The sequence below is a fragment of the Mesorhizobium sp. M0189 genome, assembly GCF_040322135.1.
GTDB lineage: Bacteria > Pseudomonadota > Alphaproteobacteria > Rhizobiales > Rhizobiaceae > Mesorhizobium.
Window position 1 is genome coordinate 1 of record NZ_JAMYSW010000021.1, and the last position, 56,269, is coordinate 56,269.

General features: G+C 61.1%; 53 protein-coding genes, 1 tRNA gene and 9 pseudogenes (1 of these 63 cut by a window edge). 22 read left to right on the forward strand and 41 right to left on the reverse strand.

Features of this window, described 5'->3' with window-relative positions; translation table 11 throughout:
- Positions 1–125: 125 nt before the first annotated feature.
- The 6 genes and pseudogenes from NKJ09_RS27490 to NKJ09_RS27520 form a co-directional block, all read right to left on the reverse strand.
- Positions 126–338 (reverse strand): annotated as a pseudogene (locus NKJ09_RS27490) (integrase); the annotation flags it as partial.
- A 621-nt stretch (positions 339–959) separates the two neighbouring features.
- Positions 960–1,205, reverse strand: a complete 246-nt coding sequence (locus NKJ09_RS27500; protein ID WP_352496211.1) for a DUF982 domain-containing protein — start codon at positions 1,203–1,205, stop codon at positions 960–962.
- Positions 1,206–1,213: 8 nt separating this feature from the next.
- Entirely contained in the window at positions 1,214–1,459 is a 246-nt protein-coding gene (locus NKJ09_RS27505) for a DUF982 domain-containing protein (protein ID WP_352496234.1), read from the reverse strand.
- Between the two features lie 194 nt (positions 1,460–1,653).
- On the reverse strand, positions 1,654–1,914 hold the full coding sequence (locus NKJ09_RS27510) for a DUF982 domain-containing protein (protein WP_352496212.1): 261 nt from the start codon (positions 1,912–1,914) through the stop codon (positions 1,654–1,656).
- Between the two features lie 3 nt (positions 1,915–1,917).
- Positions 1,918–2,094 carry a hypothetical protein gene (locus NKJ09_RS27515; RefSeq protein WP_352496213.1) on the reverse strand — a complete coding sequence of 59 codons (177 nt, stop codon included), beginning with the start codon at positions 2,092–2,094 and terminating at the stop codon, positions 1,918–1,920.
- Positions 2,095–2,264: 170 nt separating this feature from the next.
- Positions 2,265–2,471 (reverse strand): annotated as a pseudogene (locus NKJ09_RS27520) (hypothetical protein); the annotation flags it as partial.
- Between the two features lie 63 nt (positions 2,472–2,534).
- Here NKJ09_RS27520 and NKJ09_RS27525 point away from each other — a divergent pair.
- Positions 2,535–3,327, forward strand: a pseudogene (locus NKJ09_RS27525) (class I SAM-dependent methyltransferase).
- A 413-nt stretch (positions 3,328–3,740) separates the two neighbouring features.
- Here NKJ09_RS27525 and NKJ09_RS27530 read toward each other — a convergent pair.
- The 14 genes and pseudogenes from NKJ09_RS27530 to NKJ09_RS27595 form a co-directional block, all read right to left on the reverse strand.
- Positions 3,741–4,169 (reverse strand): hypothetical protein, encoded by a 429-nt coding sequence (locus NKJ09_RS27530; RefSeq protein WP_352496215.1) that lies wholly within the window; start codon positions 4,167–4,169, stop codon positions 3,741–3,743.
- 126 nt (positions 4,170–4,295) lie between these two features.
- The gene (locus tag NKJ09_RS27535; RefSeq protein ID WP_023722174.1) at positions 4,296–4,472 is read right to left on the reverse strand and encodes a hypothetical protein; all 177 of its coding nucleotides are present in this window, start codon (positions 4,470–4,472) and stop codon (positions 4,296–4,298) included.
- Between the two features lie 193 nt (positions 4,473–4,665).
- Positions 4,666–4,800: a YHYH domain-containing protein gene (locus tag NKJ09_RS27540; RefSeq protein ID WP_156948257.1), complete on the reverse strand. Its 135-nt coding sequence runs from the start codon at positions 4,798–4,800 to the stop codon at positions 4,666–4,668.
- Between the two features lie 125 nt (positions 4,801–4,925).
- Positions 4,926–5,153, reverse strand: coding sequence for a hypothetical protein (locus tag NKJ09_RS27545; RefSeq protein ID WP_023722175.1), 228 nt, complete (start codon positions 5,151–5,153; stop codon positions 4,926–4,928).
- Positions 5,154–5,596: 443 nt separating this feature from the next.
- Positions 5,597–5,861, reverse strand: a pseudogene (locus NKJ09_RS27550) (hypothetical protein); the annotation flags it as partial.
- A 4-nt stretch (positions 5,862–5,865) separates the two neighbouring features.
- On the reverse strand, positions 5,866–6,147 hold the full coding sequence (gene cutA, locus NKJ09_RS27555) for a divalent-cation tolerance protein CutA (protein WP_023722176.1): 282 nt from the start codon (positions 6,145–6,147) through the stop codon (positions 5,866–5,868).
- A gap of 75 nt (positions 6,148–6,222) precedes the next feature.
- Positions 6,223–7,172, reverse strand: a pseudogene (locus NKJ09_RS27560) (IS481 family transposase).
- 982 nt (positions 7,173–8,154) lie between these two features.
- Complete coding sequence (locus tag NKJ09_RS27565; protein WP_084643038.1) at positions 8,155–8,364, reverse strand: hypothetical protein; 210 nt, start codon at positions 8,362–8,364, stop codon at positions 8,155–8,157.
- Between the two features lie 272 nt (positions 8,365–8,636).
- Entirely contained in the window at positions 8,637–9,503 is an 867-nt protein-coding gene (gene nadE, locus NKJ09_RS27570) for an NAD(+) synthase (RefSeq protein WP_352496235.1), read from the reverse strand.
- 1 nt (position 9,504) lies between these two features.
- Positions 9,505–10,128 carry a cysteine hydrolase family protein gene (locus NKJ09_RS27575; RefSeq protein WP_352764139.1) on the reverse strand — a complete coding sequence of 208 codons (624 nt, stop codon included), beginning with the start codon at positions 10,126–10,128 and terminating at the stop codon, positions 9,505–9,507.
- A complete protein-coding gene (locus tag NKJ09_RS27580) occupies positions 10,125–10,439 on the reverse strand; it encodes a hypothetical protein (protein WP_352496216.1) in 315 nt (104 codons plus the stop codon). Before NKJ09_RS27580 ends, NKJ09_RS27575 begins: the two co-directional genes overlap by 4 nt.
- On the reverse strand, positions 10,436–10,666 hold the full coding sequence (locus tag NKJ09_RS27585) for a hypothetical protein (RefSeq protein WP_023722182.1): 231 nt from the start codon (positions 10,664–10,666) through the stop codon (positions 10,436–10,438). Before NKJ09_RS27585 ends, NKJ09_RS27580 begins: the two co-directional genes overlap by 4 nt.
- Before the next feature lie 16 nt (positions 10,667–10,682).
- Positions 10,683–11,458 (reverse strand): annotated as a pseudogene (gene xth, locus NKJ09_RS27590) (exodeoxyribonuclease III).
- A gap of 123 nt (positions 11,459–11,581) precedes the next feature.
- Complete coding sequence (locus tag NKJ09_RS27595; protein WP_031195005.1) at positions 11,582–11,764, reverse strand: DUF3606 domain-containing protein; 183 nt, start codon at positions 11,762–11,764, stop codon at positions 11,582–11,584.
- 366 nt (positions 11,765–12,130) lie between these two features.
- On the opposite strand from NKJ09_RS27595, the gene NKJ09_RS27600 reads away from it, so the two are divergent.
- Positions 12,131–12,646, forward strand: coding sequence for a hypothetical protein (locus NKJ09_RS27600; RefSeq protein ID WP_352496217.1), 516 nt, complete (start codon positions 12,131–12,133; stop codon positions 12,644–12,646).
- A gap of 1,149 nt (positions 12,647–13,795) precedes the next feature.
- Here NKJ09_RS27600 and NKJ09_RS27605 read toward each other — a convergent pair.
- The 4 genes and pseudogenes from NKJ09_RS27605 to ligD form a co-directional block, all read right to left on the reverse strand.
- Positions 13,796–13,969 (reverse strand): annotated as a pseudogene (locus tag NKJ09_RS27605) (ATP-binding protein); the annotation flags it as partial.
- Between the two features lies 1 nt (position 13,970).
- Positions 13,971–14,414, reverse strand: a pseudogene (locus NKJ09_RS27610) (helix-turn-helix domain-containing protein); the annotation flags it as partial.
- 42 nt (positions 14,415–14,456) lie between these two features.
- The gene (locus NKJ09_RS27615; protein WP_352496218.1) at positions 14,457–14,960 is read right to left on the reverse strand and encodes a hypothetical protein; all 504 of its coding nucleotides are present in this window, start codon (positions 14,958–14,960) and stop codon (positions 14,457–14,459) included.
- A gap of 710 nt (positions 14,961–15,670) precedes the next feature.
- Positions 15,671–17,449, reverse strand: coding sequence for a DNA ligase D (gene ligD / locus NKJ09_RS27620; protein WP_352496219.1), 1,779 nt, complete (start codon positions 17,447–17,449; stop codon positions 15,671–15,673).
- A gap of 157 nt (positions 17,450–17,606) precedes the next feature.
- Here ligD and NKJ09_RS27625 point away from each other — a divergent pair, with 157 nt between their 5' ends.
- From NKJ09_RS27625 to NKJ09_RS27655, 7 genes are all read left to right on the forward strand, one after another.
- Positions 17,607–17,849 carry a DUF982 domain-containing protein gene (locus tag NKJ09_RS27625; RefSeq protein WP_352484268.1) on the forward strand — a complete coding sequence of 81 codons (243 nt, stop codon included), beginning with the start codon at positions 17,607–17,609 and terminating at the stop codon, positions 17,847–17,849.
- A gap of 353 nt (positions 17,850–18,202) precedes the next feature.
- Entirely contained in the window at positions 18,203–18,445 is a 243-nt protein-coding gene (locus NKJ09_RS27630) for a type II toxin-antitoxin system Phd/YefM family antitoxin (RefSeq protein WP_031195006.1), read from the forward strand.
- The gene (locus tag NKJ09_RS27635; RefSeq protein ID WP_352496220.1) at positions 18,445–18,861 is read left to right on the forward strand and encodes a type II toxin-antitoxin system VapC family toxin; all 417 of its coding nucleotides are present in this window, start codon (positions 18,445–18,447) and stop codon (positions 18,859–18,861) included. Before NKJ09_RS27630 ends, NKJ09_RS27635 begins: the two co-directional genes overlap by 1 nt.
- Complete coding sequence (locus NKJ09_RS27640) at positions 18,851–20,023, forward strand: site-specific integrase (RefSeq protein WP_352496221.1); 1,173 nt, start codon at positions 18,851–18,853, stop codon at positions 20,021–20,023. Before NKJ09_RS27635 ends, NKJ09_RS27640 begins: the two co-directional genes overlap by 11 nt.
- A 192-nt stretch (positions 20,024–20,215) precedes the next feature.
- Positions 20,216–20,890 carry a protein-L-isoaspartate(D-aspartate) O-methyltransferase gene (locus tag NKJ09_RS27645; protein ID WP_352496222.1) on the forward strand — a complete coding sequence of 225 codons (675 nt, stop codon included), beginning with the start codon at positions 20,216–20,218 and terminating at the stop codon, positions 20,888–20,890.
- Between the two features lie 592 nt (positions 20,891–21,482).
- Complete coding sequence (locus tag NKJ09_RS27650) at positions 21,483–22,187, forward strand: Crp/Fnr family transcriptional regulator (RefSeq protein ID WP_352496223.1); 705 nt, start codon at positions 21,483–21,485, stop codon at positions 22,185–22,187.
- Positions 22,188–23,114: 927 nt separating this feature from the next.
- Positions 23,115–23,882 carry a LuxR C-terminal-related transcriptional regulator gene (locus tag NKJ09_RS27655; protein WP_352496224.1) on the forward strand — a complete coding sequence of 256 codons (768 nt, stop codon included), beginning with the start codon at positions 23,115–23,117 and terminating at the stop codon, positions 23,880–23,882.
- A gap of 650 nt (positions 23,883–24,532) precedes the next feature.
- On the opposite strand, the gene NKJ09_RS27660 is transcribed toward NKJ09_RS27655, so the two are convergent.
- From NKJ09_RS27660 to NKJ09_RS27675, 4 genes are all read right to left on the reverse strand, one after another.
- Entirely contained in the window at positions 24,533–24,868 is a 336-nt protein-coding gene (locus NKJ09_RS27660; protein ID WP_352496225.1) for a hypothetical protein, read from the reverse strand.
- A 17-nt stretch (positions 24,869–24,885) separates the two neighbouring features.
- Entirely contained in the window at positions 24,886–25,218 is a 333-nt protein-coding gene (locus NKJ09_RS32545; protein WP_502897876.1) for a hypothetical protein, read from the reverse strand.
- A gap of 556 nt (positions 25,219–25,774) precedes the next feature.
- Complete coding sequence (locus NKJ09_RS27670) at positions 25,775–26,608, reverse strand: LuxR C-terminal-related transcriptional regulator (RefSeq protein WP_352496226.1); 834 nt, start codon at positions 26,606–26,608, stop codon at positions 25,775–25,777.
- Positions 26,609–27,407: 799 nt separating this feature from the next.
- Complete coding sequence (locus tag NKJ09_RS27675; protein ID WP_352516127.1) at positions 27,408–27,542, reverse strand: hypothetical protein; 135 nt, start codon at positions 27,540–27,542, stop codon at positions 27,408–27,410.
- Positions 27,543–27,997: 455 nt separating this feature from the next.
- Between NKJ09_RS27675 and NKJ09_RS27680 the strand changes: the two genes are divergently transcribed.
- From NKJ09_RS27680 to NKJ09_RS27695, 4 genes are all read left to right on the forward strand, one after another.
- Positions 27,998–29,791: a polysaccharide biosynthesis/export family protein gene (locus NKJ09_RS27680; protein WP_352536466.1), complete on the forward strand. Its 1,794-nt coding sequence runs from the start codon at positions 27,998–28,000 to the stop codon at positions 29,789–29,791.
- Positions 29,792–29,832: 41 nt separating this feature from the next.
- Positions 29,833–30,585 carry a class I SAM-dependent methyltransferase gene (locus tag NKJ09_RS27685; RefSeq protein WP_352496229.1) on the forward strand — a complete coding sequence of 251 codons (753 nt, stop codon included), beginning with the start codon at positions 29,833–29,835 and terminating at the stop codon, positions 30,583–30,585.
- Between the two features lie 153 nt (positions 30,586–30,738).
- Entirely contained in the window at positions 30,739–32,028 is a 1,290-nt protein-coding gene (locus tag NKJ09_RS27690) for a GNAT family N-acetyltransferase (protein WP_352496230.1), read from the forward strand.
- Positions 32,029–32,155: 127 nt separating this feature from the next.
- Positions 32,156–32,240 (forward strand) — tRNA-Asn (locus NKJ09_RS27695).
- A 768-nt stretch (positions 32,241–33,008) separates the two neighbouring features.
- Here NKJ09_RS27695 and NKJ09_RS27700 read toward each other — a convergent pair.
- Positions 33,009–34,208, reverse strand: a complete 1,200-nt coding sequence (locus tag NKJ09_RS27700; protein ID WP_352764157.1) for an IS256 family transposase — start codon at positions 34,206–34,208, stop codon at positions 33,009–33,011.
- A 405-nt stretch (positions 34,209–34,613) separates the two neighbouring features.
- Positions 34,614–34,781, reverse strand: a complete 168-nt coding sequence (locus NKJ09_RS27705) for a hypothetical protein (protein ID WP_352496268.1) — start codon at positions 34,779–34,781, stop codon at positions 34,614–34,616.
- 356 nt (positions 34,782–35,137) lie between these two features.
- Here NKJ09_RS27705 and NKJ09_RS32550 point away from each other — a divergent pair, with 356 nt between their 5' ends.
- The 4 genes from NKJ09_RS32550 to NKJ09_RS27725 all read left to right on the forward strand — a co-directional run bounded on the left by NKJ09_RS32550 (position 35,138) and on the right by NKJ09_RS27725 (position 41,307).
- A complete protein-coding gene (locus NKJ09_RS32550; RefSeq protein ID WP_352496269.1) occupies positions 35,138–35,707 on the forward strand; it encodes a 4'-phosphopantetheinyl transferase family protein in 570 nt (189 codons plus the stop codon).
- Between the two features lie 299 nt (positions 35,708–36,006).
- Positions 36,007–37,035 (forward strand): TubC N-terminal docking domain-related protein, encoded by a 1,029-nt coding sequence (locus NKJ09_RS27715; protein WP_352496270.1) that lies wholly within the window; start codon positions 36,007–36,009, stop codon positions 37,033–37,035.
- Between the two features lie 39 nt (positions 37,036–37,074).
- Positions 37,075–40,050, forward strand: coding sequence for an amino acid adenylation domain-containing protein (locus NKJ09_RS27720; protein ID WP_352496271.1), 2,976 nt, complete (start codon positions 37,075–37,077; stop codon positions 40,048–40,050).
- Between the two features lie 78 nt (positions 40,051–40,128).
- The gene (locus NKJ09_RS27725; protein ID WP_352496272.1) at positions 40,129–41,307 is read left to right on the forward strand and encodes an acyl-CoA dehydrogenase family protein; all 1,179 of its coding nucleotides are present in this window, start codon (positions 40,129–40,131) and stop codon (positions 41,305–41,307) included.
- 2 nt (positions 41,308–41,309) lie between these two features.
- Here the strand turns inward: NKJ09_RS27725 and NKJ09_RS32555 are convergent.
- Positions 41,310–41,613 (reverse strand): annotated as a pseudogene (locus tag NKJ09_RS32555) (hypothetical protein); the annotation flags it as partial.
- Here NKJ09_RS32555 and NKJ09_RS27735 point away from each other — a divergent pair.
- The 3 genes from NKJ09_RS27735 to NKJ09_RS27745 all read left to right on the forward strand — a co-directional run bounded on the left by NKJ09_RS27735 (position 41,534) and on the right by NKJ09_RS27745 (position 44,001).
- On the forward strand, positions 41,534–41,866 hold the full coding sequence (locus tag NKJ09_RS27735) for a hypothetical protein (protein WP_352496297.1): 333 nt from the start codon (positions 41,534–41,536) through the stop codon (positions 41,864–41,866). The pseudogene NKJ09_RS32555 and the gene NKJ09_RS27735 overlap by 80 nt on opposite strands.
- Positions 41,841–42,587, forward strand: a complete 747-nt coding sequence (locus NKJ09_RS27740) for a hypothetical protein (protein WP_352496273.1) — start codon at positions 41,841–41,843, stop codon at positions 42,585–42,587. The genes NKJ09_RS27735 and NKJ09_RS27740 overlap by 26 nt, the downstream gene beginning before the upstream one ends.
- Positions 42,588–42,870: 283 nt before the next feature.
- Positions 42,871–44,001 (forward strand): acyltransferase family protein, encoded by a 1,131-nt coding sequence (locus NKJ09_RS27745; protein WP_352496274.1) that lies wholly within the window; start codon positions 42,871–42,873, stop codon positions 43,999–44,001.
- A gap of 28 nt (positions 44,002–44,029) precedes the next feature.
- On the opposite strand, the gene NKJ09_RS27750 is transcribed toward NKJ09_RS27745, so the two are convergent.
- A complete protein-coding gene (locus NKJ09_RS27750) occupies positions 44,030–44,302 on the reverse strand; it encodes a hypothetical protein (protein ID WP_352516135.1) in 273 nt (90 codons plus the stop codon).
- Positions 44,303–44,476: 174 nt separating this feature from the next.
- Here NKJ09_RS27750 and NKJ09_RS27755 point away from each other — a divergent pair, with 174 nt between their 5' ends.
- Entirely contained in the window at positions 44,477–44,659 is a 183-nt protein-coding gene (locus NKJ09_RS27755; RefSeq protein ID WP_352496275.1) for a hypothetical protein, read from the forward strand.
- 136 nt (positions 44,660–44,795) lie between these two features.
- Here NKJ09_RS27755 and NKJ09_RS27760 read toward each other — a convergent pair whose 3' ends face one another.
- The 9 genes from NKJ09_RS27760 to NKJ09_RS27800 all read right to left on the reverse strand — a co-directional run bounded on the left by NKJ09_RS27760 (position 44,796) and on the right by NKJ09_RS27800 (position 54,951).
- Positions 44,796–45,071: a hypothetical protein gene (locus NKJ09_RS27760; RefSeq protein ID WP_352496276.1), complete on the reverse strand. Its 276-nt coding sequence runs from the start codon at positions 45,069–45,071 to the stop codon at positions 44,796–44,798.
- 82 nt (positions 45,072–45,153) lie between these two features.
- Positions 45,154–46,491, reverse strand: a complete 1,338-nt coding sequence (locus tag NKJ09_RS27765) for a lipopolysaccharide biosynthesis protein (protein WP_352496277.1) — start codon at positions 46,489–46,491, stop codon at positions 45,154–45,156.
- Positions 46,482–47,762 (reverse strand): glycosyltransferase family 4 protein, encoded by a 1,281-nt coding sequence (locus NKJ09_RS27770; protein WP_352496278.1) that lies wholly within the window; start codon positions 47,760–47,762, stop codon positions 46,482–46,484. The genes NKJ09_RS27765 and NKJ09_RS27770 overlap by 10 nt, the downstream gene beginning before the upstream one ends.
- A gap of 14 nt (positions 47,763–47,776) precedes the next feature.
- The gene (locus NKJ09_RS27775; protein WP_352496279.1) at positions 47,777–48,478 is read right to left on the reverse strand and encodes a hypothetical protein; all 702 of its coding nucleotides are present in this window, start codon (positions 48,476–48,478) and stop codon (positions 47,777–47,779) included.
- A gap of 43 nt (positions 48,479–48,521) precedes the next feature.
- Entirely contained in the window at positions 48,522–50,522 is a 2,001-nt protein-coding gene (locus tag NKJ09_RS27780) for a putative glycosyltransferase family protein (protein ID WP_352496280.1), read from the reverse strand.
- Positions 50,498–51,643: a glycosyltransferase family 4 protein gene (locus NKJ09_RS27785; RefSeq protein WP_352496281.1), complete on the reverse strand. Its 1,146-nt coding sequence runs from the start codon at positions 51,641–51,643 to the stop codon at positions 50,498–50,500. The genes NKJ09_RS27780 and NKJ09_RS27785 overlap by 25 nt, the downstream gene beginning before the upstream one ends.
- Positions 51,643–52,449, reverse strand: a complete 807-nt coding sequence (locus tag NKJ09_RS27790; protein WP_352496282.1) for a glycosyltransferase family 2 protein — start codon at positions 52,447–52,449, stop codon at positions 51,643–51,645. The genes NKJ09_RS27785 and NKJ09_RS27790 overlap by 1 nt, the downstream gene beginning before the upstream one ends.
- Positions 52,446–52,847: a hypothetical protein gene (locus NKJ09_RS27795; RefSeq protein WP_352496283.1), complete on the reverse strand. Its 402-nt coding sequence runs from the start codon at positions 52,845–52,847 to the stop codon at positions 52,446–52,448. Before NKJ09_RS27795 ends, NKJ09_RS27790 begins: the two co-directional genes overlap by 4 nt.
- A 466-nt stretch (positions 52,848–53,313) precedes the next feature.
- On the reverse strand, positions 53,314–54,951 hold the full coding sequence (locus tag NKJ09_RS27800; RefSeq protein ID WP_352496284.1) for a glucosamine inositolphosphorylceramide transferase family protein: 1,638 nt from the start codon (positions 54,949–54,951) through the stop codon (positions 53,314–53,316).
- A 354-nt stretch (positions 54,952–55,305) separates the two neighbouring features.
- Here NKJ09_RS27800 and NKJ09_RS27805 point away from each other — a divergent pair, with 354 nt between their 5' ends.
- On the forward strand, positions 55,306–56,269 hold the 5' portion of the coding sequence (locus tag NKJ09_RS27805; protein ID WP_352496285.1) for a glycoside hydrolase 5 family protein. Its footprint extends 284 nt past the window's final position; the window shows 964 of its 1,248 coding nt (coding positions 1–964); it begins with the start codon at positions 55,306–55,308; its stop codon lies off the right edge, out of view.

Consider the following 56,269-nt stretch of genomic DNA (forward strand, 5'->3'; position numbering starts at 1 on the left):
CCGCAATGCATGGCCCATGGCGTTGATTCCTTGTGTAAACCAACGCGAGCCGGCACCCGAATTCCATCAAAAGTGAGTCAGAGCCAATTTTGCACGCCGATTCTCAGCTAAAGTCTTCGACTGTCCCCCCCATGCCGCTCAAGCCCTGCGAGCAGGCTCGCTCGGGCGTCAGCCATAAACTCAAATTGAACGGGACGACCTGTCTTCTGCTGAAACACTATCGCGCGAGTCCGAATTTCGGGACCTGCGACTAACGTGCCGATCCTAAGCTTCACAAGATCACAGCCACGCAGCTTGCTGTCGATGGCTAGATCAAAAAGTGCGCGATCACGCAGCCGAGGGGCACAGGGACACGGGAGACCCCTTCCTGATGCTTAGCCAGTATGACGGATAAAGTCGCGTTGCCGTGAGCGCATCTCAGCGAGCAAGGCCGCTTCGTCAGTCATTCCGTCTTGGAACAATTGCAATAGCGTAGACGCGATTATCTCAGCGTCGCCCGAGCTTGCATCGTGGTTGCCGTCTGCGCATATCTCGTCGAACACTCGTTGGAGTAGCGCAAGATCATTCGGATAAAATGCGCTTGTGCCGACGTAACGCTTAAACATCTCACCTCACGAGGCGAGAGTACGACACCCTCTCAATCGCCGGCTGCCTAACAGTTGGCTGGCGACTTCATGACTGTAGGCTAACGCACCGAAATAGCGAATCTATTCGCCAACGTTTCGCACGAACATCCCCTCCTCCTTAGCAGCAGCCCCGAAGGCCTTACGGGCCTCCTCCGGAGTCGCCCGATCCTCGACGGCGCGTCGATGTATAGTTGTGCAGCCTTCCGCCACTTAGGTCCCATCTTGGTCCACTTCAGGAGTTCCTCGGCGGCACCCTCGACATTGTTAGACCCGTAGGTCGGTCGGTCTTGACGTACACTGGAGGGGAGAACCAATGGGTTGCCACGACACCTCCTACTCAGGGGAGAGATACATCTTGGCCTCCTTTGCGGCAGCCTCAAAGGCCTTTCGCACCACCTGAGGGTCAATCGAATCGCCCTCCAGATCTGACAGGCACAGCGTCACCGCCTTATGCCAGCAGGGTCCTCTCCGGGTCCACGTTTTGAGCTGCTCAAGGGCTGCCCTCGCATTGTTGCAGCCATGCCTGACACCGGTTTCAGTCTTCACGAACACCGGAGGGACGAACCAATGGGTTGCCATGATACCTCCTACTCAGGGGAGAGATACACGTTGGCCTCCTTGGCAGCCGCCTCGAAGGCTTCACGGACCTCTTGGGGGGAGGATTTGCCCTCGAATGCATCGACGCAGGATTGGACAGCCTTGGTCCACCTCGGGCCCTTTGTGTCCCACGCCATGAGTTCCTCGGCGGCTCCCTCGACGTGGCTGACCCCATGGCGAATGCCTGGACGTTTCGTCTTCACGTAGACCGGTGGAGAGAACCAGAAGGGACCCATGAGGATGAACTTAGAGCGGCAAGAGGCTGCTGACCAACCCAGTTGCAGCCTCCGCTGATAAGGGAACAACGCAGGCCCTCGCGGGTTTAGAACTCGCAGCGGTCGATTCTTCGTGGATGCACCCGCTGTCGGGCCCGTCGCTTTTCTCACGGGCGGCGGGCCCTCGTGGCTAGAGACTGACTTTGCAATCGAATTTAGCTATTTGCCGTTGGGGGGAAGTAACGTAACGTCCCCTCCTCCTTAGCGGCAGCCAGGAATGCCTTACGGGCCTCCTCAGCTCCCATCTCGTCGAATATCACGGCCATGCAAACGCGCACCGCGAGGTCCCAGCAAGGGCCACGCTTGGTCCACTTCATCAGCTCCTCGCCGGCTGTCTCGGCGTTGTTGACGTTGCGGATGATCCCGGGACGCTCGGTCCTGACAGGGACCGGAGGGTTGAACCAGTGGAGAGCCATACGTCACTCTTTGTCGGCCCTATCAAGTTCCTCCAGCAAATACCTTTGCTCAGCCGGCAGCTCCCGTTCTACAGGCAGATTTAGCAGGTTGCGAAGGTAATTGCGGATTACCTCTGAAGTGATCCACCGCCGCACAACTTCGGCAATAACCTTCTGTTTGGCTTTATCGATTTCAGCCATGTTCGGGCCTGCATGCTTAAAAGGACCGAACTGCACCTCGAGCGGATTTGTTCCTTAAGGGGGCCAGAATGTTTGAGACAAAAATCTGGGCGGGTGATCGGATAACTGGCTCGCGCGAGGCCCCCCCGCGCGCCCTGCGTTTCCCACTGGCGAGGCCCTAACAATCCCCGTCAGAGAAGTTGGAACCGCCAAGCTGCTGCCGTTTCGTCCGCGACGCCATCCACCATTACATGACCGATGCCCCGCGAGCAGCGCTCGATCCGCGCCTCGACGCGGTACACATCACGCAAGAGCGCCGGCGTGACGACATCTTCCGGCGTGCCGCAGGCGAACATCCGGCCCTCGGCGATAACGATGCATTTGTCGGCGAACCGGAGGTGTAATCAAGAATTATCTTTCAGAGCAATTCCAATGTACCGCTTTGGGGGAGAGCATTTCGGGTGATGACGGCTCACGCAAACTATTCGCTGCGCGACGAAATTCGGGACCATTGGTCCGATCGCGCCGAGACCTTCGACCTGCAGGTCGGTCACGAGATTTTTTCCGAGCAGGAGCGCGCCGCATGGGATGCGCTCATAAGCAAACACCTCGGACCCTGCGTCGGACGGGTGGCGTTGGATCTCGCCTGTGGGACGGGCGTGATTTCGCATCTGATTCACGATCTGGGGTTTGTGGTGGCGGGCCTCGACCTGCTCAGAAGCCATGCTCGCCAAGGCACGCGCCAAGGCACAAAACCGCGGCGCCGGTATACGCTTCATCATAGGGGACGCCGAGCGGACGCTCGAGGACAAGGCGAGCTACGATGTCATCGCCACTCGTCACCTAGTCTGGACGCTGGTGGAGCCAAAGGCCGCGTTTGCCGAATGGTTCTCGCTGCTGAAGCCCGGCGGCAAGCTGCTGGTCATCGACGGCGATTTTGTCAGCCGCAACTGGGCGACGAGTTTGCGGGAACTTTGGGAGAAGCTCACAACCGGCAAGTCGCGGGTCGTGGACAATGACCTCGCCTCCATGGCCAGACGCCACCAGAGCATTCTTGCCGGTGTCTATTTCTCGGGCGGCGCACGGGCGGAAGAGATAGGGCGCCTGCTGGCCGAAGCCGGGTTCGATCAGCCCGTCGTCGTCTGGAAACTGGTTGCGATCCATCACGCCCAAGCTCAACAGATGAGTTGGCCCAAGGCGCTCGAACGCGCCACCCAGCACCGCTTCGCGATCTGCGCGACAAAGCCAAAGTAAACTCCTCGGCGCTGCCGGCGTCGGTCGCTCTAGTCAGGGTGGAACTTTAGGGATTTCTAATAATTGCCTGTGACCATTAGGCACGCTCCCTCCACTGCCCGCTGCAGATCGGGCCGCAACCCGATCGGGCCCGCGCTCTCCGCCAGAGGCGCGGGCTTCTTGGTTGCCTCGCGCTTTGCTAGCGTGTGGTGAAAGCAGGCTTCGCTACTGAAGCGTGAACTGCGGGACGCGAAGTTGGCCTCAAGCCGTTTCGTGCGCATTACGATGCCATCGGCCAACTGCATCTTGACGTAAAGCGGGCGCTGAACCTGCTCAACGAACGAACATTCGCGCCACCCCGCGAAATTTCGCCTCAGTCGAACTTGGCCGGCGACGAGAACGGCCGATCGGCGTCTAGCACGAAGATGGCCAGCTCATCGAGATCGGTTGTGCCGGCGCTGAACACTTCTATCGGCGTGTCGGCCCCGTGTCCGGTCATGGTTGTAGGTCACGCCGTTGGGCGTTCTCTGGCCGAGCTTGCCGGCCAGCACGTAGAAGGCCTCCGGTCCCGGATGTGTATGGATTTGCGACTTGGCGCCGGGCGCTCCACCGGCGCGGTTGACGCGCAGCAAATGCTCGCTCGCGCTGATCGGAGGAAGGGGCCCGATCTCGACGACCTTGGTTCCGTCGGGCGTGGAGCCATCCTTCGGTCCGAGCGTGAACAGCCAGACCTTGCCTGCGACCTCCGCCGCAAGCGAGGTCGGGCTTGCAGCGCCCTGGGCCTGCGCAAGCGTCGGGAAACTCTCCAGCCGCCAGTCATTGGCCGTGTGAAGCATCTGCGCGGCGAGGACGACTTGCGGCACGCGTCGTTGCAGGATTTCAGGGACGAAGGAACTACGGAATGAGCACCCGCGGTACGAACTTCTTGCACAAAAGGCTGAGCACGGCCTGCCTGAGAGCCATCTGCCTGCACAAAAGGTAGCATTGTCTTAGCTCCAGATGAACGTGAGGAAGAAACCGGCAATAGCAATTGCCGAGATGACATTGGGCCACCATACGGCATCGTGGGCCGGTTTGGCTGGCTTGTACCTGTGCCCCGTGCGGGGCAGCAGGTCCGGATCGTAGCGCACGTGGCGCTTGGGGTCGTATTTGATTGGCCGTTTCATCGCGGGCCTTGACCACCAGCAAGCTTAAGAGGAGGCGCTGTGCTGGCTGACCAAAAACTTGCGCTCAAGGCAACGGAATAGCATCATTCGAACGAACACTGTTCGTCATGACGAGGAGGGAAGTGAATGCTGTCGGCGGCGCTTTCAAAGCTCTTCCGCAACAGATAGGCGGGTCATTCAGAGGGCCGCATAGTCAGTGGCAGTGGTAGTCGCCTGTCTTGTGGTTCTTGTGACAACCATTGCTGTCGGTGCCGCCGCTGTGTGCATAGGCGCTGGTCGCAAAAGCCAAGGTCAAAGCCGCCAATACGGCCAGAATTGCACATTTCATTTTAGCCCTCCCTCAATTAATCTGCACCAAAGTATCTTTGCAGGAGAGGTCCAAGCAACTTGCCGGAGGCGCGCTAGATCGGGGGCCGGCGCCAAGATCGAAGAGATCACGCCGAAGGTGAAGAGCTAGCCGGTCAGCTTAGTGAAGTCGTGGCGGCGCGCGCGAACATGTGCCAGCAAATTCGTTTCATTGACGACCCCGGATTGAAAGAGAGTCAGCGTCGTCGAGGCCAGAATCTGACCGTCTATCGAGGTGCTGTACCATTTAGCGTCGGCGGTTATTTGGTCGACCACCCGCTGGCAGATCGCCCGATCTTCAGGTCTCAGGAACTGGCTTTGCGGTGCTCGTAGCATCTCGACGCCTTTAAAAAGGGGAGTTACTGTGCCTCCCACGCGACACCCATGCTGGTCGCAGACAATGGACCGTAAACGCATTCAGACGGAAAATTGCCATTCATTTGAGCGGTGCAAGCAAGGTCTTAGCGCTTCGCCCTAACGGGGACGGCCCAGCGGCTTGGTTGCGGGGGGACTGGCAGCTGGAGGCCGCTGGGCCTGACCAGCGAGCCTTCGGGGGTGCTCGCCTGGCTGGCGAATACATGCGCTCAAGCTAATGGAATCGAAACATGCGAACGAAGTACGTGGTGGAAATTCCGCTGTGTATAGCCATAAGGTGCCCCGGAATGGGTCAATGCGTCTGGCACCGCACTTGCAAGGTCAGTATGGGGGAATGGGGCGGAGGCCCGTCGCTTCGCAAATGTAGCGGCGGGTCTTCTGCATAGAGGTCCCGTACCAGCCTGCGCACTGCCGTCCGTCTCGCTTTCCTCATCGATCGCCCGGACCGGCAGATAGGCGTTGGTTTCCAGCACGATCTGAATGCGGTCGGATCTACTGATTTTCATTTCAGCCGCGATGGAGTTGAGAGCGTCCTCCGTTGCGGGCGCCGGAGACGTTTCTAAGCATTAATGCGGCGCGGCGCAGGATGACCTGCAGATCCGCGCGTGAGATGTCCGCGATGCGGTCGGCGGCGCTTTGAAGCTCTTCAGCGATAGATTGGCGGGGCATTCGACTAGCGCTGTTCAAGTTCGCTGACTCTAATCTCCAACGCTGCAATCTGCTGCGCCAACTCGCGGAGCAATTCCTGCTGACTATTATGGTTCTCGACCTCTCTGTCGTTAATGTAGTTGACACAGGCGGCCAAGCGCTCGCTGACGCCATTGAAATGGTCAGCTAAATCGCGCGCGATTCTGCTCGCACCTTGCATGCATGTGCTCTTGTCAAAGAGGCTGCTTCCTGCCGGAACTGCGGACAGAACCAGAATTGCCAAAGAGAATATCACCCGACTGCGCATCCCAAATCTCCCGCCTTCATTTCGCGCGAGACTTTCCCTTCCGAAAGAAAAACGCAAGCTCCGCCCGCCGGTGACCTAAGGGTTTAGTCCCGGCATTTGATGGAGAGGATCGAGCCTGAATCGTTTTGGCTCTTTTGTCCAGATTTTGCAGATGAATTCGTATGGTGTGAGTCCCTTCAGGGTCTTTAGCCTGCGTCCGAAGTTGTAGGCGCTGACGAAGTCTGCGAGATGGGCTTCGAGCTGCTGGTGACTGTCCTAGTGGAAGCGTCTGACGGTGGCTTCCTTGATGGTTCGGTTCATCCTTTCGACCTGTCCGTTGGTCCAGGGATGCTTCACCTTGGTCGTGCGATGCTCGATGCCGCTGTCCCGGCAGGTGCGCCCGAAGATGTGCTCCATGGCGGTGCGGTCCTGCTCGCGGTTTTTGAACTGGATACCGTTGTCGGTGAGGATCGTGTGGATTTTGTAGGGAACCGCCGGGGTGAGATGGCGCAGGAACTCGGCCGCGATCATTTTTGTGGCCCGCTTGTGCAGCTCGACATAGGCGAACGTGCTGGTCCGATCGATGGCCACGAAGAGGTACAGCTTGCCTTCGGCCGTCTGCACCTCGGCGATGTCGACGTGGAAATAGCCGATCGGATAGGTCTTGAACTTGATCTTGGCCGGCTTGTCGCCTTCGACTTCCGGCAGGCGACTGATCCCATGTCGCTGCAGGCAGCGATGCAGGGATGAACGCGTCAGGGTCGGAATCGTTGGCTGCAGTGCGTAGAGGCAATCATCGAGCGGCAGCAAGGTGTGCCGCCGGAAGGCGACGATCATTGCCTCTTCCTCGATCGTAAGCACCGTCGAGGAGGGGTTCCTCGGCCCCGTCGGCACATCGGCGACCGACGTCCGCCCCTTCCACTTGATGACCGTCTTCTGGTTGATCCCGTAGCGCTTCGCCAGCGCTCTCAGGCTCTCTTGACTATTTTGATTGCTCGACGGACTGCCTCTGTCGTCGTGGCGCTGCCGTGAAGAACCTGGCCCATATTGCCTCCTTCGATTCGGAAGAAAAGAATGCACCATCAAAGCTCGGGATCGAACACTTAGGCCACCTTAAAGGCGACCACCCGCTGCCGGCCCTCTCCCGGGCTTTCAAGGGGGTGAGGCATGGTCAGCATCGTAGCTATACGCCCACTCGCATTTCCGGCAATTCCCGCTTCTTGAAATGGCAAAAGGACTTCGCTCCTTTCGACAAACCTGTGCTTCGCTACAAAGTATCGCGCATAGGCGAAGCGCGTCATGGATCGCGGTGTGCACGTTGCGGCTAGCAGCAGCGTCGCCGACCCCATCAGGGCCAGCAGCTTCAAATGGCTGCATGAACAGGCACCCAACCAATGCGCCAGAACAACGAATTGCCTCTTTCAACGGGAGCCATCCACAGAACACATCGGTCAGTGAGCACGCTATAGGTCGCGGTCGCCAACGGCCTTATGGCTCGCATTGGTTGATTGGACCAGACGCCAACAGGTTGCCGGACCCTTCAAGCGCCATGCCTGATCTGACCGAACCCGCAAGTGTCAGGATGCTGTGAGCCAATCGCGGAGAGTGGTGGCACTTGCCGTAAGCTTCTCTTCTGAATGAGAGTACACGCTGCTGACATGACCGGCGATGCAGTGTCAGAAACCCGCAAACTCGGCTGCCTTCCTTCTGAAGGCGGCCGGCGCCTCTGGGGGCGTGGGGTAAGAACGCTTGGCGGCGCCGGCCTGGCGGGTTGGGGTCCGCCACGTGAATAGTAGCGAGCTTGGCGTTTCAGGTAATTCCGCGATCGCGGAAGACGCGTCTACGCGTCCCCATCCGTTTTCGTCGATCTCCCGCCTTGGCAGCTAGGCGTTAGTTTCCAGCCACTCGCGCAGCACGATCGTAATGAGACCCGATCCGCCGATTTCCATTTCGGCCGCTATGCACTGCAAAGCGCCGCCCCCCGCAGGGCGCGCTTGACGATAGCAGGACGAAGTGACTGGCGTTGATTCAATAACCGCGCGGTTTGGCCTTCGGCTCTGGCGAGCTTTCCGACGGGTTTGCAGCCAATTTTGCAGATCGCCGATCTTTTACCCACAGCGACTTTCTTCTTGCCAGTAAATCGTGGCGATCGCCTTCAGCGGTCGCTCGGCTATGCGTCGCAGCAATGGCATAGTCGGCTCTGTTGGTTCGATAGTCCTCTTCTTTTTGCACAGTCATCGTTTGCTCCCAGTTCGTGGCCCCTCTTTTGCCCTACCGGGGAAATTAACTGCCGGTGCATTCCGCGAGTCAATCGATTAAATAATGCACTCTGCAGTCGCGCCTACATCTCATTGTTTTCGATGATGCCGGCTAGCCGTCGGGCAGTTTGGGCGCGGGCGAAGGGGGACGTCTTGAGCCCTCGCGCAGGCCCTACCATTCTCGCGTGGAATGGCTCTGGCTCGGCTTCGCGGTGGCTGCGGCGAGCACGTCGGCCGTGTATCGTGAGGCAGTTATTGGCGATGCGGCAATGGCGAATTAGTCATGGCAATGGCTGTGACCGGAAGCGCTCGCTTATGCGCTGTGCTGGAATGCACATGAAGTATGCGCGTGCGCGCCGCTTCGTCGATCTCTCGGCCTTCGAGGAAGTCGTCGATCTGATCGTACGAGACACCATATGCATCTTCGTCCGGCCGAAGCGGAACGAGGTTCTCCAGATCGGCGGTCGGGATCTTGTCAACAAGTTCACACGGAGCGCCCAGATGCGCTGCCAAAGCGCGAACCCTGCGCTTGTTCAACCCGGAAAGCGGAAGAATGTCGGCGGCACCATCGCCGAACTTGGTGAAGAAGCCCATCAATGCCTCAGCCGCATGGTCGGTGCCGATGACCAGCCCTCGGGTGGCGCCGGCGAGCGCGAACTGGGCGATCATGCGCTGACGCGCCTTAATGTTGCCAAGCAAGAAATCCTCGCGGCCGGCATCGCCGAGCTCGACACTGGCCAGCTTGATCGAATCCAGCATCGCGTCGGCAGCCGGCTTGATGTCGACCCGGTGCACTTCATCCGCTCCTATGGTGTCCAAAGCTCGCTGGGCGTCCTTCTCGTCCGCCTGAGTGCCGTACGGGAGACGAACCGCCACGAATCTTGCCTCGTATCCCGCCTTTCGCAGTTCCTCGATGGCCCGTTGAGCCAGAAGGGCCGCGGCGAGTGAATCCACTCCGCCGCTGATCCCCAGCACATACGCACTGAGGCCCGATGCACGAAGATAGGTGACGAGAAAGTCCACGCGCCGGCGCGCTTCCAGCGCGACATCGAAACTCGGAGTGACGCCAACCCGTCGATGATCATTTCCTGTTCCGTCATGCGCAGTGGTGCTCCTGATGTCACAACATTCCGTCCAGCCGCGCGGCCAGGAGGTCGGCGGTGGTCACCGTCTCGACCTGCATGCCGTAGCCGCTCTCATAGATCGCGAGCATGGCATCGTGGGTCGAGTCAGCTCCGGAACATACCGCATCAGCCACGATGACCACCCGGTAGCCGAGATCGATCGCCCCCATCACAGTGGCGAGCACGCAAACCTCCGTCTCCGCGCCTGACACGATGAGTGAATCAATGCCCGCAGACCGCAGGCGAGCATGCAGTGACCCGTGCCAAGCGGACATGACGGGTTTGTCCTCCAGCAAAGCGGGCGGCACGAACCGCGCCAGTTCCGGAACAAGATCAATCAGCTGAGGATCGAGCCGATCGCGGGTCATCGTCCCCCACTTGTGATAGTACCGCCGCCAGGCGCCGACTGCGTCGTCGGGAGATTGAGGGGGAATAAACCGGGTGAAGATCGTCCGCGCCGGATCAAGTTCGACGAGGGCGACGACATTGGGCAATACACGCTCCATCCACGGCGTGTGCCATTCAGTCGCCTCGGCAAACATCCGTTGCATGTCGACGCAGAGGTGAACCCAGCGCTCACGAAGCGGTCCAAACCGCAGGGCTTGGTCCAATTTCGTCAAGGCCCGACCGCCTCCCTGACAATGCTTTGCGCCTCGGACTTGTCCTGATGACCCACGATCTTCGCTTCCTTGCCTTCGGCGACTTGGCAGCCGACGAAGTAGTCCTCGATATTCTTGAGCTTGTTCAGTGGCATGTAGGCGAACTCATATGGTGGATGATCCTGGTGCAGCAGGAGCGGTGCCGCCAGTAGGCGGTTGTTGCGTTTGGCGGTTCCCCGCTCGACACATCCGCCGCGATTCCTCCGAGGACGCGGCACCGCAGCAGTGAGCCCATCGGAAGATTGGGATCCGTAAGCAGCGACATTTTTCATTGGATCACCTTCGTCAGCTTGCGTCGAACCGAGAAGCCGAACGAAAAAGGCAACGCGAAACCCAAAGTGAGCAGTTTCTTGGCTCGCAACATCCTGGTCTCAGCATCGTGGGCGTTCTGCGTCCGGCCTTCTTGGGGCGTCTCAACCGCAAAGCTGTAGCCGCCGGCCGCGTAGAGAGAGATATTGTCGATTGACTCGTTCATTTCGGGATAATCCGGTTCGACCATCCGTGTTCCTCGTGGTTCAATTGAGCTCGATCCAGGCCGGCGCATGGTCGCTTGGCTTCTCCCACCCGCGAAGCTCGACATCCACGCCGGCATTACGCAGCCGGTCGGAAAGAGAGGGGCTCACCAGGAGATGGTCCATGCGCAGGCCGGAACTCCGATCGAAGCCGCCCCGGTAGGAGAAATTCCAATAGGTGTAGATGCCCTTCTCCGGATGGATGCGCCGGACGGCATCGATCCAGCCACCTTTGAGCATTTTGGCATAGGCCTGCCGGCTCTCCGGGAATAGACCGCATCGCCCAGCCATCGCCTCGGCACCACGGCGTCGATTGGGGTTGGAACGACATTATAGTCGCCGCAGAGAACGCTTGGTGCCCCGTCGTCGAGCAAATGCTGGCCGTAGCTGATGAGACGATCGAACCAGCGCAGCTTGTAGTCGAACTTTGGGCCAGGCGCTGGATTGCCATTGGGCAGGTAGAGGCAGCCTACGACTATCCCATCTACCTCGGCCTCGATATAGCGGCTGTGGGTATCGTCTGGATCGCCCGGTAGGCCGCGTCGACGTTCCACCGGCTCGATTCGGCGAGCGAGGATTGCCACACCGTTATAGGATTTCTGGCCGTGCCAGATGGCGCCGTAACCCGCCTCTCTGATCGCATCGACAGGGAACTTGTCGTCCGACGTCTTCAATTCCTGCAGGCAAATGATGTCGTAATCGGTTTCGCCCAACCACTTCAGGAGCACAGGCAGCCGGCCGTTGACGCCGTTCACATTGAAGGTGGCGATGCGGGTCATGTGCATGCCCTCTCATGAGATACTGGCGGCGACCGGCGCGCAGGGGGGCGTGGCCTATCCCGTTGCGCTGAACCCCCAGCTCTTGGTATCGCCAACTTCGCCGGCATCCTGTGCGGCCGAGGTTCACTTCTTGCCCAGCTCGTCTTCGACCTTCTTGCGACTGTTGCCGAGCGACTTCACCGCCGATTTGACGTCAGCTTTGCTGGCGCCGGTTTTGCCCGCCTCGTACTTCATTTCATGATCCTGCCCACCAGCGACCCTGGCACGGTCCTGATTGCGTCCACGTGTTGTTCCAGTGCTTGCCATTTCTTCCTCCGAGGATTGCCGTTCCAGTCCCAACAACGCAGCCGGACTCTTCCGGTTCAATCCTTCGACGCGCGGGCCATGGAACCGAATCCAGGCCGGGTTTGTTGAATCAGCCCATGTATTCGAGGCCCTCAGTCGACCAGGCGCTCACCGACGACGCCCCCGAGCTCGCCGCCAGCCTGCACGACTTGGCCGACCAGCTGCACACCCCCTGCCCGCCAGCCTGAGCGACCGCGTCGTGCGGCGCAGGCCACCGACCTCGGCCGGGTCGCCAGGGATACGTGGCACGGCGCCGCCACCGGCGACGCGACAATCCCCGCTGGCCTGGCTGGCGCCCTGGTCACCGATGCATCCGGCATCGGCGACGTGCGCGACCTGATCCACGAAGGCTGCGCCTATCTCGACGGCGCCGCCTATGACCCGGTCATCCTCGGCCTCGCCGCCGTCGGGCTCACCATCGCGGTCGTGACGGTGACCATCCTCGGCGCCACCACGCCGGCACGCGTCGGGGCCACGGTTCTCAAGGCCGCCAGCAAGGGCGGCCGGCTGTCGAAGCCGCTGCGCGGCGAATTGGTGCGGCTCGCCGGCGACGCCGTCGATGGCGAGGCGCTGCGCGCCACGGGGACTCTCGCCAGGGCCGGCGATCTCGCCGCCGCCTGCGCCACGCTTACGGGCGTGCTGCGCCCTGCCCCGTTGGCCACCCTGCGCACAGCCGCCGCCGACCTCCTCGGCATCGTCGCCAAGGCGCAAGGCTACCGCGCCACGGCGGATGTTCTGAAGCTGTGGACATCCGCGGCGGACATGGGCCGGTTCACGCGCCTGTCGGCGCGGTTCGGCAGGGGTTCCGGGGCCTCCTCGCCGTGCTCGGCGCCTCGGCGCTGACGCTCGCCGGCCTGACCGTCACGCTCACCAGTTAGCTTGCTGGCCTCGGCCGTGCTGTGGGCCCTGCTCTACTTCAGCTGGCGGCTCCTGCGCCGGCTGGGGCGGTGAGCTACCCCGTGGGGGCTGTCTGCCTGGCTGTCTGCCCGCACACCCCCGAGGATATTGTAGGACGGTTAGGATCCTGTTTTCGGAGGTGTCATGGCGCGGAGACGGGCTGGCAGGCGGGCGATCAGCTCGCCGATCGGCACGCCCGGCCGGGGGTCGCTAAGACTGGCACGCTGCATGGCCTCAAGGACGGGTGTGGGTCTCCGCATCGTCGACGCTCGAGCCGCCTTCAGCGGCCGGCACCTGACCACGCGCGCTGTCAGTCGGCTTCGCCGGCATGGAACAGGGCTGCACCAGGCGTACCCCAAGCCCCCGCCCAGCCTGGCGCGACGCGTGACCGCCCGCCGCGCCTCGCGCTCGGCGGGTTTGTCATTTCCGCCGCGGTGCCCTTTCCGCCTTGTAAGGGGCGGTATCCAGCGACGAACATTTTCTCCACGCTGCTAAGGAGCGATATGACAATTCTTGCGGTTAACTTCCAAGCGATACCCGACTCCCCTCTCTGATCTGGGAATCACTTTACCAAATCAATGCGTTTCCACACAGGCTGGACCCAAGGCGGTCGCCATCAGTCAGCAGTAGACCTGCTCAAGCTCCGCCCGACCGAAGAATCCGTGTGTTGCGGCCGCCTTAACGCCGGATGTGAGCGCCGCATCTACCGCTCGCGACTTCGCCTACTACGCTCACTGCCGCGGGCTTTTCGACGGGCAACTCTAAGTTCGGCGAGCGTTGGCCTCCACCAGCCTCTGAAGCGTTCGGTCGGCCCGGCGGATAGCCGAGCGGGCCATGTGCTCACAAGTTCGGCCAGCGTAGCCGAACGCCACCTGCCCCAAACGAAGTCGCCGTTCGCAGGCATTGCGCGGGGGTAGAAGGCGGCTGCGTCGGATAGCTCAAGCAGTTCACCGGAAATTTCAGTGAAGACGACAATCCCGTACTGCTCGGTTGCGACAGCGCGGCCCAGAGTAGGTAGATCTTGAGCTGGCGGCGGATAGCGTGTCAAACGAATCCAGGAATTGACCCCTTTGGCGAACTGAAGAACTGACCCCTTCATTGGTTTGCTGTTTCGTTTGTTTCGGGCACCGAGCCGACCTTCTGCAGAAGGCCGGACCGTCGCTTTTCGCGCAGCCTGTAGCTGTCCCCCCTGATGGTGATCACAGTTGAATGGTGAAGCAGGCGATCCAAGATTGCCGTGGCCACCACGGGATCTCCAAAAACGCTCCCCAGTATCGCCAAAGTCGATCTGCATCTGATGACCTGGCCCCGTCTCAAAGCGAACCGTCGCGCGCTTCTGCGCCTTCAATTCCCGCCGCCAGCGCTTCACTCTCAGCTCCACCGAGCGAAGCCCGATCACGATACCATGTTCGCTCGCCAATTCCTGGCGAATGACATCCGCGTTTCCATCATGACGAAAGAAACGCTCTCTAAGCCAATCGTCCAGACCGTCGAATGCAGTTCGACGAGCAGGCTGGCGATACGCCACGACACCACCTTCACGCAGATAGCGGCGAACCGTATTGCGCGCGCAACCGAACTCTTGCGCAATGCGCTTCGCACCCCAGCCGACCTCATGCAGCCGAACCATCGCTGAAACTTCTTCCCCCGACCGCATCTCCTCAACCCGCATTGTTGTCGACAAGGCGAGCTTCGATGGAAATTCTTCTTGCATCCACTGATCCTCTCAAAAATGAGGGGTCAGTTCTTCGTTTCGTTAGGGGGTCAGTTTCTCACTTCGCCTGACATAGCGATGGCGCCGGCGTTCAGCAGCCCGCTTTTGTGCGGCTTTATATGCTTCGGTGTTCCTGGCGGCTGCTCGTCGCCGTTTCCTCTCCTCCGGTTCGGCATGCTGCGCAGCTTTTTCGATGCTTGGCCATCGGCGCCGTAGCTCTTCATATGAGCGGAACGGAACTCTCCAAGCCCGCAACTCATCGTCCCAACTCGCCCACGGAACAGCGCGCAATTCTTCAAGCACGGTCCTCGAATAGGAGGTGCGAATGCGGAGGTCGTCCGCGATCTCCAGATACTGGCTCGATATTGGGTCGAAGGCGAAGGCATCGCGTCCCTTGCTATCGTCATGGGGCGCCCGTAGCGCTGCCTCTTGCGCCAGCCAGCGGTCGATCCGCCGGGCCGCCGTCTTGCCGGGTACGAACCAGTTGCTGCGCTCGTCGCTCCATCTGGCACGCGGAAAGGTTTGCTGAAACCGCTCGATCGCCATTCGATCGAACGAAAAGCGGGCTTCGGCACCACGTGCATCCTTTTTCTGCGGCGCGGGACGAGCGTTGGATTCCGTCATTGTGCATCAACCGAGTTCGCTGCACGAACGCAGCGCCGGCCCTAAAAGTTCACCAGCCTGACGGACTCCGCGGAATATGGCGCCTGAAGTGATCCCCGATGCTCGAGACCGGCGAAGTGAATCTTTTCCCACGCTCGGCGGTTAGGGAGAGCCGAGAGGATGACCAATGTCTAAACCAGATGGGAGAGCGGCTTGCGGCCGTGCGGCCGATAAAAGCTCGTTCGTGGCAACCGTGGTGCCGAGACGTTGGCTAGGCGGACGCAGTCACCTTTCCGGAGAGCCGGCAAGCCTACGCCGAAATGCTGGGTAACGGCTGATTGATGCCGTCCGCCGCATCCATCCACAGAAAGGCATCTACACGTATTGGAACTTCTCCTACCGGGGCGGTTATGATCGGAGTTCCGGCCTCCGAATGGATCATCTCCTCGTGAGCCCATCACTTTCGAACAGGTTACGTGATGCCGGCGTGGACGCTGATTTGCGAGGTTGGGAAAAGCCGAGTGATCATGCGCTCGCCTGGATAGAGCTCGACCTCTGCGGCAAATAGTTGAGTGATCCATTGTTCGGCTAGGCGTCTTCGCCGACTGCTGACAAAAATCCCTGCCGGGAATTTCGTTTCCTGCCCTTGATCGTCACGCTGCCTTTCTGACGGCCGCCCTGAACGGACGGTCGATGGTGAAGGCATCTGGACGGATGGCTGCCTCAACCTGGCTCCAGGTCACGGGATGAGCGATTGGGAAGCCAGGTCGCGCTCGTGGGGAGAAGGCGCCGACCGCCGTGTTGCCGCGCCCATTGCGGAGGTAATCAATGAAGATGCGGCCCTTTCGGGCTGCCGGTGCGGCGGAGAGCAGATAGCGATCAGGATGAGCTTCAGCGAGGCGCTTGGCGAACGACCGGGCAAGGAGCCGGGCATTGTCGTGCGTGATCTTCGTCGCAAGTGGGGCCATCAGGTGAATTCCCTTGCCGCCCGTCACCTTCGGCCAGCTCTCCAGACCTTCTGGTTCCATGATGTCGCGGAGCGCTAGCGCGGTCCGGATGACCTCATCCCACTCGACCCCCTCACCCGGGTCGAGGTCCAGAACGATGCGGTCGGCATGCTCGATGTCATCAACGGTGGCATTCCAAGGATGCAGCTCTACAGCATCCATCTCGACCAGCCCTAGCAGGCCGGCAAGGTCGTCCACCCACACGCGCACACCTTCGCCACCCTCGCGCTTCTGAACGCGCAACTGATGCACTGCTGGCGGGATCTTCGGCAGCGCGCCCTTGTGGTAAAAGGTTGCGCCGAGAGCATGGCGGACCAGCTTCAGCGGTCGGTGGCCGAGATGGACAAGTGCGTGATCGGCAACCCTCTGCCAATAGCGCGCAAGCTCTTCTTTGGACGGCGAGACCGCCTCGGGCAGCAGTTGCAGGATGTTCTCGCTGGGAACGCCATATTCCCGGGCTGGCCCACGTCGCTTTGATGGCGCAGGAGGCTTGGCCGGGATCGCCACGAGGTCTTCTCGCAGACCCTTGAACACGGCTTCACGCAGCACGCCGCGATCTGTTACGCCACTGAATTGCACCTCGGCCAGCACGTCTGGTCTGACCCATGTCGCCTTCGGTTTCACAATGGGCTCTGACAGAGGCGACTTGCTGATGATCAGCGGGTCAAGCCGCTCTCGAACCAGTCGCGCAGCGCTCAAGGTGTAGCCGCTGCGAGCCTTCCCGGCATAGAGCAGTCGGTCGCCCTCGCGACGGCCTATGTAGAGCGATGCGATCCGGCGCGGGTGAGCGCCGAGCTTTTCCACGAAAGCGACAATGGGGAAGGTGTCGCTCTTGATGCACTTCACTTTGAGCCAACTTGTCTGGATACCCGAGCGGTACGTGGCATCGGTGCGCTTGGAGACAATCCCCTCCAAGCCCATTCGGCAGGCATGTTCAAACACGTCCGTGCCGCTCACCTCCAGATGCTCGGCATAGGTCAGTGTCGGCGCTGAGTTCTTAAGCAGCTTCTCTAGGGCTGCCTTGCGCCTCACCAGCGGCTGCTGTCGTAGATCGCGCCCGTTGAGGTGCAGCAGGTCGAACGCGTAGAAGATGAGCCTCGCCGAGTCTGGATTGCCCAACTCCCGTTCCAAGGCTTGGTAATCCGGCAGGCCGCTGTCGCCGAGAACGACAGCCTCCCCGTCGATGATCGCCGCCTTCACCGGCAAGCCCGCCGCTGTTTGAACAATTCGTCGGTATCGATGCGACCAGTCGTAGCCACGACGCGTGAAGGCCCGCGCTTTACCGCCCTCAATGATCAGCTCGGTGCGGTAGCCGTCGTATTTGATCTCGTGAAGCCATTCGCCGCCCTCGGGCGCATTCTCGACCAGCGTGGGCGACTGGAACTCAATGAAAGAGAGCTGGCCATCCCCAGCTTTGGAACTCATGGCATACTCCTGACCTTCCACCCAAACCTTGCGGCCAGTGAATAGGTTCCGCAACAGGGCTGGCCGGAGGAGTAAGGCCCCGAGCCGGTTTACCCGATCCTTGCTCGAACCGGGCGTGGTTGAGGGAACTCTTAGTTAAGCCGTCGCTTATGTACGAATGTCGCTCCATTGGTTCTCTCCGCCGGTCTCCGTAAGGACCACCCGTCCTGGCATTGCTTATCAGTGCAACAACGTCGAGGGAGCCGCCGAGCAACTGTTGCAGTGGACCAAGCGTGGCCCCAAGTGGCACAGCGCAGTGCAGCTCTGCATGGATGCCATGATCGATCAGGTGAAACCCGAAGTGGTCCGCAGGGCGTTTCTCGAAGCGGCCAAGGAAGAGGGAAACCTAGTGCCTCCTTAGCATCTGCGACCGAAAGCCCTACTCTTGGTTGGGCACGAACCTAACAAAGAGCATCGTCGGCTCTGCAGCGAGGCGGCGGTCGTAGAACTGGCAAGCGAGGACCATTGACTTGCCGACTACCGCTGCGCCTTCAGCGATAGTCAAGCTATCCGGCATTTAAGCTGACTTGCAGGGGATTTTCTCGGGCCTTCTCACTATCGATAATTCTCTCTTATCGATAGCGATCAGACCAAGGCTTGACCAACCTGCGGAATCGGCGCTATCGTGGTGCAGAACCGTGTTTGTCGTGCATGGCTGGGCTCAGCGCGACGCGAGTCGCATAGCGCACAGCAAGCTCCTACGAGGACAAAACAATGACCATCACGGTGAAAATTGGCGAGGCCAAAACCCACCTTTCGGAACTGCTCGCTAAGGTCGAGGCCGGTGAGGAGGTGATCATTTCGCGCGGCAACGATCCCATTGCCAAGCTGTCCCGCCTTCCCCAAAACCAGGATCTGGGCGCCTTGATCGAAGAGGTCCGCGCCGCGCGGGCCCACGCAAAACCTGTCACCACCGAGGAAATTCTGGCCTGGAAGCATGAAGGCCACCGTTACTGATGCGTCTCGTCCTGGACGCGTCCATAGCCGCGGCCTGGCTGCTGCCGGAGGAGCACAGCGCGGTCGCCGAGACCCTGGTTGCCGGCCTGACGGGGCGATCGCCGGTGCCGTCGCTGTTCTGGCACGAGGCGCGCAGTGTCGTGCTGATGGCCGAGCGGCGTAGCCGCATCGCCGCAGGCGAAGCGGCCACCGCCATGGCACGGCTGCGCCGATTGCCGCTGGAGGACGCCGGCGGCGGGTCGGACGGCGCGGTGCTGGCGCTAGCGGCCGCGCACGGTCTCAGTGCCTATGACGCCGCCTACCTTGCGCTGGCCATCGAAACCGAGTTGCCGCTGGCGACCCTCGATCGCAAGTTCGCCGTTGCCGCGCGCGGCAAGGGAGTCCGCATTTTCGGACCGCTCGCCAATGGCAACTGACCTCGTCGCTCGGCCACCTGGCAATGGTGTTCGACGCGCCGAGGCGCTCGACGCATTGGATTCGGTGCTGCCCTTCGACCGGCGCGATCTTTTGGCCGAAATCCTGACCGACGACGATGTCGCAACGCTGCGCCACCTGGCCAAAGAAGGCATCGGCGCAAACTCTCTCCGGGCGCTGGCCTCCGACCTTGGCTATCTCGAGGCATGGTCTTTTGCCGCCACCGGTTCTCCGCTGCCCTGGCCGGCGCCGGAAACGCTTTTGATCAAATTCGTCGCCCACCACCTGTGGGATTCTTCCCGGCGCGAGAGTGATCCGACCCATGGCATGCCGGCTGACATAGCGGCGTCGCTGGTAGCCCAGGGCCTGTTACGGGTGACAAAAAGACCGCATGCGCCGTCCACCGTGCGCCGGCGCCTGTCGAGCTGGTCCACCTTGACCAGATGGCGCGGACTTGTCGGAAACTTCAACGCGCCGGGGCTGCAGAGCGCCATCAGACTGGCGGTGCGCGCCGGCGCCCGGCCGCGGAACCGCAAGAGCAAGAAAGCGGTGACCGCTGACATTTTGACCGCCCTCCTGAAGGCCTGCGCCGGCGACCGCCTCGTCGACATGCGCGATCGCGCGCTGCTCATCACCGCCTTCGCCTCGGGCGGTCGCCGCCGCAGCGAGGTTTCTGACCTCCGCGTCGAACAGCTCATCGAAGAAGAGCCGGTGCCCGCGGATCCCAAGGATTCAGAGGGGCAAAAAATTCCCTGCCTAAAAATCCGGCTCGGCCGGACCAAGACGACACAGGCCGATGGCGACGCTTTCGTGCTGCTCGTCGGCCGGCCGGTGACGGTGCTGCGAGCGTGGCTCGAGCGCGCCGGCGTCACTGAAGGCGCCGTGTTTCGCGGCATCGACCGCTGGGGCAATCTCGAAGCGCGCGCCCTGACGCCGCAGGCCGTCAATCTGATCCTGAAGCGCCGCATCGCCGAGGCCGGGTTCGATCCGCAAGCCTTCTCCGCCCACGGCCTGCGCTCCGGCTATCTCACCGAAACCGCACGCCGCGGCATTCCGTTGCCCGAAGCCATGCAGCAGTCGCAGCATCGCTCTGTGCAGCAGGCCTCGAACTACTACAATGACGCGGAACGCACGCTCGGGCGGGCGGCGCGGATAATCGTCTGAGTCGCAGATCGATCCGACCCTTGCGGCGCGCCCAGAATCTCAAGAGTCGCCGCCGGCGATAGCCTGCCAAGACTGTGACTGTCACCCACGCTTGCCCTGGGCACCCGCAATGGAAATGATCGCGGGCGCTACCGTGACGAACAGGATATAAGGCTCTCTGGCAGCAAGCTGGTTGAGGGAAGCCCCACCGTCATGAAGCCAATGAACGAAGAGCATCTCGCGGTCCTACGCAGGCACATGGTCGAGATGATTGCAATCCATACCGACCTTGCAAGCGAAGAACTCGGCAAGGCGGCGCTCGATGAGCAGGTGATGGCAGCGATGCGGCGAGTGCCGCGGCATCTCTTCGTGCCAGCCTCGGTTGCACCTTATGCCTACCAGGACATGCCGCTGCCGATCGGCTTCGATAAAACCGTCTCGCAGCCTTTCATCGTCGCTCTCATGACCGATCTCCTCGCGCTGCAACCGCACGAGGCGGTGCTCGAGATCGGCACCGGCCTGGGCTATCAAACCGCAATTCTCGCGGAGCTCGCCGGGCAAGTTTGGAGCGTCGAAATCATCGAGGAATTCGCAAGCCATGCCGAGGCTCTGCTGCAGGGCCTCGGCTTATCCAATGTCGGCATTCGTGTCGGAGACGGGTCGCGCGGCTGGCCTGAGCACGCCCCATACGACAAGATCCTGGTCACCGTGGCGGCTGGGCGGGCGCCGCCGGCCTTGCTTGAGCAGCTCAAGCCGGGGGGACGCCTGGTTATGCCTGTGGGACCTGAAGATGTGCAGTTGCTGACGGTCATCGACAAGGATTCGGCAGGGCAACTGAAGACTCGCAAACTCATCCCGGTTCGGTTCAGCCGGCTCGAAACGGTCTAATGAGGTGCGACAACTGGCGCGACCGCGCGTTTCCGACCGTCAATCAGATGCCAGCCTTCCGCGTTTCTTCGCCCTTGGTGAACGCGAAGAAACGGTAGAGTCGAGGTGTGGCGCAATGGCGGTAGGTTGAACATATCTGTTTGCCGCCCCTTCGTCTTGTCTTGCCTTATTGATTCAACCTTGGCTCCGTTTCCACACCCCGCTCATCGAACCGGACCTGCAGATCTCCCGCATCCGGCTCTCGGACAAGTACTCACGCCTTCAGCCACGACACGCCACGTCCAAGTCGGGTCAGACGTACGAGCCCGAAGTGCTCGTAAAGATGCGAGTCTGGATAGGCTCCGCCCTTGCTTCGTGCAGGCTAGCTGCTGCTGAGCAATGATCTCACTACACTTCTGCAGGGATTGGCGTAGATCGTCTCGCCGGAGCCGGAAGACTTGACCGCCTGATGCTTGCAACCCCTTGATCTAAACGCAGTCTACCTCATTCGAACAGACGAGGACAGTAGGCCATGCTGCCTCTACCGTGGGTGGTCCTTCTGTCAAACTCGTGCGGGAGAAATTATTGTAGGTTGTGCGGAAATTGAAGCAACATGCAAACACTGTTGCAGTTCATACACTCGCATCCCGTAGGGGGGACATTCTCGAAGGACGATTGGGGTAACAACGATTTTCTCGGTGTTACCGCAAGAATTTACAAACCCCATTCGGTGATATCCCGCCAGGATGACAACAACGATGGGATATTCATCGTAAAATCGGGTTGGGCCCTCCTTTACCGCGGACTACTGGACGGAGAACGCCAGATCATCGACACTCCTCTGCGGGGGGACATTGTCGGTTTCCGTTCCGTGGACGGACCCCGTTTAGCGTCCCTGGCGTCCATAACCGAACTAGCTGTTTATGAAATTTCCAGCAAGAAACTGATAGAGGCCATCTTGTCGGAAGGCCGCCTTGGGAAGACCATCGCCTGCTCCCTAGCCCGCCTGAACGCCATCCTTGCCGAACATCTCATGAATGCCGGGCGGCGGAACGCGATGAGCCGCACCGCCCATTTCCTGCTCGAGTTGGAGGAGAGGCTCTCGATCGTTGGCCTGTCGGCCCATGGAAGATATGAGTGTCCCCTTACCCAGCACGAATTGGCCGACATCCTCGGAATGACCACCGTTCACCTCAATCGGACGTTGAGGGAACTCCGCAAGGCCGATCTCGTCGCTTTCAAGGCAGGCCATGTAGAGGTGATCAACCGCAAGAAGCTGGTCAAGACAGCCGGATTCGACAGCGAGTACCTCAGGTAAAGGTTATTCCCTCTAGCTCGGGTTCAACCGTCTCGCGAACTTCCGCGTCGCCGCCTGCGGCGCGGTGCTGGGCGCCAGCGCGTAGGCCATCAGCAAAATTTCTGCTGGAAGACGACAGTGCGCCGTCGCTTGAGCAGTTCCAGACGATGCTTAGTGCGCGGCTTACCTGGCGGGCCCGCAATCTATCTTGACGAGGGCAGCGGCAAAGGCCCGATTATCATGACCGACGGCACCATGGCCTATCGCATGAGGAGAACGTGCTGCCGAAATGCGTGTAAGCTGCCCATAAACTGCGGCAGATACAGCCAGGTGTTCTTGGACCTAAAGCGCTTGGCCACGGATGCCACGAACTGCGCCCTGGTCATGCCAATATCCACCTTCAGGATTTCTCGTCCACAATCGCGAAGAACTACCGATCCTCCCTCGAATGGCTGCTGGGCTTGGGGTTTGGCTGAGCGGTCCCATCCTGAGAATGGCATCATCGCCTACCCGGTTAGTCAACCTCGCAGAGCTATCCCACTCCTTGGCATTCCTTAAGCGGTCGGGAAGCATTCCAACGGTTGGCACATGGCCAAAGAGATTGAACCTGACCGGACCCGCGCGTCACGATCGAACTCGCGGGAGCTTCAAGGCGGGGTGACGCGGTCTCAACACATGCCTCAGGCGACCGTCGACGCGAAATTTTCTAAAAATTAACTTATGTTAGAGAACGCTTATAAATAGACGATAGGCTGCACAAGCTGTTCTCGGCTAGGGGCGAAGAACTGCTGAAGACTGCTGGGTGAGCCTCACGCTTTCACAAGGGCTGGGTGTTCGATCACAAGCGCATTCAAACACAGGGCAGCGTATTCAAGCTTTCAGATTGCGAAGAATGAGGGGTGTTTTGGCAGCCGCAACGCGGCTTGTGCGAAAAGATTGGGGATTGACATGGGTTCCACAGCAGGACGGCGTAAACACACGGCCAATCGGTCAGGAGTGCTGTCCAGCGGAACGGAAAGTCTCCACGGCCAAGGAGGCAGGGGATGCCTCCTCATCCTGGACGGAAGGGCTCTAGGCCGCGAGTGTCTCGCATCGGCTCTCGCGGACCACGAACTCGGCATGGAGATCGCCGCCATGGGTTCGATCGATGAATGGCGCGTGAAGAAGGGCTCGGCACCCCCCCTTGCAGCCATACTCTTCAACCTTGGCGGCCGGAAGGTCACCGATTATGGCATCGCAGACGAGATTAGGCATATTTCGTCCGAATTCAAATCAGTCCCTGTGGTTATCCTGGCCGACACCGAAGACCTTGCACACATACTGACCGCTCTCGAATGCGGCGCACGCGGCTACATTCCGACCTCGGTCGAAATCGATGTCTGTGTCGAGGCTATCAACCTTGCGGCAGCGGGAGGCATCTTCGTCCCGGCGAGCAGTGTCCTTTGCATGCGCCACCTGATAGGTTCGGGCAGCCGCGACACGCAGCCTTTGACAGGCATGTTCACGCTCAGGCAGGCCGAGGTCGCCCAAGCGCTCCGGCGCGGAAAGGCGAACAAGATCATCGCCTACGAACTGAACCTGCGCGAAAGCACCGTGAAGGTCCACATCCGAAATATCATGAAGAAGCTGAAGGCGACCAACCGCACGGAAGTCGCCTACAAAGTCAACGATCTCTTCGCGGAAGGAACTCTTGCCGAAGCGTATCCCAAGCAATAAGACGGCCAGCCTCGGGTGAATCCCGGCGGGCCGTCTTAGTGAAAGTCGGGAGATCTCCGTTGCAGTGAATGGCATCCGGGAGCCGCCCGAGATCCAGCGGCCCCCCGCCCCGGTGGGTTCGTTGCCGTGAGCTTTCTGATAATATGCTGTAGGGGATTTTGGCGGGGTGCTCCGAAGCGCCCGGTATCGTCGCGATGATCTTGTTCTGCAGTCCTCTGGAAAGCTGTTCCAAGGGGGCAGTGTCAGAGGCAGTGGTCCGCATGCGGCCGCAGAAGCTCTCGCCGCTCGACCCGACGGCAAGCCGGCGTAGACATACCGTCCCCTGTTCCTGCAGGACATTCAGGCGTGGAGTGCTCATCCCGCTCTCGTCGTCAGCTACACCCGCGACGAGGCGGCTGCCATGAAGATGATAGCGGCCGCCGACGGTGACTGGCGGTGATGAGCACGACCTCACTTCGGTTGCGGACCAATAAGGTGACGGCCGTCTGACAAACGGGTCTAGGTGTCGCCGAAGGGCTTCGCCGGGACCCGCACAGGGCGGCACGCAAAGCCAAGAAGATTCCCGCCGGCAGGAAACTGGCCTGGAGGACGACCGCTTGAAAAGGGAAATGCGCGACTTCCGTCAGCTCGGAAGCTGACCGCGATTCGGGTTAACTTCCTGCCGCTGATCCATCTGCAGTGTCAGGGAAAGTGTGTCTGGCCACCCATCTTATGGCTTCTTCGATCGTATCGAAATTCTTGTGCTGCCCGCTCAGCAGCCCGAAACCTGTTTCGAGGAACCATTTGCCTTTCGTGGAGTAGGCTTCCTCGTCGATCTGAGTAAGGACCGCGACCAGTTGGTCCCATTTCCACACCAGAACCCCGGATTCTCCGCCCTCGACCGTTCCGATCCGGGCTTTCTTGAACGAAAATCCAGGAGCAATTTTTGTCTTGCCCACTTTGATGAATCCCTCAACTTCAAAATGGATAGTAAAAACGGTCGGCATGATTGGCTAGTTCTGTACTATCTTTCCTTGTAGATGTCTTTTTGCCGGACCGCCGCAGACGAATAGTTAGCAGATCGCCCGATGAGTTCAAGGCCCACTCCATTTTTCGATGGTCGCCCCGCACGTTTTTTGCGAGAGAATGTGTGCAAACTGCTAAAGAATTTTGGCCTTCCGGAGCGTGAAGCCTCGGCGAAATGCTCGGGTGCCCGGCATTCCATCCAGCGCAACCTCGGAAGCCCAGCGAGTGTCTGGCGGTCGAACCAGTCCTTGGAGCGCTGCGTTCCGAAGTGCTTGTCGAGGAGCTCGATCTTGCGTTCCAGCACGTCGGCCGTGAGCGGCACGATAGGCATTGGGCTGACAAAGGTCGCCGTCCCATTTCGGGGCGGCATTGAGCACCAGATGATCGCGGAAGACGTTCCAGGTCAGTTGGTTGACCTCCCGCTGGTCCTGATGGGCGTCGAACCTGGCCTGGGTTAACACCACGTCGGGATGAAACCCGTGATCTTACATCCGTCAGCCACTGCTTTATCGATCGGCTGTGGGCGTGGAAGTCCCTGTCTTCGAAATCCGCGACGGCAACCACAAAAGGCCGGGTCGTGGTCCCATTGGCGGGGTCCACCTCAGCGCCCATTGCGATCCCGTCTCTACTGCACCCTCCTTACGCTACCATCGCCGGGGGTGATTTGAACCTACGCGTTCTTGATCGCGGAACCTCGTATCAGGGCGTAGCTTGGAAAGTGCATCGTAGAAAGGTGTGGTTGCGGGGACCTGAGACCATCTCAAAATTGCGGTTTTCAGCATCGGGATCTAATGTACTGGGAGTTCGTCGCATCGGTCGACCGGGGTCTCCTTCGTGCGACAGCATAATTGAGCGTACAGGTCACCAGCCCGAAGACGCGGAGGCGGTCACATCGGATGAGTGTTCTTGAGAAGGAGGTACTCCTTTTGTGCTTCGAGTAGCTCTTGCGGATGGGGAGAAGGCTGAGATGCGGTCTTTTCGGTCCCTGACGGGCCATTGCCAGGAGCGGAAGTGAGCATACCATGGTTCATCGCCCAAACTGCAGCCTGGGTACGGTTGCCGACCCGAATCTTTCGAAGGATGGCCTTCACGTGTACCTTCACCGTCGCTTCGGCGATGTTAATCTTGCGTGCGATTGTCTTGTTAGACTCCCCAGCGATCAAGCAACGTATAATACAATTTTCCCGAGTTGACAACATTGATGGTTCTCGCTCAGCGTTCTCCATTGTAACAGACACATTTGTAAACTCATGTACCGCATCATATTTGAGACCATGTCTTATGTCCTGAATAAACGTCGAAGTTTCTGCAGGTAGGACCGTCTGCCCTAGCATAACCAATTCGAGAGCTTTGATGAAGGTGTCGTGAGCGGCAACTTTTGTCAAATACGAGTCAGCCCCCGCACGAAGGGCTGAAACTATATCGTTCGGACGACAGTGATCGGCTAGCGCAACGACATGGCTGGTCGGATACATCGCTTTAAACTCTGCAATTTGTGCAAATCCAGCATCCGCATGAGTACCGTCGACATCCATGATGAGCAAGATGGACCGGTGCTTGGGTAGCGGCTTCTGCAGAAGGTCGTGAACACAAGCCGCAGAGAAAAGAATGCGAAACTTTGCTGCATCCAGAATTAGAACAAGGCCCTCGCGGAGTAACTCGCTTGGACTGACAAGCACTGTTATAAAAGATTTTGTGGTCATCAAGGATTTCGTTGTCATCGTAGCCTCCCCTGGCGCGACAAAAGGTACGCGCGTCTCGCAAGGCGCTCCACGCATAGTTTTTCTTTGACCATGTGACCTTACGCTAGGATAACCCTGGACAAGAACACCCTCTTTAGGCGTAGGGTAGATTCGTCGAGGGCTACCCCGGATTCTCAAGCCTGAGGCCTTGGTGAGGGATGCGAGCCCTGGCTTTCAGCCGCTCCGGGCGGGCCAGCACCATCGTGGCGCCGGCTACGGGGGCCGCGAGAGTTGCCGGGCTTGGTCTCCCGTGGGGCCTGGGTGGGGCCGCCGGCCTGGCGCGGGGCGGCGCCGCGTATCAGCGGGAGAATCGCGGGCCTAGGGGGAGCGCCGCGACCAGCCGCCATTTTGGGATGACGCCGCAAGCCAAGGCGAAGGCGATCTTGACGCGGCGCGCGCTGATCCTGAGCAGCGCCCGAGCCTCAGCAGCTTGAGGAGCAACGCGCCACAGCTGGCAGTGGCGACTGGGTGTGGACCAGGGCGACGCGGCGCAGCGCCCACAACAGCACGGAAGCACGGATGCCTTCCGGGCATCGAAATGGGCGATGGTCTGCCGAGCCGCTCCTTGCGTTGCACCTGCGGTGAGCAATAGAGGAGTTGCCTGGCGCGGCCCCTGGGGCGGCCCATATCGGGGCAGCACTGCCGGGGAAGTCCTTTGGCAGGAGCCGGAATTCGAGCCTGGTGAGATCCGGCGAGAGAAATGAGTGAGGCGGGCCAGTTCTGCCATTGCTACCTCAATAGGATTGCCAAGGTTGACGGCTTCGTCGAGGTCGCCTCTTCATTCATCAGGCGAAGTCAAGCCGTCGATCAGGTCATCGACGTAGCAGAAATGATCGGAGCCGGAGATCGTGATCGACTCGTTCTCCAGGGCCTGGATGAAGTTGGAAACGGCCCAGCCATCCCGCGAATGCATGTTGGGGCCGCAGGCGGTTCGAGAGGTTGCGTCGGTGAAACCAACCTTTCCGGCTCTCGTTGCGGTCGATCGCTTTGTTCGGTTACCATCAAAGAAGTTCTCCTGCAGCGCAGCAATCTGGTCATCTACGAGTTCGCACAAGGCGGTGGTTTATCCGGAAGGAGTGCCCACAAAGGGATAGTTGTGCGGCTGGCGGTGAAGGGTCACGATAAGGCAGAGCCTTGCTCGTCGACCCGTGCTCGACCAGTTCGGGACGGGATGGCCACCATTGAAAATGAAAGCCACGCGTCATGGCCATGGATACAGAATGCAATTCCGAACCCGTCCCTTCCCCGTCACAGGCGGCCCCCCGCAGGGGATTGAAGGCCCTCCTGCTTGTCTTCGGGCTGTGCGGGGTCGCCGCCGTGGGAGGGGGCGCGGTCAGAAACGGGAGGGCCATGGAGGTTTCCAGAGCCGTGGTACAGAAGGTCAAGGATGTCTCCGGACCCGTGATGCAGAAGGTCGAGGATGCCTCCGAAGCCGTGATGGAGAAGGTCAAGGATGTCTCCGGACCCGTGATGCAGAAGGTCGAGGATGCCTCCGAAGCCGTGGTGCAGAAGGTCGAGGATGCTTCCGGCGCCGTGATGCAGAAGGTCGAGCATGCCTCCGAAGCCGTGGTGCAAAAGGTCGAGGATGTCTCCGGAGCCGTGGTGCAGAAGGTGTCTGCTGCTATCGATAGCTGGCAAGAACATCCGGTCCGAGCCACGGCCGAACCCTCCCGCGCGATCGTGTCGAGACCGGATGCGTCGGCTATAGCCTCGGTCGAACGGAGCGCCGTCCCTACGGTCCCCCCCACTAGTACCGAGCTCCCCAAAACCCTCAGGACGGGACCGGATGCATCGGCTGCGGCCTCGGTCGAACCGAGCGTCGTCCCTGCCGTCCCCACGAGTGCCGAGCGCCCCAAAACCCTCAGCAAGGCGCCAGGCATGCCAACCGGAGCCCTGTTTGGCGTCGGCGACCGCCTCAAGGTCGCATTCTACGAGCGCGTCGACGTCGAGGAAGACAAGTGGGGGGCCGCGTCCTCGGCCTTCCACGGCATCCTGCAGCGTCCGGAACTGAGCGGCGAATATATTGTCCAAGAGGACGGCACGATTTCCGTGCCCTTGCTTGGCTCCATTCCGGTCGCCAACCGGTCAACGCAACAGGTGCAGGCCGACCTGGCGGAAACCTTCAATCAACTGCTGGGCCACAAGGGGCTGGTCAACATCCTGCCGCTGGAGCGCCCGCCCATTTACGTGCTGGGGCCGGTCAAGAATCCGGGCTCGTTCAAGTACGCGCCCGGCATGACGATCCTGCATGCGATCGCGCTGGCCGGCGGACTCGATCGGGCTGAGAGCGAGCCGTGGCAGAAGATCGAAGCCGTACGTGAGACCCAGAAGCGGAGCGGGGCGATCGATGCCATGTTGAAGTTGCTCGCGCGCGCGGCGGTGCTGAAGGCCGAGCGCGACGGTACGGCACCCACTATCCCGCGCCAGCTGCTGGAACTGGCCGGCGCGACCGAAGCGGCTAACCTCGTCGACGAGCAGAGCGACCGGCGCAAGGCCGTCGCCACGGCGCACAAGGATCGCGAGCGCGCGAACCTGCGTGCGCTGGAGGCGGCCAGGCATGATGTCGTCGCTTATGGGCGCATGGAGTCGCTCGACAAACTCGTCAAGCTGCGCCAGGAGCGCGTCAACAACATGCGCACGCTCGTGGACCGCAAAGTTCTCAGCATGGCGGTGATGGATCAGATCCAGAGTGAGTTGTCCGATGCGGAACAACGTCGGCAGGACGCCCTCAACCAATACGCGAGCGCCAACCAGCGCCTCGCTTCGCTGGAGTCTGAGGTGTTGCGGACCGGGGCCGACCTCAGGAACGATCTGGAGGTCGAGATCGAGACCACGGAGAGCCAGATCGCGGCCAATGTGCGCGAGTTGAATACCAGCGAAGGCGTCCTGTACACGTTGCCGGTGACCCGCGTCCAGTTTGCTAAGGACGCGAACAGCGCAACCTATCAAATCGTGCGGCAATCGGCAGCCGGGCCGGTCAGCATTGAGTCCGTCGGGATGACCCTGTTGCAGCCAGGTGACCTCGTCAACATCATCGTGGGCGAAAACGGGCCAAGCAAGCCGGCCGGTTCACCGGTCCCGACTTCGTCGCCGACAGGCGAGAGTTTGCCGGCCGCATCCAACCCCAACGATGTCGAGCCTTCCCGCGTGGTGGCGGAGTAGAGGATCGGTCCGAATTGATGCCTAGCAAAAGGATTGATTTAATGGATGAACTCATCGGGACGAAGCAGGAAGGGGACGCCCTCCACGGCCGGGGCGCGCTCCAATCGGAAGAAGAGTGGGAAGCGCGAAACCACCATCTCGCCGACGGCTTGAGTCGCCTCATCGACGAGCATGTCCACTTCTGCACCGGCAAGGCGCTAGACATCGGGTGCCAGAACGGGGAACTGACCGACCGCTACGCCGCCGCGACCACGCTGAGCTGGCAAGGCATCGAACCGGATCTCGACCGCCCGACGCGGTCCGAAGCCGGCCTGGAGATGTTCCCGGGCGCCGCCCACGCCCTGCCCTTCGGCAATAAAAGCTTTGACTGCGTAGCCCTGGCGAACGTGTTCGAGCACATCAAACCGGCCCTGCACAACGCGAGCATGAGGGAGATCTACCGGGTGTTGGCTCCAGGCGGGATCCTGGTCGGGCAGATCCCCAATCCGTATTTCCCGATCGAATCCCACAGCCGCCTGCCGTTCTTCGGTTTCGTGCCCCGCAAGCTTCAGCCGCTTTACTGGAGGCTGACACCGACGGGATGGGACTTCGAGAAGGCCCATTTCTTCATCGTCACGATGCGGCATGTGAAGAAAGCGGCCGCCGCTGCAGGCTTCTCGACGGTGCTGGCCCGGGACTTCAACTATCGGGCCGAGGCTATCCCCAAGGCCCTGCGCTGGGCCGCTCGGTTTCACAGCCAGCTGGGTATTATGCCCTGGGCATGGCAATTCGTCTTCCGGCGGCCGGAACATTAGATCGCGTTTATAATCAGGAACATGTCCGCCTCCGCCCAGGAGTTCGGAACATTGGCATAGACTATAGCCCGCCGTGAGTAGTCAGGAATAGGGTCTTCACTTCACGCGCTGGCGATAGGAGACTTCTCCAAATAGGACAAACCCGAGTGCTTCATGGACGAACAGCAGCGCGCAGCGAGGATACTCCTGACATTCCCGCCGCAGTGCGCAAAGTATCAGGAAGATGGCTGTACGTCAGGACCTCTTGATGTCTCAGCCATTGGTGCGGAACCCTATCGTGTGGCTTCAGTAGAACGAGCAATGCGCCAGGATACGGTCATTGACGTTACCGTGCAGGCTTTGCCGGACATTGCGAGACTGGAGACCGTTTGGAAGGAGCTCGAAGCGCGAGCAACTCACTCATTCTATCTGTCCTGGCTCTGGATCGGAACTTGGCTGCGGCATCTGCCGGGGAGCGCGCAACCACATGTTCTAGTCGCTCGTACTTCAAGCAGGATCGTTGGGTTGGCGATTATTTGCCGCCGGAGGGCCTGGAGTTTCGGGCGGCATCCGCGGGCGCGTTGGCTGCTCAATGAAACCGGAGATGTTCGTTTCGATCGACTGTTCATCGAGTACAACAATATTCTTGCGGAGCGATCCTTGGCCGATGCAACTCGGGTGGCATGCCTCGAGGCCTTAGCGCATCACTTGCGCTACTCTGACCAGCTGGTGCTCTCCGGAATTGATCCGGACTTTGAGCTGGCCGCTTGTCGCATCGCAGGCCGGGCTGGGCTCCTTACCGAGGTGAAAGCGGAAGATTCGGCACGGTGGATTGACTTCGCGAAGGTCCGCCAGAAAGGCGGAAATTACCGCGCCACATTGGGCCGCAATACTCGCCAGGCGGTAAGCCGTGCCATGCGGCTATATGCGGAACGCGGCCCCATTGAGTTCCGGACCGTGGAAGCGACATCGGAGGCGCTCGTCGCGTTTGATTTGCTCGCCGAGCTTCATCAGGCGCGGTGGGGACACAAAGGATCCTTTGCCAATCCGAGCTTCCGTCGGTTTCACGAGGAACTCATTGCGCGCGGAGTTCCCTTGGGGACCGTTCGCATCTCACGGACGTTGGCCGGGGACCAGACAATTGGGGTCTTGTACAATTTCGTGCATGACGGCCGTGTTCTCAACTATCAAAGCGGCTTTCTGTTTGAGCGCGATGGCCGGCTCAAACCCGGGCTTATCAGCCATGTGCTGGCTATTGAGGACAGCATCGGACGCGGGGAGTGCGGCTACGATTTTCTGGCAGGCTCCGCCGGGCACAAGTCCCGCCTGGCTAATGCGGAGCATCCTATGAAGTGGATCGCAATAGGCAGAGACAGTCCAGAGCGCCGCATAGAGGCAAAGCTGCGCGGTGCCAAGCGGGTGCTAGGGACCATTGCTACTCACATGAGACAGGCCGCGGCTTGAAGTGTCGAAAAAAAGGAGCTGCCACTCTGCATCAAATATTGGGGGCAGGTTCTTGGACAATCGATCGTCGGGGGTTCGGCCCTTCGGCAGGCCAAGGAGAGGTTGGATTTGTCTATCTATTCTATGTTTCAGCGTGGCGAAATTGGTAGACGCATCGCACTGTTAATGCGACGCCGAAAGGCTTGTAGGTTCGACTCCTACCGCTGGAGCCATAGATTACAAGTAGCCGCCCTGTCGGCCCCTTTCTGCCCGTGCTTTGGTCCACGCCGCCAGCAGGGCGAGGTTCACCGCAGCGGCCGACAGGACCGTTTATCGGCGGACGCTCGCCAACATCAGTGTGCCGGCCGGTGATAGCGCCGCCCCGGTACTTCGGTCGCCTTTACGGGCCGCAAACGCCGTTCCTGGCCGTCTCAGATCGGCGTTACCGCTAGTTGCTGGGCGGCGCCGGAAGTCGCCGAGGAATTGGAGGACCTGACAATGCGCTTCCTCCTTTCGCCAGCATGGAACACAGCGCGACCAGCGTACGGCGGCTTTCGGATTGTCGAGCCAACCGTTGGCCGGGTGGATGGGCAAGTGGGGATCTCCGCCCCTCTGTGGCATCAATCACTCTGTCATGTCGGCTATTGCGACGCCGCCGGGCAGCCAGATCCACGATTAGAGCTTGATCCAACCCACGCCTGGCGCGATGAATTCAGGGATTTCATCTCGGCCCGGCTCCTTGGCGCCGGCTGTTTCTATCCACCGACTCATCGGATTAATAACGCCTGCTGGCGCTGGGACGTCCGGCGCTGCTAGAGTCAGCAAAAGCCGCGAAAGAAACGCTGCCCCGTGATCTGGCGCCCCGTCAAAACTAAACCGATTTCAAACGTACCGGAAAGATCAACCAGGGTTGAGGTGCTGATTGTCTCAGGATCGTGTCCCAGGGAGTGGTGTAGCTGACGGCTTGGTCGCCGCGCTCTCCGGCATGGGGGCCGGGCTGATCAGCGTGCCACGGCTGGCAGGCTGATGAGCGGATCATCGCTCATTTGGCTGATGGTTTCCAGCGTCATGTATCTGGCGCGCTGCACGGCCCATTCGTCGTTCTGTTCGAGCAAGATCGCGCCAACCAGGCGGACGATGGCGTCATCATTTGGGAAGATGCCGATGACCTCGGTGCGCCGCTTGATCTCGCCGTTGAGGCGCTCGATCGGGTTGGTCGAGTGCAGCTTGGCGCGGTGCTCCTTGGGGAAAGTCATGTAGGCAAGCACGTCGGGCTCGGCGTCGTCCATGATTGTCGCCAGCTTCGGCACCTTCGGCCGGATCTGGTCGGCGACGGCGCGCCATTGCGTGCTTGCGGCCCCGGGCGTTTCCTGGGCGAAGGCGGTGGCGATGAAAGCGGAGACGACGCGGCGCCCGCTCTTGCCGGCATGGGCCAGCACGTTCCTCATGAAGTGGACGCGGCACCTCTGCCATGTCGCGCACAGCACCTTGGTGACGGCCGCCTTGATGCCTTCATGGGCATCGGAGACGACGAGCTTGACGCCGCGCAGGCCGCGGCGGGTCAGCTTGCGCAAGAACTCCGTCCAGATCGGCTCGGCCTCAGACGTGCCGACCTCCATGCCCAGCACCTCGCGCCGGCCGTCCGCGTTGACGCCGACAGCGATGATGACGGCGACCGAGACGATGCGGCCGCCGCGGCGCACCTTCAGGAAGGTGGCGTCGATCCACAGATATGGCCAGTCGCCCTCGATGGGTCTTTCAAGGAACGCTTTGACCTTGCCGTCGATCTCTTCGCACAGCCGGCTGACCTGGCTTTTGGAGATGCCGCTCATGCCCATTGCCTTGACCAGGTCGTCGACCGAGCGGGTCGAGATCCCCTGGACGTAGGCCTCCTGGATGACGGCGGTCAGCGCCTTCTCGGCCATGCGGCGCGGTTCTAGGAAACCGGGGAAATAGGAGCCCTTCCTGAGCTTGGGGATGCGCAGCTCGACGGTGCCGGCGCGCGTCTCCCAGTCGCGCTCGCGATAGCCGTTGCGCTGGGCCGTGCGCAACGGGCTCTTCTCGCCATAGGCGGCGCCGGTGGCGGCCCCAACCTCCAGTTCCATCAGCCGCTCGGCGGCAAAGCCAATCATCTCGCGCAAGAGATCGGAATCCGGAGTCTTCTCTACGAGCGCGCGCAGGTTCATTATGTCGTCGGTTATCGATGGTTCCTTCGAATCAGGTTGGTGTCAGCAACCCGACCTTACCGGCGAACTGTCGATGACCACCGCAAAGCCGCTCGCTCGCTACAGCGCTATCGAGAGCGCGCTCGCAAGCGGCTTCGCTACCGCCGAGCTACACCACCTGTAGGGACGCGACCAGAAGAGGTAATCCGAATTGGATCTTAACTGACGGCGCTATCGCGTCGTCGTTCCAATAACCAAGTCTTCCATAAGGCATAAAAGCCTCGCGGGCGGGCCGGGAGGCTTCCGCCGTCCAGCAGCAAAAGCCCATCGCCCAGGCGGTCACTCGGCCGCGCAAGCGAAGCGCGGAGATTGCTTTGATCTGACGTAATACCGCATCCAGGCCAAACCCGGCGCAGCAGCCTTGCTCGTCAGAGCAGGAGATCATTGGACCGCGAGTTCATTGTCAATCCGGCAAGCTAAGTTTGGCAGTTTCGCCTCCGGCAGACCCCTTGCGAGCAGCAGCGTGTCTGGGTCTTTTGATGTAGCCCATCCATACATCAAAATATCCACCAGGCGCTCCTTGCGTTCGCCCATTCCTGATTGTTTCATCGGGGAAATCCTAATGAATGGCCCTGCCGTTCATTAGAAAGAATTGCACTTGTGCGCATGAGCGCTCCCAGCGATCGGAATCACGCATGACTTCTGACTGCTGCCCAGAGCTCGACTGTATCCAATTTTCTGGCGCGGGCGGGGACGATCGCCATGGCGCATTGGGCGCGAGCCGGAATTTTCATGCTGTCTCGACTCGGCCGGGACATCGATTAATTCGACCCGTCAGATTCGGCGTCAGTCAGCCTCTTGTGGAGCCGGCACCGCCTCCTTCAAACTTTTTGGATAAAGTCGAGCTGAGACCCGGGATCATAATGCCGGTTCTCGAGAATGATAATTTGGAGGTCCTGGCATTCATGCTCGATGCGGAGCAGAACGTCATCCGCGCGATAGGCGTTTGCCTCAACGAAGAGGAACGTCGGCGCGCCGAGGGGTTGAGACTGGAGCGGGACCGCCTCCGCTTTGTCGCTACCCGTGGGCAGCTGCGCCGGGTCCTCGCTTCCAAACTGGGAATCTCGCCGTCCGACGTCGAACTAGAATATGGACGCCTAGGCAAACCCCACCTCTCGCACCGCATGCCTGCTCGCGATTTGCGCTTCAGCGTCTCACGATCCGGAGATGTCGCGGTCGTCGCCCTCTCGACCAGGCAGGAGGTCGGGGTGGACATCGAGGCAGTTCTCCCTGTGCCCGAAGCGGACGAGATCGCAGCGCTCTGCTTTTCCGCCTCCGAGTATGGGTCCTACACCGCCCTTGGTCCGCAAGACCGGCTGCAAGGCTTCCTCCGGCGCTGGACCCGGCTGGAGGCTATCTCTAAGGCCCTGGGGTGCGGCTTAGGACAGCCCCTTTCTTGGGATGAAAGGGATTGGGCTGTGCGTAGGTTCATACCGAAGCCTGGGTACATCGGGACCGTGGTAGTCTGGAATTGAGTGGTAGTCCGGAATTGAAGTGTCCGCGATGCCATCATTCACTTACGATGCACTGCGGATAAACGAGGAGCTCAACCAATTCCATTGGACTGCACGCAAGTTCATTCGAACCGCACTTGTTCCCACACTTCGCGGTGGGGCGTAGTCGAGAACACGGGACAGCGCTTCACTGACATGTCCCGGGCGTACGGAGAAAGAGGCGGCAGTTTCATCGATGAAACCGTCGTGCTGGAGGAGCTGGGACGCGGGAACCACTTTGGCTCCGTCGTGAATCATGAAGAAAGTGATCGGAAGGCCCTATGTCGGCGGACGTGATGCAGTTCCCGGAGCTTCTCGCAGATCTCGCGGTCAAGGACATCAAGGTCTGGGTAGAGGGTGACCGGCTGCGGTGCAACGCCCCAGCTGGCGCATTGACGGCCGAGTTTCGCGACCAGTTGCGGGACCGGAAGGGCGAGATCATCGCGTTTCTGAATATGGCCACGGCGGCGGCCCGGCAACAGCCTGCAATCATTCCCCTGCAGTCTCGCGGAACACGCACGCCCATTTACGCCGTACCCGGGCATATCGGGGCGCCCTTCTCATTCTCGGACCTGTCGAAGCACCTGGGCGGCGATCAACCGTTTTATGCACTCCAACCGTCTGGCTTCGATGGGCAGAGCGAGCCGATGGACTGCGTCGAAGATATCGCCGAGTACTTCGCCCGCCAGATCGTCGAATATCAGCCCACCGGTCCGTACATCATCGCCGGTTACTGCTCCGGCGCTGCAACCGCTTTCGAACTGGCGAAAATCCTGGGTCAACGCGGAGCGGAGATCCCATGCATAGCGCTCTTTGGCCCTCTTCACCCCACCACCTATAAGGAATTGCCGCGTCTGGTGTATTTCTTTGCCAAGCGCAGCGCCCATTCGTTCCTGCGAGAGATGGCGAAGCTGCCGACATTCGGCGCCCGTCTCCGATATTTCGGCAGTCGCCTCCGGAATCTCAGCGAGCGCGTCCGCGCCCTCGTGACCCTCGTTCGCAAAAGCAAAGAGCCTGTCACGACAGATCCGGTGCTGGCGAGCAGAGCTCGACTCAAATCCACGGCGATCACGGCTTTGCGGCGGTACATTCCCACTCCGTATTCGGGTCGAGTATGCATATTCCTTCCGAACAAGGCCTGGCTGCGATCGGGTGCCGCACCTCACCGATGGCTTCGAGTGGTGCCCCATGCCGAATTTTATTTCGGGCCCGAGGACTGCAACGATCCCCTTATGCTGGAGGAACCGGACGCACCTGCCATCGCAGAGCTTTATCGCCAGGCAACCCAAAAAGCTGAACGATTGACGTGATTTGATTTTTTGATTTCCGCGAGATGGGGAGCGTATCTCATGAATGAAGTCCTACCTATCGCGGCGGAGGGCATAGCGCTTCCCCTGCTGAAAGATGCCGATCATCAGGCGCTGGTTGTCGGGTACAACGCCACTGCAGCGCCTTACCCGTCGGACAGGACGATCATCGATCTCTTCCGCGACCAGGCGACGAGTAGTCCTGACGCTGAAGCGATCCGCTTCGGCGATGCAACGCTGACGTACCAGCAGCTCAACGAACGCTCCAACCAGATGGCCACGCATCTGAGCTCGACCGGCGTGGGGCCGGGTCAAATTGCCGTTGTGTTCATGGAGCACTCCATTGAAGTCGTCGTCGCGATCTTAGGCGTCCTGAAGTCCGGCGCAGCCTATGTACCGGTGGATGCGGCAACGCCGAAGGGGCGTCTGGCAACAATCCTGAAGGACATTGCCAACGGGACCGACGGGCGGGCGCCGGTGGCGATCACTCAGGCGCGCCTGCAATCCGTCATTTCCCCGAACCTTGCCGACATTTTCGTGCTCGACGCCGATTTCGGGTCGATTTTGAATCAGCCGGACTCGGCCCGACCGTCCGCTGCCACTCCGGACGGCGCCGCCTATATCATCTTCACCTCCGGCTCGACCGGCACGCCCAAGGGCGTCGTGATCGAGCACCGGAACCTGATGAACTATATCTGGTGGGCCGCTCGGGTGTACAGTTCCGGCGAACGTCTCGCATGGCCCCTTTTCTCATCCCTCGCCTTCGACCTGACCGTCACGACGCTCTTCACGCCACTCATCACCGGCGGCCGCATCGTGGTCTATCTTGGTGATCCCGGAGTCCAGAGCATGGTCGTGCTCAAGGTCATCGACGACAATGCCGTCGATATCATGAAGCTGACGCCGGCGCATCTCGCGATGATCCGCGACCGCAATCTTGAGACCACAAGGCTGCGCAAGTTCATCGTGGGTGGTGAGGACTTCAAAACCGAGTTGGCTCGCGATATCACGAAAGCCATCCCCCATCGTATCGAGATCTACAACGAGTACGGGCCAACCGAAGCCACTGTTGGCTGCATGATTCACCGTTTCGACATCGACCGGGATCAATCCGCATCGGTGTCGATCGGCGTTCCGGCCGCCAATGCGGGCATCTACGTCCTCAACAAGGCACATCAACCCACCGCCCCTGGCATCATCGGTGAGATGTTCATTGCCGGCGACGGTCTCGCGAGAGGCTATTTCAATCGCCCTGACCTGACCGACGAGCGTTTCCTCACGGCCACGGATCCCCGAGATGGGTTTTCGAAGCTGCGGCTGTACAAGACGGGCGATCTTGCCCGCTGGAACTCGGAAGGGCGCCTGGACTTTCTCGGCCGCGCCGATCATCAGGTGAAGGTTGGTGGCGCGCGTGTCGAGCTGGGCGAGATCGAAGCGCGGCTTCTGAAGCACCCGCACGTTCAGGAGTGCGCTGTCGCTGCCATCGCCACCTCGGTGGCGAAACCAGCGACACATGTGCGTTATTGCGAACGGTGCGGTGTTGAGTCCGGCCTGCCTGGCACGACATTCGATGCGGCAGGCGTCTGCAATCTATGCCGGGCCTTCGACACCTATGTCGACAAGGCGCAGACCTATTTCAAGACATCGGATGACCTCCAGGTTCTCATCGCGGAGATGCGGGGTAACAAGAAGGGACCTTACGACTGCATCGTGCTGTTGAGCGGCGGCAAAGACAGCAGTTTTATGCTGTGCAAGCTCGTCGCCATGGGGGTGAAGCCGCTTACCTTCACCCTCGACAACGGTTTCATTTCGGAAGGAGCCAAGGCCAATATCAGGCGGCTCGTGAACTCCCTCGGCGTGGATCACCACTGGGGAAGCACGCCGCATATGAACGAGATCTTCGTCGACAGCCTGAAACGGTTCGCGAACGTCTGCAACGGCTGCTTCAAGACGATCTACACCCTGGCCACGAACGTCGCCCGCGAGCGAGGGATCGGGTACATCGTGACGGGGTTGTCCCGCGGCCAGTTCTTTGAGACGCGCCTGACCGAGGAGGTCTTCAAGCGGGACGACTACGATCCGGCCCGTCTGGACGCGCTCATCGCCGAGGCGCGCAAGGAGTATCACCGCCGCGAGGATGCTGTGTCGCGCTTTCTCGACGTGGATGCCTTCCGGAACGACTCATTATTCGAGGAAGTGAAGTTCATCGACTTCTACCGCTACTGGAGCGTCCCTCTGGAGGACATGCTCGACTTCCTGAAGACGCAGGCGGGATGGGATCGGCCTGCGGATACAGGACGCTCCACGAACTGCCTCATCAACGACGTCGGCATCTACGTTCATAAGAAGCAGCGGGGACATCACAATTACGCCCTTCCCTACAGCTGGGATGTGCGTCTCGGCCAGAAGACGCGCGATGAAGCCATTGACGAACTCAACGACGAGCTGGACGTACCCCGCATCAAGGAGATTATGGCCCAAATCGGCTATGTCGAACCGCCAGCGGCCGAAGACGGCATCGCACGACTTGTGGCCTACTATGTCACGTCGAAACCCCTGACCGTGGCGGACCTGCGCGCCCACCTCGCCGAAGAACTCTTGGAGTCCATGATTCCGACGCACTATGTTCGCCTCGAACGGATGCCGCTCACGTCCAACGGCAAGATCGACCGCTCCGCGCTTCCCGAGCCGACGGCGGAAAACATCCAGCCTGCACAAGACTTCGTCGCCCCCTCGACGGAGACCGAGAAGACGCTGGCCGCGCTGTGGTGCGATCTCCTAAAGGTCGAGTCGATCGGCCGTGACGACAACTTCTTCGGCCTGGGCGGGCACTCGCTCCTCGTGATGCGGGCGGTGTCGCGCATGCGGGAGACCTTCGGCGTCGACGTGCAGCTTCGCAACCTCTTCGAGCGCCCGACAGTGGCCGGACTGGCGGAAGTGATCGACGGAATGCTCTGGGTGGCCGATTCCAGTGCCCCTTCAGCCTCGGAAGGACCGAGGGAGGAAATCGAACTCTAGCTTACCGGAAGGCCTACGAATGGCCTTGGGGAACCAATCCGGACGGACGCTTTTGCGTTGGACGGCACAGGAGAGCGGATGAAGAGGATGGACAAAGCTTGGGTACCGGCGCGAGGACCGGGGCTGCCTTGGGCGGCGGGGGAGTATGAGCTCTTACGCGACCAGGTGCGCCGTTTCGTCGAGGAGGAGATCAAGCCCCGTGCGGATCGCTGGGAGGAGGACGGGTTCATTCCCCGCCCGATCCTGCGCCGCATGGGCGAACTCGGCTTCTTCGGTATCCGCTACCCGGCCGAGTATGGTGGTGCCGAGATGGACGCGGTCGCATCCACGATCTTCGCCGAGGAGCTCGGGCGTTCGACCTATGGCGGCGTCGCCATCGCGACGCTGGTCCATACCGACATGGCTTCCGTGCATGTCTTTCACGACGGGACCAAAGCCCAGCGGGCCCGCTGGATGCCGGGCATTATCAGCGGCGAGGTGATCACCGCGATCGCCATCACGGAACCGGATGCTGGCTCGGACGTGAAGGCCATCCGCACGCGCGCCCGCCGAGAGGGCGACTCTTACGTACTTGACGGCACGAAGCTCTACATCACGAACGGCGCCCACGCGGATCTCTACTGCGTCGCCGCCAAGACCGATCCCTCGGCAGGAAGCCACGGGATCACGATGTTCCTCGTCGCAAAGGGCACACCAGGCTTCAGCGTCGCCCGCGAGCTGGACAAGCACGGCTGGCGCTCCTCCGACACGGCGGAGCTCGTCTTCGACGGTTGCCGTATCCCCGCCGAGAACGTGCTCGGCGCGGAGGGACAGGGCTTCTACTCAATCATGCGCAACTTCCAGAACGAGCGCCTTGTCCTCGCCGGCATGGCGATAGGGGCGGCCGAGGCGGCGATCGATATGACCCTCGCCTGGGTGAAAGCTCGCCGCGCATTCGGGGGCGTCCTATGGGACATGCAGGCGATCCGTGAACGTCTCGCGATGCTCTCTGCGAAGGTGGAGGCAGGCCGCCAGTTTCTCTATGCCACCGCTTGGCGCATGGCGGCGGACGAAGATTGCCTGCGCGAAGTCTCGATGGTGAAGGCCATCTGCGGCGAACTCGTCAACGAGGTCGTGTATACGTGCGTGCAGTTCCATGGCGCTATGGGCCTCATGCGCGAGAGCCCGATCGAGCGCATAGCGCGTGACGCCCGCGTCCTATCCATCGGCGGCGGCGCGACGGAGGTGATGCTGGAGGTGGTCGCGTCGATGTCGTGAGCCTAATGCGGCAGTAAGGACATCGCTCTGGCGTGGCTGCGTGAAGGGCTCTTCGCACGGCGGGTATGGTTGGCTGAGGGGTCCTTCGGCTGTTCTTTTCCCCCGCCCGCTCTCAGGCGGCGGCGCTAGAGGAAAGTATAAGCGATCATGGCCATGAGCGCGTGTCGATGCAGACCCTGCCAGGAGCGGCCCTCGAAGTGGTCGAGGCCGAGGCGGCCCGTCGACAATGCGGATGCGAAGCGCCGCGAATCTGGCGGTCAACGAGCCTTTTGTTCCGGTGCACCAGCTCAGTTCCGTCCAGATCGCCACCACATCCGCGTCGCCCTCCAAACACGAGCTCAAGGATCATGGCCGCCATGGATTACATCTCGAGTCTGGAGCGGGGCGCGGTCGTTCGTGCGCGGGGCCGGCGGCAAAATCCAGCTTCATCGCGAAGGCCAAAACGAAGCCGCACATGCACCTCGATGCTGACGGCGAGCGTCCACCCCAGGACCAGGCCTTGAAGTCCATCAAGCTTCGCCCCTCCATTCTGCGTGAAGCCAAACAGCCCGGCGTATGACGGCTCTTTCAAGAAGGCCTATCGCATCGAGACCCAAGCCGACGCTCGGTTGCTCTGCGAGCAAGTGCTGGACGCGGTCGGGGAGGTGATTGTTCAGGAGTGGATCGAGGGGTCGAATGACTCCATCTACTTTTGCCTGTGCTACCTGCGCCCGGGTGCTTCGGTCGCCTTTACGGGCCGCAAAGGCCGTTCCTGGCCGCCTCAGATCGGCGTGACCGCCAGTTGCTGGGCGGCGCCGGAAGTCGCCGAGGAATTGGAGGATCTGACAATCCGCTTCTTCCGATCAATCGGTTTGACAAACGGAATCGCCAGCATGGAATTTAAGCGCGACCAGCGTGACGGCAGCTTTCGGTTTGTCGAGCCAACCGTTGGCCGGATCGATGGCCAGGTGGAGATCTCCGCCCTCTGTGGCGTCAATCTCTGTCATATCGGCTATTGCGACGCCGCCGGGCAGCCACACCCACCATTGATGCTTGATCCGACCCACGTCTGGCGCGATGAATTCAGGGATTTCATCTCGGCCCGGCTCCTTGGCGCCGGCTGTCTCTATCCACCGAGTTATCGGATTCATAGCGCCTACTGGCGCTGGGACGATCCAGGTCCGGCGCTGCTGGAGACAGCGCAAGCTGCGAAAGAAACGCTGCGCCGTGTGATCTGGCGCTCCGGCAAAACTGAACCGATTTCAACGTACCGGAAAGATCAACCAGGGTTGAGGTGCTGATTGTCTCAGCGTCATCTCTGCCATGGAGTGCACTTCACGGGGCTCTCGGTCGCGACTGGGTTGGACATCCGTCTGCCATTGAGGGGCTCCCGCAGCAGCGCAGCCATGTGCTCATTGGCCGAGTTTTGTCACTTCGCCCCGGGCGGTGTGTCATCCGGAAGGAGTGCCCACAAAGGGATAGTTGTGCCGGTGGCGGTGATGGGTCACGATAGCCTTGCTCGTCGACCCATGCTCGACCAGTTCGGGGCCGGATGGCGACCATCGAAAGTGAAAGCTACGCGCCATGGCCATGGATGCAGAATACAGCTCCGAGCCCGCCACTATGGTCAGGCCGAGAAATCATCACGTCCAGGCTTTACGCGGAATTGCCGCATCGCTTGTCGTCCTGAGCCATGCAATTGATGTTATCGTCGAGCATCGCATTCTTCCGGAGTGGTTTAGGCCTGTCGCGTTTAGTATTGGTGGACTTGGTGTGACGACATTTTTTGTCATCAGCGGGTTTGTCATGGTTACCATTTCTTATGGTGACTTTGGCAGCTTCTCAAAGTCCCTAGGTTTTGCCAAGCGCAGGCTCATCCGTATTGTGCCGACCTACTGGATCGCCACATTTGTCGCGTTCGCGCTGTATCAGATTGCTCCGCTCTCTCGAGAACCCTCTATAATTGAACTGGTTAAGTCGCTGACCTTTATTCCTTATCCGACTGGTCCCGGTATGGACATGCAGCCAGTACTCGGGCAAGGTTGGACGCTCAATTACGAGATGTTCTTTTATGCGTTATTCACTGTCGCCTTAATATTGCCTCGGCGCATTGGTTTGACTGGTGTGTTTCTAGTTTTTTGTGCTGTCGTCGCAGAGGGATCCTTGGTGAAGCCGTTTTCTAATAGTACACCGGCACAGACAGTATTCACGTTCTTCGCCGATCCGATAATCCTCCTGTTTGCGGCTGGTATGGCGATCGGCGTGCTGAAACACCACTTGGGGCGCCGCTTTGTTCTTCGCTATCCATTTTGGATCGCGGTGGCTCTACTTGTGGCCCAGATCCTTGTGAATATCGTTTTTCGGATCCCGTCGCGTCTGCCATTTCCGGAAGTCATTTCGATTTGGATAGCTGGCGCAGTGGCTGTTGCGGCGTGCGCGTTCGCCGCGCCCGTATCGGGTGGCAGGTTTGAAACCATTGCCGAGGCGCTGGGCGACGCATCATATAGCACGTATCTGTTCCACATTTTCTTGGTCGCGGGGCTAAAAATGGTGCTCCCGATCACGACAGTGACCGCCGTGTTCTTTGTACTGGCGGCGTTGCTGCTGTCAAACCTGTTCGGCCTTGTGTTCTATCGGACCATCGAGCGGCCGATCTCCGCATTGCTCCGAGGATCGCCGATCAGGCGGATGCCATTGCCTGCGCGGGTCGCCTGAATTGCCATCCGGTAGCTGCGCGGCTGGGTTAGTCGTGCGGCGTCAAGTCCGCAACCACATCGACAGATCGACCAATATCGTGGGTTCGTCCAGAGGCGGCAACGATCTCCCATGCTGTCGTGATGGAAACCGGGTTGAACATGCGGATCGCATCAGGACGATTGGCCCGTATCGGCTCGCATCTTGGCCAGTACGCCCAGCAGCCCTTTCCGCCCATGTCGGGTTCATCCACTGAATCAATCGATTTGGCCGCCCCGAACAGCATCCCATAGCAAGTCAATTTTCCAATCGACCAGGCCACGCAGCCCGTATGTCGCAATCAAACTCAAGGCCAGCCCTCCGATTAAGCCAGTGCAGGAGTATTCCGCAGTCACCAGAGAACGAATATCATGAAATTCACTTTGCCAACGGTAAATGGGATAGGTGAAATCCCCGAGCCCCCGGTCGATCCAGCGGAATGGCCCGATGCGGACGCATGGAGCACGGTCATGAGGCCGAGGAGCCCTACAAGCAAAGTGAACTCGGTCGCAACTGCTCGTTCGAAACCGAGCACCGGGTCATGTGCCGGCTGGCGCAGGAGAAGCGCGAGACTATGCCCGCGCAAGCCACGGCGGCGGTGGCCCAACTGAGCCTGGTGCCGCCGCTCAGGGCGAAGTAGCGCACAGCCATACACGAAAGTAAGGCTCAAATCCGCATATCGGCTGTGCCCTCCTTACCAGGGCGAGCCTGAAGATGGGCGCAAAAGCCGCCGTAATGCCAAGGCCCGCCGCCGGCAGAGATCTCTGCTGCGTCATTTATGCCAGAACAAGAGTGGTTGCGAGAAGTAAGGACTGCAATATCGTCGCGAGCGCGAAATGCGGCAGGATCCTGAGCAAACGGTTGGCCATGAAGGCGACGGGCCTCCCCGCATAAATCCGATCGGCCGCCTCGCTGATCACAAAGCCCGACAGGGCGAAGAAGACCAGAACGGCGATGTTCCCAAACTCACAGGGTAGCGGCGCCGTTGCGATGGGCTCTGGCACGAGATTGGCCAGGAAGTGCTGCAGAACCACGAAAATCGCGAGCAGCAATCGGAACGCGCCAAAATGCCCCTAACCAATCTTCAGCGCGCGATCCTGCGGTCGAAAACCTTGCGCCATGAGCGGTGTCTCCTCAAGTCTCAGATGGTGACGCAACAGACGGCCCTTCGTGCACAGGACCGCTGGCGGAATTCAGCTTCGTTGCGAAGGCCAAAACGAGGGCCGCACATGCACCCTCGATGCTTATGGCGAGCGTCCAGCCTAGGACCAGGCCTTGCAGTCCATCAAGCTTCGCCCCCGCGACCACGAAGCACAGTTCCAGTAATCCGCCAAGCATGAACCAGCGAGATGCTTTGCGCATCGTATCGCTCAGCCGCGCCAGCGTGCAGGCATGAAATTTGAGCGTTAATCCCAGCAGGCTAAAGCCGAGAAAGCGCAGGCTCGAACCGGCGATCTCAGGATAGGTCGGATTGAAGACCGCAAGGACCTCCTGCGAATAGGTGAAGACGAAGACGGCGCAGACCAGCGAGAAGAGCAATGACGCCATGAGCGACAAAAGGATGTTGTGTCTGGATTGTTTCGGGCTTGCTCTGATCACGGGGAACAGGGCCGTAGCCATGGCTGCGGGAATGATCGAGGCCATGAATACCACCATCCACAACGATACGAAGGCGGCATTGATGGCCGGCGACAGGAGAATTACCACAAGGTACGGCATGATGAGGCCCGGGGTCTGCAAGGCCACATCGAGCGTGTAGTGGTCAAAGACCTTGCGTCGAAGCGTATGCAGTAGCGGGAAATCGGGGGGCCCAACGAGGTGACGCGCGCCGCCGCGGGTCAAGAGATCGACGCCGATCCAGGACGCCAGCATACTGGCCACCCAGGTCAGAAGAATCGCGGCATTGGAGTCGTAGCCAGCGGCTGCGGCGGCGGCGATCAGCATCAGCTTGAACGTGGAAAACAGCACTTGCCGGATCATCCTGCCGGTGCTGCGCAAGTTGCCGACGAGCGCCTGGTCGACCACCGCACTGAGAACGGTCAGGCAGCAGCCGAGGACGAACGCAACGCCCACGAACCAACCGTCGATCGGCCCGGTCGATCTGTTGAGATACGCCTCCCCGAAGACAAACAACAAGGCGAAGCCAACCGCCAGCGCCACCCCGACGGACGCTGCCGCGGCCACGAGGCCGCGCTCCTTGCCCGGGTGCCGAACGATTTCGCCCATCAGCAGGGTCCCGAGCCCGCCCTCCCCCAGCAGGCCGACGAGCCCCATCACGGACAGGAGGGCAGAGGCCTTGCCAATCACCTCCGGCGGAAACAGCCGGGCGGCGAGCAACCAATAGATTAACCCAAGACCGGCCGCTGCCATCGTTCCGATCGCCAGAGCGCCGGAATTCGTGACGAGCGTGGCGTTCTTTTGAAGCGCCCGGCGCACGCGAACAATGGCCGTCCCGGCGAGGCCTACCGGCATGAAGGCTCTCCCGACCCTTGGTGCGCCGGCACCGCCGACCTGCTGGCGGCTGGGCGCAGGACGTCCCGGTAGACCTGCTCGATCCGGGTCACAACCGCTCCGGCCTTGAGGCGCCCCACCCTGGCGAGGCTTGTCGCCTCCAGGCGGGCAAGCAGGTTGCGGTCCTCCAGAAGTGTTTGCATCGCGTGGGCCAGGGCATGCGCATCACCAGGCGGCACGAGAAGCCCTGTTTCGCCATGATCGACGAGATCAGGCATGCCGCCGACGTCGGTTGCAACGACTGCCTTGCCGGACGCCATCGCTTCCATGATCACTGTCGCACAGGCTTCGGGCCCCAGCGATGGCAGCACGCCGAACAGTGAGCGCCGCCATGCATGCATGATGGCGGAATGCGGCCACATGCTGAAAACTCGAACGTTCGGCGGAAATTCGGTTGGCGTGTCGGCGACCCGGCGCCCGATCAGGACCAGCTGCGGCGCCCGCTCCAGGCCGGCATAGGCTTGCAGGAGAACGTCAATGCCTTTGAGGCGCATCATGTCACCGACGAACAGGATGAATCCATCCCCAGGTAGCTCCTCCCGCAGGCAGGGATCTTCCGGGCCAAGCACCCCGACATCGTCGGGCACGAAGTTGGGGATGACCTCGTAGGGGGCGCCGCCTTGGGTGAGTCCGGTGTGACGCGCCACCGCGTGGCTCACCGCGATGAAGCGGTCCACCACGCGCCGAGCGGCGAAGCTCGACGCCCAGTTGCTCAAAGTGGTCGCGGCTGCCTTGACGGCCCCGTAATGCCCAGTGGCGCAATGTAAGCATTTGGCCGGCGCTGGGCCACTGCAGAGATGGGCGCCCAAGTGCATGAAGTTCTTCTTGACGCAGACAAGGCCGTAATCGTGGAGCGTGACCACGAGGCGTGCCCCACTCAAAACTTTGAGCGGCAGGAAGGACGCGTAGATCCAGTTATGGGCGTGGACGATGTCCGGCCTCTCCTGGGTGACCAGCCGCTTCAGGGCCAGCACCAGTTCGGGATCCGCGAAGGGTGGTGCGTGGCGGCGCTCGGGATCGGTGTGGAGGCCTGACAGGCGCTGGAGCGTGCCGCGCAGGCGATGCACGCGGACCGTGCCGTCCAGCTCGGTTTCGGGCGATCCGGGATGCATCAAGGTCCCGACGCTGACATGATGGCCCCGCTGCGCCAACGCCGCGCCGAGATTGCGGACGTGCCGCTCCTCTCCCCCGATCACCGGCGGATAGAACTGCGACAGCAGCAGGATGCGCATGGTCGAGCCTCGTTTCAGATGCCCGGCACCAGCGTCGAAACGCTGCGATAGAGCCGGTTGTCTTCCGGTCGATAGAGCCGCGCCTCGGCCGTCTGGCGAGTTGCCAAGGCAGGCACCGGGATTTCCCGCGCCCAGGTGTCGCCCGGCGCGACGGCGATCGATCGGAAAACGGCGAACGGTTGCCCGTCCAGGGTGATTTCCACGTCGAATCGCTGAGGTTGAGTCTCGGCGCTCCTGATGCCGATGGTGATCCGGCCGGACTCGCCACTGGCCGAGGGCAACAACCAGAACGCGGTGTATTTGAACTCCCGGTAGGCCGCTTCGTCCCGGACGGCCAGCGCATAGGCTCCGGTCGCCACAAGCACCGCTAGCATGAGCGCGGCCCCCTGCCAGAGCCGGACCCCCGCCGGAGCCGGCCAGGCTGGCAGATCGGGAGTGTCGCGGCGGCCGGCCGCCACCAGTGCCGCGGCGGCCGTCACGGCCCAGAACCACACCGCCCAGCCGAGAGGCGTAAGGAAGCCTGCGGCGTTCAGGGCAAAGCCCCCGGCAATACCAGCGGCGAGGCTTGCTCCGACCGCATAGACGAAGTGTTGCAACGCGGAGGTGGTCCTGACGCCAATGGCCCGCAGCACCGTGTGGCCCGAGACGAGGAACACCATGGGCGCGCCCAGGGCAGTACGGAGGAGCAAGCTGTCGCTGACCGCAACGGCCGCCACCGCGGCCCCCGCCCACATGCACGCGGCCAGAAGGTCCCGCTTGCTACAAATTCTCATGCAATCCCCTCACGTCATAGATGACGATCCAGCCGTTGTCGTAGATGCGGGTGACGCCCTTGACGTCATTGAACTTGAGCAGCGCTGCGCCCGAGAGCGGCGTTCCCCGCGGCGCTTGCCACGGCTGAAAGTAAAAGCCGAGCACCGGCGGGGCCGTGGTCAGGCGCAGGTCAATCAGCAGGAAATCGATGTCGCTTCCCGCTAAGGCCCAAAACTCGTCGGGCCCCAATGTCTCGGCCTCGAATATGCGCGCGGCATCGACGCCTTCGACGATAGTGACCCTGACGTCCTGCCGGCCGTAGCCCGCAAGCAGAAGGCGGTTGATGCGGTCGGTGGTGAAGCGGTTGCCGGCACCGAGCCATTCCTTGGCCCAGCGTGCCGTTTCGATCCCCATCGGCTCGATCGATTCCTGATCTGCGGCCACTCTGTAGCGTCCATGGATCGGATTAATCGAAGAGCTCGTGACGCCGCCCAGGACGATGATCACCAGAGCAACGGCCGGTGCGATGCGGCGCCACCCGCGTGGCGTGCGGCCCTGCCAGAAGTGGACGATGCTCACCGCGACGACCAGCCCGACGGCGATGAACACGAACGTTCCCATGCGGTTGCCGACTTGCCATCCGGCGACGGTCAGTCGGAAGGCCACCGAGACTGGGAGGCCGAAGGCCAGCAAGCTGAGGAGCACGAGGCGGCTATCGCGCCAGCGGCGTTCGAAAATGTCCTGGATCGGACGCCAACCGGACCGCGCACCACTCGGCGCTGCCATGGCCAGCGACCGAAAGAATCCCGTTGCCAGTCCGAGTACCACCAGCAGGAGCGCCAGCAAGGTGGTCAGCCGCATGTAGAGGGCCTTGTCCGGCGCTCCGAGGTGCTCCGACCGCGGTGTGGGCGCGCCGAGGATCTTCCCGAGCAATGTGTCGAAGCCGGAGTCGATCACCGGGCCGAGATAGCCTGTGAGAGGGATGCCACGGGCCTGCACCCACAGGGTCGGCAGGACTATGGCGAGGATCGCCGCGAGGCCCACGGCAATGCTGGTCTTGATCCGCAGGGGGTCGTGCCGGCGCAAAGCCTCGAGGGCTGCCAGCGCTCCGAAATAGATGGCGGCGAAGGCGGCCGAGAGGTGATGCGTGACCGCAAGGCTTGCCAATAGCAAGGCAATCAGCCAGAGCGACTTCAGCCTCGGTCGCCCGACGAGATCCTTGGACGCGGCTTCGACCGCGAAGGTCAGCACGCACAGCACGATGCCGAGGCTCTCGTAGGAGAACATCGAGTCGAACAGGAAGAAGGTTGAGCTGCCCATATAGGCCAGACAGGCGATGGCCGAGATACGCGGCGATCCGGCGATGCTTTCGAGGAACAGAAACAGTGCACCGATGAACGAGCCCTTGAGAATGGCCAACAAGAGCGTCCCCGCCACAAACAAAGGCAGTCCCGTCAGATCTACGATCGCCATCGTCAGGATTTCCAGGCCGGGATACGTTGGCCCGATAGGGAAAAGCGGGTTGGACAGGAACAGCCGGCGGGCCGTGATGAGATCCTCGGCCGCGATCCAGTGCAAAACCTCGTCGTAACCGCTGAAGCTCGTCGGGGAATAGACTATCGTGCAGTAGAGCAGGGCTTCGGCAAGCAGGAACAGGAGGACCAGGCGCTCACCCCGGGCTGTTGTCGGCCAGGCGATGCGAAGGCTGGTCGGAGCGACCAAGAGAACGACACCCGACCAGAAGAGCGGCGGCGCCACGTCATAGCCCCGGCGCCCGGCTGCGTGCCCGGTCACGACGAGGAGTAGAGCAGCGGCGGTCGTCAGGCATAGAACCGCGATCCATCCGGAACTGGCGCGTTGCGACGGGGCATCGGCGCTGCCGTCGCGAAGGTCGGGACCGACAACGGCCGAGACGAATCGTATCCCGGCCTGGAGCGGGTTGACCCTGGCTCCGGCGGTGAAATGAGCCGGCATCATCAGCATCATGCCCTCGTCGCAGGAGGCCACGATGTCACGCCGCCGGAGGGCAAGCGGACCGCGGATCGGCTGCTCAGGACCTCACAATAAACGTCGCTCAGCGCTTGCGCACAGGCATCCCAGTCGGGCAGCGCCAAATCCGGGACCTCCCGATGGGCCTCCAGTTCCTCGGCCATGGCGGCGGCCAGCTCTCCCGGACCGGCGTTGCGCGGAATCGCCCTGCACAGGCCGTTGGCGGCCAGCTCCCGCAGACCGGACGTGTCGCTGACGAGGACCGGACGGCGCAGCGACAGGGCTTCCATTACGGTGACCGGATGGGCTTCGTAGTCGCTGAACAGCACGAACAGCGCGGCGCTCGCCAGGAGGTCTGCCATTTGCTGCCGCTCGGATCCGGGAATACCCGCAATTGTGACCCTCTTCTCGAGGCCGAGCGTCGCGACGAGGCGCCGCAATTCTCTCTCGTACGGGCCTGTTCCGACGATGTGCAGTCGCACGTCCGGTATCCGGCGGATTAGTTCGGGCAAGGCCGCGATCGCCCGATGATGGCCCTTGTAGCGCTCCAGCCTGCCGCCCGAGACGATCAGGTGCGGATCGACCTTGATGCCGGGGCTCGGAGCCGGCATCGCGGCGCCGTTCGGGATGACGACAAACCGTTCCCGCGGCACGCCCATCCTCACGCTGAAGAAGCTGGCTTCGAATTCGGAGACGCCAATCAGCCGCGCGGCCCGAGCCACCAGCGGCCGGAGCAGCGCGTGCTGCGTGCCGCGCACGGCGTTGCGCAGCCGGGAGGAATGCCCGCCGCTGTGGAAGGTCAGGATGAACGGCAGGTCCCCGCGGATGGCGGCGAGCAGCCCGATCGGCGCCACGAAGGTGTTGTAACCTTGGAAATGGATCAGATCCCAAGTCCCGCGCCGGATCGCGGTATAAATGCCGGGCGCAAAATAGAGGTCCAACTCCCTCGGCCAGGCCGGCACGCGCCGCACGCGCATGCCGCGCACCTCCTCCTCAACCGGCAACTCCCCCGAGGGATCGGTGGTGAGCACGTCGACGGCGTGGCCACGCGCCACCAAGCGGGGACCGACTTCCTGGATGTGAGTTTCGATGCCGCCTATGAGGGGGTAGCAGCGAGCGGCAACCATCAGGATTCGCATCAGGTCTGTCCACCGACAACACAGGCTGTCACGCTCCGCCTGCGCTGTTGGTGCACCCTCTCGCGCAGGATGGTCTTCAGGACGCGCCAGCCGTCCGGCATGGCGCGCAGATGGCTCACACCGCTGATGCGCGAAGCCTCGAAACTCGCCACCTCGACGATATTGAGGTGGTTCTTCAAGGCCCGCACGTTGATGAGGGTCTCAATCTCGAACCCATCGCAATCGCAGTCAAGCGTGGCGACGTGCTTGGTCCAGAAGGCTATGTATCCGTAGCATAGATCGGAGAACCAACCGCCATAGAGCAGCCGCACGAACAGGGTCAGCCCCTTATTACCGAACATCCGGAACAGCGACATGTCGTCGGTGCCGGCGCCCTGGATAAAGCGTGAACCCTTGACGAGATCCGCGCCGGCCATCAGCGCACTGACAAAGACGATCGCCTCCTCTGGCACCATGGAGCCGTCGGCGTCCAGCATGACGATGATTTCGCCTGTGGCGGCCAGGAATCCTGCCTGCAGTGCAGCACCCTTGCCCCGCCGGGGCTGCATGACAATCTTCACGTCCTCGCGCAGGCGGCGCGCGACCGCGACCGTGTCGTCGGTCGAGCGACCATCCACGATAATGATCTCATGCGCCCAGTTGGGGATGCGCGGCAGAAGCCAAGGGAGGTTCTCGGCTTCATTGAGCGTCGGGACGACGAAGCTGACCCGGGGCAGAGTCAGCGATCGGCGCAGCGCGAAATCAATCGGGTCAGGCGGCGGTACGCCACCGACAGGGGCGAGAATGCTGGCGAGACGGGCGTTCATGACAGCGCTTTGAGGTCGTACGATGGAACCCAGGAGGCGGGCTGGAAGCGCGCAAGAACTGCCGCTAGGTGTCGAGCGAGATGATGGGCCGGGTGATAGGTCCCGTATACGAATCGACACACCGGGCCGAAGCTGTTCGCGGCGGCGGGACCGATGAAATGCAGGCCAGGCACCGAGGTCTCGTAATGGGCCGATAGCTGCGGCGCGCCCTCAACCAGGCGGATCTGGCGCAACAGCGTTGGGCCCAGGAAATGCTTCCATGACCCCATGAGCCATGACCCCATGAGCTCCCCGAAAATCCGGTGCTCGACATCTCGCGCACGTAAATGCGCGGCCAGCGACAGGTAGGGGCCCGCTCCAATGACCGCCACATCCACGGATGTGCTTGATCTAGCCATGTGCAGACTCCCCGGAAAGTGAAATCAAGATGATGTGAAATAAGATTGTGACCTTGATGGCATCTTAATCTTTAGTTACCCGAGCATTACTGATGCAGATCTGAAATGGAAGAACGATAGATGGTTAGGGAAAAACAATAGATGATTAGCTCCTTGGGGGTATCCATTTAGGTTAGTTCGAGCCATGCCACCGGCGCGGACAGTACGGCAGCGGCACCGATCATCTTCAGCAGCTGTGTTGGCAGCGTTGCCAAACCGTTTAGAGCTCTGGGGCCACCTTCAACGCCAGCAAGGACCTTCATCGACCCGCGGCCGGCACTAGCTCACAAGCGACAACTTCTACTGAGCGAGCCATGCGGAAGACAGCGCGAAGAAATGAACGTTCAGCGCACGCTGACATTGCCACTGGCCAGAAGCTGCGATGTCCAGGTAGGCTCGTTCCTTCACTCGGCTGTGATTTCCGAGCTTATTCTGTGCCCGAGAAGGGTCGAGCGCGCCCGGCCCTTCGCAGGCGGGGTATCTTGCGCTCGACCGCCTGGCTACGGGTAGCTAACCCGGACGAGACCGGCCAAGAGAGGGACTGCCCACGCGGTCCCGAGACCGGCGCGTCGGGTACCAGCAGCCGATACGAGGTCGTGACCTCTCGCAAACCCCGGATATGCCCGAACAGGTCGATCACCTCCAAGCCAGACCGGCGGTTGTAGGTGTGACACCCCAACGCTCCGGCCCAAATGCGACCGACCGGGGTCTGGGCAAACTCCGACGCCCCGAGCGCATCGATCTGGCAGAACGTCACCGCGCCGCCATAGCCGCGCGCGCAGTCTTGGACCGGGCGTAGCGTGCGTCCGCCGTGTCGGATGACGGCGCCTGCGGGGCGGCTGAGCCTGGCATCGAGCAGGACCGGGTTGGCGGCATGGGGCGTCCAGGACCCGGTCAGGCTCTCGGCACGGTAGAGGCTGAGGACATCCCAGGACGTGGACCTCCACAGCCTTGGGCTGACGAAAAACCAAAAGCCGCCCGCATGCCAGAGCGGCGTGGTATCGTAGGCCTCAATGCCTTCCATAAGGTAGCCCTCCCGCGTCCATCGGTAAGGGAATTCCACTGCCCTGTAGAGGCTGACGTTCCTGGCCGCCCCCGATTCGGGGATCATCCAGATCTGCCCGTCGTGCTTGAACACGAACGGGTAGGAGAGGTGATGCGGTTCCTCCACGACGATCCGGGATGCGCCGGCTGTCCCGTCCCGGTTCACTGTCACGACCGCAATGCACCCCCGGTTCTTCGAGTAGAGGTATTGTTCGACAAAGATGAAATCCTGCCCCTGGTGCGGGAACGGGAACGGGTCGGCAAGGTAGCTGTCGGCATTTCCGGTGAGCACCCGGAAGGCTGCTTCGCCTTTGTCGAGCAGGCTCGCCGATTCTTCGAAGCGCCAGCCAATCCCCCACATCCTGCCGCCCCTCGCCAGGACGTCCAAAAGCCCGATCGCCTTCGATGCCACCGTGCCGGTCGCCCTTGCAAACGCCGAAAGCGCGCCAAACGAAGGCACTGCCGTCCGTGGACCGGGGATAACGGCCGCAGCAGAACCGGTTTCCTCGCACAGTGCTTTGAGGATCAGCGGCACAGCGCAGGAAAGGGCGCTGTCGAGCCTCGCTGCCAAGACTTCACGGTCTCCACTGGCCGGACGCGCCGTCCACGGCCGCAACGGGCGCGCCGTGTCATGCAGGTCGACGAGAAGATCCTGATGATCCACCCAGGCCGCCACGACTCCGATCTCGCCGGGTGCGCCGTTGAAGACCGGTGTGAGCACGCGCCGCCCCGCCGGGAGCGATTCCGCCCCACTCAAATCGATTACGACATCCACTTGGTCGGCCGGAGGCGAAGGCAGGCACCGCAGCGCCGCCTCGACGGGGTCGATGGCGCCGTTCCCGCGAAAGCCATAGACCAGTCGTTCGAGTTCGAGCAGCAGACGGCAGATTAACGGCAGCGGGCGGCGACCGGCCGCCAAAACGCAGGAGACTTCGTTGCCGGGCAGTTCAGCAAGCGCTTCTGCCAGCCAGAGGTGCCATCGCAGTAGCCGGGACGGATCGAGACTCAGGCAAATGCGCATTGTTGTCCTCACGGCGGAGTTCAAAGGACGCCAGCTCACAGTTCCACGAGAACCACCTCAGGCGATCCGCCTAACCTGGACTCCGCCGCGGGCCCGCAAGCCAAGGGCGGCAGATGGAAAGCCGCATCGCGCGCCGCATCGCGAGGATGGTTTCCACCTACTGCGGCTGCGAGGACTCGCCATGTGGGGAGCCGAACACTTGATTGGGAGATGCCTGACAGCACGGGTCCATACTCGAGCGGCTGGAAGCGGCCAAGCACCACTATGCCCGAACGACGCCGGGCTGTGCGAGGTCAGAGGAGGTAATCCTTCGGGGTTCTTGCGCTGTGCCTCCGGCAAGGGTCATGTGGAGGGATGATTGTCGAATGGCAACGGGCGAAATACGAACTGCGCAAGGCGTGGTTGTGTGCGCTCGTGTTCGCGTTCGTATCCGTTCCGGCTGTCGCGAGCGCCGCAGACGATCCGCCGGCAACGTCCTTCATCAAGACTTCCGGAACGAACTTTACGTTGGACGGCAGGCCGTTCTTCGTGACCGGCGTAAACAACCACTATCTAACCTACGGGTCGCAGGATGAGGTCACCCGCGTTCTCGACGACGCGGTGGCGATGGGCGCCAATGTGGTCCGCACCTTCCTCCAGCCGGTGATCGGGTCGCTCGACGGAAGCAAGCCTACGATCTGGGATTGGCGGCTTGAAGGCGAAGCCAGTAATCTCGCGGTCAAGGGCACATACCTGCTCCACTGGGATCCGAGTCAAAACAGGATGACGATCAATGACGGCGTCAACGGCATGCAGAAGGTTGATTTCCTCATCGCCGAGGCCGGCAAGCGACGCCTCAGGCTCATCATCGCCGTCCTGGATTTCTGGGCCTACACGGGGGGCGCCCAGCAGATGCGGGCCTGGTATGGGAGCCGGGACGAGGCCACGTTTTTCTTCGATGACCCGCGCACGAAGCGAGACTACAGGACTTGGGTCCGCCACGTCGTGCAGCGCGTCAACCCGCTCACCCGGCGTGCCTACCGGGACGACCCGACTATCATGGCTTGGGAGCTGATGAACGAAGGCAATGCGCGCCCAGAGGCTTTGCGGTTGGCCTGGACTGCCGAAATGTCGGCCTACGTGAAGTCCCTCGATTCCAATCACCTTGTCAGCTCAGGGAACGCCAACAGTCTCGACCCGAAGCTATCCGATTTGACCGTCCCGACTCTCGATTTCGGGACCTGGCACGGCTACCCGCTCTACTACAAGCTCACGATCCAGCAATTCAACGACATGATCACCGAGTTCTGCCGGTTGGCAGTTCGCGCCGGGAAGCCGG

Coding starts and splice junctions, on each gene's coding strand:
- NKJ09_RS27500 (WP_352496211.1), bottom strand. CDS start 1,205: ATGGCAACCCATTGGTTCGTCCCTCCGGTGTTCGTGAAGACTGAAACC.
- NKJ09_RS27505 (WP_352496234.1), bottom strand. CDS start 1,459: ATGGGTCCCTTCTGGTTCTCTCCACCGGTCTACGTGAAGACGAAACGT.
- NKJ09_RS27510 (WP_352496212.1), bottom strand. CDS start 1,914: ATGGCTCTCCACTGGTTCAACCCTCCGGTCCCTGTCAGGACCGAGCGT.
- NKJ09_RS27515 (WP_352496213.1), bottom strand. CDS start 2,094: ATGGCTGAAATCGATAAAGCCAAACAGAAGGTTATTGCCGAAGTTGTG.
- NKJ09_RS27535 (WP_023722174.1), bottom strand. CDS start 4,472: ATGAAACGGCCAATCAAATACGACCCCAAGCGCCACGTGCGCTACGAT.
- NKJ09_RS27540 (WP_156948257.1), bottom strand. CDS start 4,800: ATGAAATGTGCAATTCTGGCCGTATTGGCGGCTTTGACCTTGGCTTTT.
- NKJ09_RS27545 (WP_023722175.1), bottom strand. CDS start 5,153: ATGCTACGAGCACCGCAAAGCCAGTTCCTGAGACCTGAAGATCGGGCG.
- cutA (WP_023722176.1), bottom strand. CDS start 6,147: ATGCGCAGTCGGGTGATATTCTCTTTGGCAATTCTGGTTCTGTCCGCA.
- NKJ09_RS27565 (WP_084643038.1), bottom strand. CDS start 8,364: ATGACTGTGCAAAAAGAAGAGGACTATCGAACCAACAGAGCCGACTAT.
- NKJ09_RS27580 (WP_352496216.1), bottom strand. CDS start 10,439: ATGAAAAATGTCGCTGCTTACGGATCCCAATCTTCCGATGGGCTCACT.
- NKJ09_RS27585 (WP_023722182.1), bottom strand. CDS start 10,666: ATGGTCGAACCGGATTATCCCGAAATGAACGAGTCAATCGACAATATC.
- NKJ09_RS27595 (WP_031195005.1), bottom strand. CDS start 11,764: ATGGCAAGCACTGGAACAACACGTGGACGCAATCAGGACCGTGCCAGG.
- NKJ09_RS27615 (WP_352496218.1), bottom strand. CDS start 14,960: ATGGCGATCGAGCGGTTTCAGCAAACCTTTCCGCGTGCCAGATGGAGC.
- ligD (WP_352496219.1), bottom strand. CDS start 17,449: ATGAGTTCCAAAGCTGGGGATGGCCAGCTCTCTTTCATTGAGTTCCAG.
- NKJ09_RS27625 (WP_352484268.1), top strand. CDS start 17,607: ATGTCGCTCCATTGGTTCTCTCCGCCGGTCTCCGTAAGGACCACCCGT.
- NKJ09_RS27630 (WP_031195006.1), top strand. CDS start 18,203: ATGACCATCACGGTGAAAATTGGCGAGGCCAAAACCCACCTTTCGGAA.
- NKJ09_RS27635 (WP_352496220.1), top strand. CDS start 18,445: ATGCGTCTCGTCCTGGACGCGTCCATAGCCGCGGCCTGGCTGCTGCCG.
- NKJ09_RS27640 (WP_352496221.1), top strand. CDS start 18,851: ATGGCAACTGACCTCGTCGCTCGGCCACCTGGCAATGGTGTTCGACGC.
- NKJ09_RS27645 (WP_352496222.1), top strand. CDS start 20,216: ATGAAGCCAATGAACGAAGAGCATCTCGCGGTCCTACGCAGGCACATG.
- NKJ09_RS27650 (WP_352496223.1), top strand. CDS start 21,483: ATGCAAACACTGTTGCAGTTCATACACTCGCATCCCGTAGGGGGGACA.
- NKJ09_RS27655 (WP_352496224.1), top strand. CDS start 23,115: ATGGGTTCCACAGCAGGACGGCGTAAACACACGGCCAATCGGTCAGGA.
- NKJ09_RS27660 (WP_352496225.1), bottom strand. CDS start 24,868: ATGCCGACCGTTTTTACTATCCATTTTGAAGTTGAGGGATTCATCAAA.
- NKJ09_RS32545 (WP_502897876.1), bottom strand. CDS start 25,218: ATGCCTATCGTGCCGCTCACGGCCGACGTGCTGGAACGCAAGATCGAG.
- NKJ09_RS27670 (WP_352496226.1), bottom strand. CDS start 26,608: ATGACAACGAAATCCTTGATGACCACAAAATCTTTTATAACAGTGCTT.
- NKJ09_RS27675 (WP_352516127.1), bottom strand. CDS start 27,542: ATGCATTCGCGGGATGGCTGGGCCGTTTCCAACTTCATCCAGGCCCTG.
- NKJ09_RS27685 (WP_352496229.1), top strand. CDS start 29,833: ATGGATGAACTCATCGGGACGAAGCAGGAAGGGGACGCCCTCCACGGC.
- NKJ09_RS27690 (WP_352496230.1), top strand. CDS start 30,739: ATGGACGAACAGCAGCGCGCAGCGAGGATACTCCTGACATTCCCGCCG.
- NKJ09_RS27705 (WP_352496268.1), bottom strand. CDS start 34,781: ATGAAACAATCAGGAATGGGCGAACGCAAGGAGCGCCTGGTGGATATT.
- NKJ09_RS32550 (WP_352496269.1), top strand. CDS start 35,138: ATGCTCGATGCGGAGCAGAACGTCATCCGCGCGATAGGCGTTTGCCTC.
- NKJ09_RS27715 (WP_352496270.1), top strand. CDS start 36,007: ATGTCGGCGGACGTGATGCAGTTCCCGGAGCTTCTCGCAGATCTCGCG.
- NKJ09_RS27720 (WP_352496271.1), top strand. CDS start 37,075: ATGAATGAAGTCCTACCTATCGCGGCGGAGGGCATAGCGCTTCCCCTG.
- NKJ09_RS27725 (WP_352496272.1), top strand. CDS start 40,129: ATGAAGAGGATGGACAAAGCTTGGGTACCGGCGCGAGGACCGGGGCTG.
- NKJ09_RS27735 (WP_352496297.1), top strand. CDS start 41,534: ATGCGGATGCGAAGCGCCGCGAATCTGGCGGTCAACGAGCCTTTTGTT.
- NKJ09_RS27745 (WP_352496274.1), top strand. CDS start 42,871: ATGGCCATGGATGCAGAATACAGCTCCGAGCCCGCCACTATGGTCAGG.
- NKJ09_RS27755 (WP_352496275.1), top strand. CDS start 44,477: ATGGAGCACGGTCATGAGGCCGAGGAGCCCTACAAGCAAAGTGAACTC.
- NKJ09_RS27765 (WP_352496277.1), bottom strand. CDS start 46,491: ATGCCGGTAGGCCTCGCCGGGACGGCCATTGTTCGCGTGCGCCGGGCG.
- NKJ09_RS27770 (WP_352496278.1), bottom strand. CDS start 47,762: ATGCGCATCCTGCTGCTGTCGCAGTTCTATCCGCCGGTGATCGGGGGA.
- NKJ09_RS27785 (WP_352496281.1), bottom strand. CDS start 51,643: ATGCGAATCCTGATGGTTGCCGCTCGCTGCTACCCCCTCATAGGCGGC.
- NKJ09_RS27790 (WP_352496282.1), bottom strand. CDS start 52,449: ATGAACGCCCGTCTCGCCAGCATTCTCGCCCCTGTCGGTGGCGTACCG.
- NKJ09_RS27795 (WP_352496283.1), bottom strand. CDS start 52,847: ATGGCTAGATCAAGCACATCCGTGGATGTGGCGGTCATTGGAGCGGGC.
- NKJ09_RS27800 (WP_352496284.1), bottom strand. CDS start 54,951: ATGCGCATTTGCCTGAGTCTCGATCCGTCCCGGCTACTGCGATGGCAC.